Annotated in this window: 58 protein-coding genes and 2 tRNA genes (1 of these 60 only partly in view); 23 read left to right on the top strand and 37 right to left on the bottom strand. The window is 62.3% G+C overall.

Features of this window, described 5'->3' with window-relative positions:
- The 7 genes from glgB to Q7V20_RS11925 all read left to right on the top strand — a co-directional run.
- Window positions 1–1,558, top strand: partial view of a 1,4-alpha-glucan branching protein GlgB gene (glgB, locus tag Q7V20_RS11955; RefSeq protein WP_304791073.1) — the 3' portion only. It extends 335 nt beyond the left edge of the window; 1,558 of the gene's 1,893 nt are visible here — the last part of the coding sequence; its start codon lies off the left edge, out of view; the stop codon is at window positions 1,556–1,558.
- Window positions 1,536–3,596, top strand: coding sequence for an alpha-1,4-glucan--maltose-1-phosphate maltosyltransferase (locus Q7V20_RS11950; RefSeq protein ID WP_304791070.1), 2,061 nt, complete (start codon window positions 1,536–1,538; stop codon window positions 3,594–3,596). Before glgB ends, Q7V20_RS11950 begins: the two co-directional genes overlap by 23 nt.
- Before the next feature lie 10 nt (window positions 3,597–3,606).
- Entirely contained in the window at window positions 3,607–6,951 is a 3,345-nt protein-coding gene (treS, locus tag Q7V20_RS11945; protein ID WP_304791067.1) for a maltose alpha-D-glucosyltransferase, read from the top strand.
- A 12-nt stretch (window positions 6,952–6,963) separates the two neighbouring features.
- Window positions 6,964–7,647 (top strand): hypothetical protein, encoded by a 684-nt coding sequence (locus Q7V20_RS11940; protein WP_304791064.1) that lies wholly within the window; start codon window positions 6,964–6,966, stop codon window positions 7,645–7,647.
- A 74-nt stretch (window positions 7,648–7,721) separates the two neighbouring features.
- Window positions 7,722–8,906, top strand: coding sequence for an amylo-alpha-1,6-glucosidase (locus Q7V20_RS11935; RefSeq protein WP_304791061.1), 1,185 nt, complete (start codon window positions 7,722–7,724; stop codon window positions 8,904–8,906).
- A gap of 153 nt (window positions 8,907–9,059) precedes the next feature.
- Window positions 9,060–9,527, top strand: a complete 468-nt coding sequence (gene secB / locus Q7V20_RS11930) for a protein-export chaperone SecB (protein ID WP_304791058.1) — start codon at window positions 9,060–9,062, stop codon at window positions 9,525–9,527.
- Window positions 9,528–9,540: 13 nt separating this feature from the next.
- Window positions 9,541–10,569 carry an NAD(P)H-dependent glycerol-3-phosphate dehydrogenase gene (locus Q7V20_RS11925; protein ID WP_304791055.1) on the top strand — a complete coding sequence of 343 codons (1,029 nt, stop codon included), beginning with the start codon at window positions 9,541–9,543 and terminating at the stop codon, window positions 10,567–10,569.
- Here the strand turns inward: Q7V20_RS11925 and trmL are convergent.
- From trmL to Q7V20_RS11885, 8 genes are all read right to left on the bottom strand, one after another.
- The gene (gene trmL, locus Q7V20_RS11920) at window positions 10,551–11,021 is read right to left on the bottom strand and encodes a tRNA (uridine(34)/cytosine(34)/5-carboxymethylaminomethyluridine(34)-2'-O)-methyltransferase TrmL (protein WP_304791053.1); all 471 of its coding nucleotides are present in this window, start codon (window positions 11,019–11,021) and stop codon (window positions 10,551–10,553) included. The genes Q7V20_RS11925 and trmL overlap by 19 nt on opposite strands.
- 24 nt (window positions 11,022–11,045) lie before the next feature.
- The gene (locus Q7V20_RS11915; protein WP_304791050.1) at window positions 11,046–12,674 is read right to left on the bottom strand and encodes an HDOD domain-containing protein; all 1,629 of its coding nucleotides are present in this window, start codon (window positions 12,672–12,674) and stop codon (window positions 11,046–11,048) included.
- Between the two features lie 155 nt (window positions 12,675–12,829).
- Window positions 12,830–13,735, bottom strand: coding sequence for a 3-keto-5-aminohexanoate cleavage protein (locus Q7V20_RS11910; protein WP_304791047.1), 906 nt, complete (start codon window positions 13,733–13,735; stop codon window positions 12,830–12,832).
- A complete protein-coding gene (locus tag Q7V20_RS11905; protein WP_304791044.1) occupies window positions 13,732–15,717 on the bottom strand; it encodes an acetyl/propionyl/methylcrotonyl-CoA carboxylase subunit alpha in 1,986 nt (661 codons plus the stop codon). Before Q7V20_RS11905 ends, Q7V20_RS11910 begins: the two co-directional genes overlap by 4 nt.
- Before the next feature lie 22 nt (window positions 15,718–15,739).
- Window positions 15,740–16,558, bottom strand: coding sequence for an enoyl-CoA hydratase/isomerase family protein (locus tag Q7V20_RS11900; protein WP_304791042.1), 819 nt, complete (start codon window positions 16,556–16,558; stop codon window positions 15,740–15,742).
- 3 nt (window positions 16,559–16,561) lie between these two features.
- Window positions 16,562–17,716 carry an acyl-CoA dehydrogenase family protein gene (locus Q7V20_RS11895; RefSeq protein ID WP_304791040.1) on the bottom strand — a complete coding sequence of 385 codons (1,155 nt, stop codon included), beginning with the start codon at window positions 17,714–17,716 and terminating at the stop codon, window positions 16,562–16,564.
- 26 nt (window positions 17,717–17,742) lie between these two features.
- Window positions 17,743–19,353 carry an acyl-CoA carboxylase subunit beta gene (locus Q7V20_RS11890; protein ID WP_304791037.1) on the bottom strand — a complete coding sequence of 537 codons (1,611 nt, stop codon included), beginning with the start codon at window positions 19,351–19,353 and terminating at the stop codon, window positions 17,743–17,745.
- A 1-nt stretch (window position 19,354) separates the two neighbouring features.
- Window positions 19,355–20,299, bottom strand: a complete 945-nt coding sequence (locus Q7V20_RS11885) for an SDR family oxidoreductase (RefSeq protein ID WP_304791036.1) — start codon at window positions 20,297–20,299, stop codon at window positions 19,355–19,357.
- Window positions 20,300–20,420: 121 nt separating this feature from the next.
- Between Q7V20_RS11885 and Q7V20_RS11880 the strand changes: the two genes are divergently transcribed.
- Window positions 20,421–20,849: a MerR family DNA-binding transcriptional regulator gene (locus Q7V20_RS11880; protein ID WP_304791033.1), complete on the top strand. Its 429-nt coding sequence runs from the start codon at window positions 20,421–20,423 to the stop codon at window positions 20,847–20,849.
- A 9-nt stretch (window positions 20,850–20,858) separates the two neighbouring features.
- On the opposite strand, the gene Q7V20_RS11875 is transcribed toward Q7V20_RS11880, so the two are convergent.
- The 3 genes from Q7V20_RS11875 to Q7V20_RS11865 all read right to left on the bottom strand — a co-directional run bounded on the left by Q7V20_RS11875 (window position 20,859) and on the right by Q7V20_RS11865 (window position 23,825).
- The gene (locus tag Q7V20_RS11875) at window positions 20,859–21,191 is read right to left on the bottom strand and encodes a hypothetical protein (RefSeq protein ID WP_304791030.1); all 333 of its coding nucleotides are present in this window, start codon (window positions 21,189–21,191) and stop codon (window positions 20,859–20,861) included.
- A 125-nt stretch (window positions 21,192–21,316) separates the two neighbouring features.
- A complete protein-coding gene (locus Q7V20_RS11870) occupies window positions 21,317–21,643 on the bottom strand; it encodes an FxLYD domain-containing protein (protein ID WP_304791027.1) in 327 nt (108 codons plus the stop codon).
- Between the two features lie 133 nt (window positions 21,644–21,776).
- Window positions 21,777–23,825, bottom strand: coding sequence for a serine hydrolase (locus Q7V20_RS11865; RefSeq protein ID WP_304791024.1), 2,049 nt, complete (start codon window positions 23,823–23,825; stop codon window positions 21,777–21,779).
- Window positions 23,826–24,127: 302 nt separating this feature from the next.
- Here Q7V20_RS11865 and Q7V20_RS11860 point away from each other — a divergent pair, with 302 nt between their 5' ends.
- Complete coding sequence (locus Q7V20_RS11860) at window positions 24,128–24,700, top strand: YceI family protein (protein ID WP_304791022.1); 573 nt, start codon at window positions 24,128–24,130, stop codon at window positions 24,698–24,700.
- A gap of 6 nt (window positions 24,701–24,706) precedes the next feature.
- Here Q7V20_RS11860 and Q7V20_RS11855 read toward each other — a convergent pair whose 3' ends face one another.
- Window positions 24,707–25,378, bottom strand: a complete 672-nt coding sequence (locus Q7V20_RS11855; protein WP_304791019.1) for a PilZ domain-containing protein — start codon at window positions 25,376–25,378, stop codon at window positions 24,707–24,709.
- A 74-nt stretch (window positions 25,379–25,452) separates the two neighbouring features.
- On the opposite strand from Q7V20_RS11855, the gene Q7V20_RS11850 reads away from it, so the two are divergent.
- Window positions 25,453–26,925 (top strand): NAD(P)/FAD-dependent oxidoreductase, encoded by a 1,473-nt coding sequence (locus Q7V20_RS11850; protein ID WP_304791018.1) that lies wholly within the window; start codon window positions 25,453–25,455, stop codon window positions 26,923–26,925.
- 10 nt (window positions 26,926–26,935) lie between these two features.
- Here the strand turns inward: Q7V20_RS11850 and Q7V20_RS11845 are convergent, their stop codons facing one another.
- Together Q7V20_RS11845 and Q7V20_RS11840 are read right to left on the bottom strand one after the other, a co-directional pair.
- Complete coding sequence (locus Q7V20_RS11845; RefSeq protein ID WP_304791016.1) at window positions 26,936–27,349, bottom strand: PilZ domain-containing protein; 414 nt, start codon at window positions 27,347–27,349, stop codon at window positions 26,936–26,938.
- Window positions 27,350–27,452: 103 nt separating this feature from the next.
- Window positions 27,453–28,073, bottom strand: coding sequence for a TetR/AcrR family transcriptional regulator (locus Q7V20_RS11840; RefSeq protein WP_304791013.1), 621 nt, complete (start codon window positions 28,071–28,073; stop codon window positions 27,453–27,455).
- Window positions 28,074–28,245: 172 nt separating this feature from the next.
- Here Q7V20_RS11840 and Q7V20_RS11835 point away from each other — a divergent pair, with 172 nt between their 5' ends.
- Genes Q7V20_RS11835 through Q7V20_RS11810 form a run of 6 tightly spaced genes read left to right on the top strand, consistent with a single transcriptional unit; the run spans window position 28,246 to window position 35,871 of the window.
- Window positions 28,246–29,406, top strand: a complete 1,161-nt coding sequence (locus Q7V20_RS11835; RefSeq protein WP_304791011.1) for an acyl-CoA dehydrogenase family protein — start codon at window positions 28,246–28,248, stop codon at window positions 29,404–29,406.
- 30 nt (window positions 29,407–29,436) lie between these two features.
- Window positions 29,437–30,642 (top strand): acetyl-CoA C-acetyltransferase, encoded by a 1,206-nt coding sequence (locus Q7V20_RS11830; RefSeq protein ID WP_304791008.1) that lies wholly within the window; start codon window positions 29,437–29,439, stop codon window positions 30,640–30,642.
- Window positions 30,643–30,660: 18 nt separating this feature from the next.
- Window positions 30,661–32,817, top strand: coding sequence for a 3-hydroxyacyl-CoA dehydrogenase NAD-binding domain-containing protein (locus tag Q7V20_RS11825; protein WP_304791005.1), 2,157 nt, complete (start codon window positions 30,661–30,663; stop codon window positions 32,815–32,817).
- Window positions 32,814–33,842 (top strand): CaiB/BaiF CoA-transferase family protein, encoded by a 1,029-nt coding sequence (locus Q7V20_RS11820; protein ID WP_304791003.1) that lies wholly within the window; start codon window positions 32,814–32,816, stop codon window positions 33,840–33,842. The genes Q7V20_RS11825 and Q7V20_RS11820 overlap by 4 nt, the downstream gene beginning before the upstream one ends.
- Entirely contained in the window at window positions 33,839–34,996 is a 1,158-nt protein-coding gene (locus Q7V20_RS11815) for an acyl-CoA dehydrogenase family protein (RefSeq protein ID WP_304791000.1), read from the top strand. The genes Q7V20_RS11820 and Q7V20_RS11815 overlap by 4 nt, the downstream gene beginning before the upstream one ends.
- Entirely contained in the window at window positions 34,996–35,871 is an 876-nt protein-coding gene (locus Q7V20_RS11810; protein WP_304790998.1) for a metal-dependent hydrolase, read from the top strand. Before Q7V20_RS11815 ends, Q7V20_RS11810 begins: the two co-directional genes overlap by 1 nt.
- A gap of 12 nt (window positions 35,872–35,883) precedes the next feature.
- Here the strand turns inward: Q7V20_RS11810 and Q7V20_RS11805 are convergent, their stop codons facing one another.
- Together Q7V20_RS11805 and Q7V20_RS11800 are read right to left on the bottom strand one after the other, a co-directional pair.
- Complete coding sequence (locus tag Q7V20_RS11805; protein WP_304790996.1) at window positions 35,884–36,873, bottom strand: diguanylate cyclase; 990 nt, start codon at window positions 36,871–36,873, stop codon at window positions 35,884–35,886.
- Window positions 36,874–36,933: 60 nt separating this feature from the next.
- On the bottom strand, window positions 36,934–37,437 hold the full coding sequence (locus tag Q7V20_RS11800) for a DinB family protein (protein ID WP_304790993.1): 504 nt from the start codon (window positions 37,435–37,437) through the stop codon (window positions 36,934–36,936).
- 602 nt (window positions 37,438–38,039) lie between these two features.
- Between Q7V20_RS11800 and Q7V20_RS11795 the strand changes: the two genes are divergently transcribed.
- From Q7V20_RS11795 to Q7V20_RS11770, 6 genes are all read left to right on the top strand, one after another.
- Window positions 38,040–38,231 (top strand): transcriptional regulator, encoded by a 192-nt coding sequence (locus tag Q7V20_RS11795; RefSeq protein WP_370652457.1) that lies wholly within the window; start codon window positions 38,040–38,042, stop codon window positions 38,229–38,231.
- Entirely contained in the window at window positions 38,231–39,496 is a 1,266-nt protein-coding gene (locus Q7V20_RS11790; RefSeq protein ID WP_304790987.1) for a type II toxin-antitoxin system HipA family toxin, read from the top strand. Before Q7V20_RS11795 ends, Q7V20_RS11790 begins: the two co-directional genes overlap by 1 nt.
- A gap of 675 nt (window positions 39,497–40,171) precedes the next feature.
- The gene (locus Q7V20_RS11785) at window positions 40,172–41,257 is read left to right on the top strand and encodes an alkene reductase (RefSeq protein ID WP_304791262.1); all 1,086 of its coding nucleotides are present in this window, start codon (window positions 40,172–40,174) and stop codon (window positions 41,255–41,257) included.
- Complete coding sequence (locus tag Q7V20_RS11780) at window positions 41,254–41,868, top strand: TetR/AcrR family transcriptional regulator (protein ID WP_304790984.1); 615 nt, start codon at window positions 41,254–41,256, stop codon at window positions 41,866–41,868. The genes Q7V20_RS11785 and Q7V20_RS11780 overlap by 4 nt, the downstream gene beginning before the upstream one ends.
- 1 nt (window position 41,869) lies before the next feature.
- A complete protein-coding gene (locus Q7V20_RS11775; RefSeq protein ID WP_304790981.1) occupies window positions 41,870–42,166 on the top strand; it encodes a YciI family protein in 297 nt (98 codons plus the stop codon).
- A complete protein-coding gene (locus tag Q7V20_RS11770) occupies window positions 42,163–42,771 on the top strand; it encodes a DNA-3-methyladenine glycosylase I (protein WP_304790979.1) in 609 nt (202 codons plus the stop codon). The genes Q7V20_RS11775 and Q7V20_RS11770 overlap by 4 nt, the downstream gene beginning before the upstream one ends.
- A 161-nt stretch (window positions 42,772–42,932) precedes the next feature.
- Here Q7V20_RS11770 and Q7V20_RS11765 read toward each other — a convergent pair whose 3' ends face one another.
- Window positions 42,933–43,187, bottom strand: coding sequence for a DUF6471 domain-containing protein (locus Q7V20_RS11765; protein ID WP_304791259.1), 255 nt, complete (start codon window positions 43,185–43,187; stop codon window positions 42,933–42,935).
- Between the two features lie 247 nt (window positions 43,188–43,434).
- Window positions 43,435–43,510: transfer RNA gene (locus Q7V20_RS11760), tRNA-Arg, on the bottom strand.
- A 132-nt stretch (window positions 43,511–43,642) separates the two neighbouring features.
- Between Q7V20_RS11760 and Q7V20_RS11755 the strand changes: the two genes are divergently transcribed.
- Window positions 43,643–44,191, top strand: a complete 549-nt coding sequence (locus Q7V20_RS11755) for a cytochrome c5 family protein (RefSeq protein ID WP_304790976.1) — start codon at window positions 43,643–43,645, stop codon at window positions 44,189–44,191.
- A 52-nt stretch (window positions 44,192–44,243) separates the two neighbouring features.
- On the opposite strand, the gene Q7V20_RS11750 is transcribed toward Q7V20_RS11755, so the two are convergent.
- From Q7V20_RS11750 to Q7V20_RS11660, 19 genes are all read right to left on the bottom strand, one after another.
- Window positions 44,244–44,789: a DUF2946 family protein gene (locus Q7V20_RS11750; RefSeq protein WP_304790973.1), complete on the bottom strand. Its 546-nt coding sequence runs from the start codon at window positions 44,787–44,789 to the stop codon at window positions 44,244–44,246.
- A 21-nt stretch (window positions 44,790–44,810) separates the two neighbouring features.
- A complete protein-coding gene (locus tag Q7V20_RS11745) occupies window positions 44,811–45,818 on the bottom strand; it encodes a YheT family hydrolase (RefSeq protein WP_304790970.1) in 1,008 nt (335 codons plus the stop codon).
- A 15-nt stretch (window positions 45,819–45,833) separates the two neighbouring features.
- Window positions 45,834–46,292 carry a nuclear transport factor 2 family protein gene (locus Q7V20_RS11740; RefSeq protein WP_304790967.1) on the bottom strand — a complete coding sequence of 153 codons (459 nt, stop codon included), beginning with the start codon at window positions 46,290–46,292 and terminating at the stop codon, window positions 45,834–45,836.
- A gap of 43 nt (window positions 46,293–46,335) precedes the next feature.
- The gene (gene purU, locus Q7V20_RS11735; protein ID WP_304790964.1) at window positions 46,336–47,220 is read right to left on the bottom strand and encodes a formyltetrahydrofolate deformylase; all 885 of its coding nucleotides are present in this window, start codon (window positions 47,218–47,220) and stop codon (window positions 46,336–46,338) included.
- Window positions 47,221–47,313: 93 nt separating this feature from the next.
- Window positions 47,314–47,532, bottom strand: a complete 219-nt coding sequence (locus tag Q7V20_RS11730) for a zinc-finger domain-containing protein (RefSeq protein WP_304790961.1) — start codon at window positions 47,530–47,532, stop codon at window positions 47,314–47,316.
- Window positions 47,533–47,545: 13 nt separating this feature from the next.
- Window positions 47,546–48,469 (bottom strand): branched-chain amino acid transaminase, encoded by a 924-nt coding sequence (locus Q7V20_RS11725; RefSeq protein WP_304790959.1) that lies wholly within the window; start codon window positions 48,467–48,469, stop codon window positions 47,546–47,548.
- A gap of 210 nt (window positions 48,470–48,679) precedes the next feature.
- Window positions 48,680–48,756, bottom strand: a tRNA-Met gene (locus Q7V20_RS11720).
- A gap of 129 nt (window positions 48,757–48,885) precedes the next feature.
- Window positions 48,886–49,284, bottom strand: coding sequence for a 50S ribosomal protein L17 (rplQ, locus tag Q7V20_RS11715; protein WP_304790956.1), 399 nt, complete (start codon window positions 49,282–49,284; stop codon window positions 48,886–48,888).
- 117 nt (window positions 49,285–49,401) lie between these two features.
- On the bottom strand, window positions 49,402–50,388 hold the full coding sequence (rpoA, locus tag Q7V20_RS11710) for a DNA-directed RNA polymerase subunit alpha (RefSeq protein ID WP_230180436.1): 987 nt from the start codon (window positions 50,386–50,388) through the stop codon (window positions 49,402–49,404).
- Between the two features lie 142 nt (window positions 50,389–50,530).
- Window positions 50,531–51,154 (bottom strand): 30S ribosomal protein S4, encoded by a 624-nt coding sequence (gene rpsD / locus Q7V20_RS11705; protein ID WP_230180435.1) that lies wholly within the window; start codon window positions 51,152–51,154, stop codon window positions 50,531–50,533.
- A 339-nt stretch (window positions 51,155–51,493) separates the two neighbouring features.
- Window positions 51,494–51,898, bottom strand: a complete 405-nt coding sequence (gene rpsK / locus Q7V20_RS11700; RefSeq protein ID WP_230180434.1) for a 30S ribosomal protein S11 — start codon at window positions 51,896–51,898, stop codon at window positions 51,494–51,496.
- 42 nt (window positions 51,899–51,940) lie between these two features.
- Window positions 51,941–52,303, bottom strand: coding sequence for a 30S ribosomal protein S13 (gene rpsM, locus Q7V20_RS11695; protein ID WP_230180433.1), 363 nt, complete (start codon window positions 52,301–52,303; stop codon window positions 51,941–51,943).
- A 39-nt stretch (window positions 52,304–52,342) separates the two neighbouring features.
- A complete protein-coding gene (rpmJ, locus tag Q7V20_RS11690) occupies window positions 52,343–52,456 on the bottom strand; it encodes a 50S ribosomal protein L36 (protein ID WP_058086633.1) in 114 nt (37 codons plus the stop codon).
- A 67-nt stretch (window positions 52,457–52,523) separates the two neighbouring features.
- Window positions 52,524–52,742, bottom strand: coding sequence for a translation initiation factor IF-1 (gene infA, locus Q7V20_RS11685; protein ID WP_011830996.1), 219 nt, complete (start codon window positions 52,740–52,742; stop codon window positions 52,524–52,526).
- 35 nt (window positions 52,743–52,777) lie between these two features.
- The gene (gene secY / locus Q7V20_RS11680; RefSeq protein WP_304790927.1) at window positions 52,778–54,088 is read right to left on the bottom strand and encodes a preprotein translocase subunit SecY; all 1,311 of its coding nucleotides are present in this window, start codon (window positions 54,086–54,088) and stop codon (window positions 52,778–52,780) included.
- Between the two features lie 26 nt (window positions 54,089–54,114).
- Window positions 54,115–54,549, bottom strand: a complete 435-nt coding sequence (rplO, locus tag Q7V20_RS11675; protein WP_230180431.1) for a 50S ribosomal protein L15 — start codon at window positions 54,547–54,549, stop codon at window positions 54,115–54,117.
- Complete coding sequence (gene rpmD / locus Q7V20_RS11670; protein ID WP_304790924.1) at window positions 54,549–54,731, bottom strand: 50S ribosomal protein L30; 183 nt, start codon at window positions 54,729–54,731, stop codon at window positions 54,549–54,551. Before rpmD ends, rplO begins: the two co-directional genes overlap by 1 nt.
- A gap of 16 nt (window positions 54,732–54,747) precedes the next feature.
- A complete protein-coding gene (gene rpsE / locus Q7V20_RS11665) occupies window positions 54,748–55,266 on the bottom strand; it encodes a 30S ribosomal protein S5 (protein WP_230180429.1) in 519 nt (172 codons plus the stop codon).
- A gap of 29 nt (window positions 55,267–55,295) precedes the next feature.
- On the bottom strand, window positions 55,296–55,407 hold a 112-nt coding region (locus Q7V20_RS11660; protein WP_304791256.1), incomplete at its 5' end, for a 50S ribosomal protein L18.

The raw sequence follows: 55,407 nt of genomic DNA, 5'->3' as shown, positions 1-55,407 counted from the left end.
CCAGGGATCGCGTGTCTGGTCTCTGCAATACGCCTGGGGCGACGAGGCCTGGATGAGCGAGCGGCAGCAGCGCAACAGCCTGGACGCGCCCATGTCGATTTACGAGTTCCACGCGGGCTCGTGGCGGCGCAGCCAAGACCCCGTGAACTACCGCGACCTGGCCCACTCGCTGGCCGAGTACGTGGTGCAGATGGGCTTCACGCACGTGGAGTTGATGCCCATCACCGAACACCCCTTCTACGGATCGTGGGGTTACCAGACCACAGGCTACTTCGCCCCCACCTCGCGCTACGGCACCCCGCAGGACTTCATGTACTTCGTGGACCACCTGCACCAGCGCGGCATTGGTGTGATCCTGGACTGGGTGCCCTCGCACTTCCCCACCGACGAGCACGGTCTGCAGTACTTCGATGGCACCCACCTGTTCGAACATGCCGACCCCCGCCAGGGCTTTCACCCCGAGTGGAGTTCCAGCATCTTCAACTACGGGCGCGGCGAGGTGCGCAGCTTCTTGATCTCATCGGCCCTGTTCTGGCTGGAGAAGTACCACATCGATGGCCTGCGCGTGGACGCGGTCGCCTCCATGCTCTACCTGGACTACGCCCGCAAGGAGGGAGAATGGATCCCCAATCAGCACGGTGGCAAGGAGAACCTCGAGGCTGTCGATTTCTTGCGCAAGCTGAATGAAGCCGTGTACCGCGAGCACCCCGATGTGGTCACCATCGCAGAAGAGTCGACCGCCTGGCCCCAGGTCTCGCGGCCCACTTCGATGGGCGGCCTGGGCTTCGGCATGAAGTGGAACATGGGCTGGATGCACGACACCCTGGCCTTCATGCACGAAGACCCCATTCACCGCAAATACCACCTGGGCAAACTGACCTTCTCGCTGGTCTACGCCTTCAACGAGAACTTCGTGCTGCCCTTGTCGCACGACGAGGTGGTCTATGGCAAAGGCTCGCTGTTGGGCAAGATGCCCGGCGACCCGTGGCAACGCTTTGCCAACCTGCGCGCCATGTACGGCCTGATGTGGACGCACCCGGGCAAGAAGCTGATGTTCATGGGCGGTGAGTTCGCGCAAGAGCGCGAGTGGACGCACGAAGGCCAATTGGACTGGGGCTTGACACAAGACCCGGCGCACCAGGGCATTCAACGCATGGTCAGCGAGCTCAACCGCGTTTACCGCAGCGAACCGGCCCTGCACCAGATCGACTTCTCCGACACCGGGTTTGAGTGGATCGAAGGCAATGACGTGAGCGCCACCGTGGTGGTGTTTCTGCGCAAGGGCCAAGCAGGCACCGCGCCCTTGCTGGTGGCGGTGAACCTGACCCCCTTGCCCCGCGAGCACTACCAGGTGGGGGTGCCCAGCGCAGGCCACTGGCGCGAGATCTTCAACAGCGATGCCAAGGAATTTGGCGGCTCGGGTTGGGGCAACCTGGGCGGGGCCGACACCAGGCCCGAGGAATCGCACGGCAGGCCGCATTCCTTGCAATTGGTCCTGCCCCCCCTGTCCACCATCATCCTCAAACTGGAAGCGCATGGCCACACGGACACCCTCTAGCCAGCGCACCGGCACCAGGGGCCTGATCCCTGAAGAGGCCGGCCGGCAACGCGCCGTGATCGACGCGGTGCTGCCGGTGGTGGACGCAGGCCGCTTTGCCGTCAAGGCCATCGCGGGTGAGCCCGTTCACGTCCAGGCCAACTGTTTCACGGATGGGCACGATGTGTTGCGCGTGATGCTGTGCTGGCGGGCTGAAGCAGACGCTACTTCGCAAGAAGTGGAGATGAAGCTGGACAGCAATGACGAGTGGCTTGCCAGTTTCACGCCCGAGGCACCCGGCCGCTATTTCTACAGCGCGGTCGCCTGGGTCGATCACTTTGAATCCTGGCGCCACGAGTTGACACGACGGGTCGATGAAGAAGACATCCGCATCGCCGCGCTAGTGGGGGCCGAGTTGATCGAAGACGCCGCCAAGCGCGCCAAGTCCACGGACAAGGCCGAGCTCAAGTCCTGGGCCAAACAGCTGCGCAAACCCCACAGTGACACCCAGACCCTCAAGGCGCTGGCATTGGACGAAAACCAGGCCGCCGTGGCACGGCGCCATCCCGACCGCCAACAGGCCGTTCACTTCCCCATTGAACTGCCGCTGGTCGCGGACCGTGAACGCGCCCGCTACAGCAGTTGGTACGAACTCTTCCCCCGCTCGGCCTCATCACAGCCTGGCCAGCATGGCACCTTCAAGGACGTCGAAGCCCGCCTGCCCTACGTGGCCGAGATGGGCTTCGATGTGCTGTACTTCCCGCCCATCCACCCCATTGGCCGCGAGAAGCGCAAAGGCCGCAACAATGCCTTGAGCACCGAGCCTGGTGATGTTGGCAGCCCCTGGGCCATTGGCTCACTGGAAGGCGGCCACAAAGACCTGCTGCCCGAGCTGGGCACTTGGGAAGACTTCCGATCCCTGGTCAGCAAAGCGCACGAACTGGGCCAGGAGATCGCCATGGACATCGCGTTCCAGTGCGCGCCAGACCACCCTTATGTCAAGACCCACCCCGAGTGGTTCCGCTGGCGGCCCGATGGCACCGTGCAATACGCCGAAAACCCGCCCAAGAAGTACCAGGACATCTACCCCTTCAACTTCGAGACCGAGGACTGGCGCGCCCTGTGGCTTGAACTGAAAAGCGTGTTCGATCATTGGATCAGCGAAGGCGTGACCATTTTCCGTGTGGACAACCCCCACACCAAGGCCTTCCCCTTCTGGGAATGGGCCATTACCACCATCAAACGCGACCATCCCGAGGTGCTGTTCCTGGCCGAGGCCTTCACGCGGCCCAAGGTCATGCACCGCCTGGCCAAGCTGGGCTATTCGCAGTCTTACACTTACTTCACCTGGCGCAACACCAAGCAAGAGTTGACCGAGTACTTCACCGAGCTGTCGCAAGGCCCAGGCAAGGATTACTTCCGCCCCAATGTCTGGCCCAACACGCCCGATATCCTGAGCGAGCACCTGCACGCTGGCGGCCGAGCAGTCTTCGCGCTGCGCCTGGTGCTGGCCGCCACCTTGTCAGCCAGCTATGGCATCTATGGCCCCGCCTACGAACTGCTGGACAGCGCTCCTCGCGGCCCCGGCAGCGAGGAGTACCTCAACTCCGAGAAGTACCAGCTGCGCCATTGGGGCGACTGGGACGTGGCCCGGCCCGACAGCCTGGCCCCGCTCATCGCCAAGGTCAACGGCATCCGCCGCGACAACCCAGCGCTGCAGTCCAACCACAGCCTCCGCTTCTTTCACACCGACAACGACCAGCTCATCGCTTATTCGAAGCAGACGGCCCAGCAAACGGCGGATGGCCAGAACACCATCCTGGTCATCGTCAACCTGGATCCACACAACCCCCAATCTGGCTGGGTCACCCTGGACGCTGACACCTTGAAGCTCGAACCGACCTCCCAGTACGAGGTGCACGACCTGCTGAGCGACCAACGCTTCACCTGGCAAGGTTGGCGCAACTTCGTCATACTGGACCCGAAGCAAACGCCCGCCCATGTCTTCCGTTTGCGAAAGCGGGTCCAAGATGAACGCCACTTCGACAACTTCGCCTGAGAGCGCTTAGATGAACGCACCGCGAACACCGCACCTCGAAGAAGCCGAACAAGGCGCCACCACCCCGCAGGCCGACGCCGCCCTCTGGTACAAAGACGCGGTCATTTACCAGCTCAACGTCAAGGCCTTCTTCGATTCCAACGACGATGGCATGGGTGACTTCAAAGGCGTGGCCGCCAAACTGGATTACGTGAAAGACCTCGGCGTCAACACCATCTGGCTGATGCCCTTCTACCCCTCGCCCTTGCGCGACGATGGCTACGACATCTCCGGCTACGACGACATCCACCCGCAGTACGGCACGCTGGACGACTTCAAGCTGATGCTGGCCGAAGCGCACAAGCGCGACCTCAAGGTGATCACCGAGCTGGTCATCAACCACACCTCCGACCTGCACCCCTGGTTCGTGGCCGCGCGCCATGCGCCCCCCGGCTCGCCAGAGCGCGACTTCTATGTGTGGAGCGACACCGACCAGAAGTACCTCGGCACCCGCATCATTTTCACCGACACCGAAACGTCGAACTGGACCTGGGACCCGATCGCCAAGGCCTACTACTGGCACCGCTTCTTCAGCCACCAGCCTGACCTGAACTTCGACAACCCGCTGGTGCTGGAGGCCATCTTCAAGACCATGCGCTTCTGGCTGGACATGGGCGTCGATGGCTTCCGGCTTGATGCCATCCCCTACCTGATCGAGCGCGACGGCACCAACAACGAGAACCTGCCCGAGACGCACGGCATCATCAAGCAACTGCGCGCCGCCATCGACGCCAGCTACCAGAACCGCTTCCTGCTGGCCGAGGCCAACCAGTGGCCCGAAGACGTGCGCGACTACTTCGGCGATGGCGACGAGTGCCACGCGGCCTACCACTTCCCGCTGATGCCACGCATCTACATGGCCATCGCCCAGGAAGACCGCTTCCCGGTGACCGAGATCATGCAGCAGACGCCGGACATCCCCGACAGCTGCCAGTGGGCCATCTTTTTGCGCAACCACGACGAGCTCACGCTGGAGATGGTGACCAGCAAAGAGCGCGACTACATGTACAACACCTACGCGGCCGACCCGCGTGCGCGCATCAACCTGGGCATCCGCCGCCGCCTGGCGCCCCTGATGGAAAACAACATCGACACCATCAAGCTGATGAACAGCCTGCTGCTGTCGATGCGGGGTTCGCCCATCATCTATTACGGCGATGAACTGGGCATGGGTGACAACGTCTTCATCGGTGACCGCAACGGCGTGCGCACCCCCATGCAATGGAGCCCCGACCGCAACGCCGGCTTCTCGCGCGCCGACCCGCAGCGCCTGTACCTGCCGCCCATCATGGACGCGGTGTACGGCTACCAGGCCGTCAACGTCGAATCGCAGATGCGAGATCCATCGTCGCTGCTCAACTGGATGCGCCGCATGCTGGCCGTGCGCCAGACCAGCCAGGCCTTTGGACGCGGCGAACTCAACTTCCTCAAGCCGGGCAACCGCAAGGTGCTGGCTTATCTTCGTGAGCATGGGGACGACTCGATCCTGTGCGTGGCCAACCTCAGCCGTTCGGCCCAACCGGTCGAGCTCGACCTGTCGCGCTTCAAAGGCCGCGTGCCGGTCGAGATGCTGGGCCGCACCGCCTTCCCGCCCGTGGGCGACCTGCCCTACCTGCTCACCATCCCAGCCCATGGCTTCTACTGGTTCAAGCTGAGCACCGATGTCAGCGTGCCCAGTTGGCACCGCGAGCAAACAACTGCCGAAGAGTTGCCCGTGCTGGTGCTGTTCGATGGCTGGCTCAGCCTCTTCCGTGACCAGGTTGTGCCCTGGCGCATTGGCCTGGCCGTCAAGACCCGCGCCCAGTTTGAAAATCAAATGCTGCCGCGCTACATCGAGGCGCAACGCTGGTACGCCGCCAAAGGCTTGGCCATCAAAAGCGCGAGCATCGTTGATTCCGCCGTGTGGGAAGCAGGCCGCCACAGCTGGCTGCTGCCCATCGTGGACATTGATGGTGCGGGCCAGGATGGCTCCGCCTATTTTCTGCCCCTGGCCATGGCCTGGGAAGACAAGGACGAAGAGCGCATGCGCCACTTGGCGGTGTCCGCCGTGGCACGGGTGCGCCAGCAAGCCAGCGTGGGCCTGATGGCCGACGCCTTTGCCGACGAGGTGTTCTGCCGCGCACTGCTGCAAGCCATCGCCACCAACCAGACGCTGGACACCGACCAGGGCCAACTCCGCTTCCGTGCCACCGACCTGTTCAACGTCCTGGTCGGCGATGAGCTCAAAGCCCTGCCCATTGGCAAGCCACAAGCGCAAAGCAGCAACACCATCGTCACCGTGAACGAAAGGCTGTTCCTCAAAGGCTACCGCCGCATCCGTGTGGGCGTGAACCCGGAGGTGGAGATCGGCCGTTTCCTCAGCGAGGTTGCCCAATTCCCAAACTGCGTGCCCGTGGCCGGTGTGCTGGAGTACACCGCCAACAACGGCAACTTCATGACCTTGGCCATCGTGCAAGCCTATGTGCCCAACCAGGGCGATGGCTGGGCCTACACCACAGGCTACCTGCAGCGCTACCTGGAAATGCGCCGCACCAGCCTGGAGTCCGTGCCCGAAGGCGTGCACGGTGCCTACCTGGCCCTGGTCGACACCCTGGGCTTGCGAACTGCGCAGCTGCACCGGGCCTTTGCCCAACGCACGGGCGACCCGGCCTTCGAGCCCGAAGCCCTGACCGCTGCCGACCTGCAGGCCTACCGCCAGCACATCAGCACCGATGCCCGCTCCGTGCTCTTGCTGCTCGAGAACAGCCTGAGCCAGTTGGACACCGTCGAAGCCCAGCGCGAAGCCCACCAGGTGCTGGCTGCGCGCCACGACATCCAGCGGCGCATCGAACACTTCACCACCGGCACGCCCCACGCCCTCAAGACGCGCTTCCACGGCGATTTCCACCTCGCCCAGGTCCTGCTCACCAAGAACGATTTCGTCATCATCGACTTCGAAGGCGAACCGGGCCGCAGCTTCGCCGAGCGGCGCATCAAGCAATCGCCCTTGCGCGACGTGGCCAGCATGCTGCGCTCCTTCAGCTATGCCCGCGTGAGTGCACTGCGTGACTCGGCCATGAACGATGAAGAGCGGAACACGCTGGCGCCCTTCGCAGCCGAATGGGAAACCCAGGCCAGGCGCACCTTCCTGAGCGCCTATGCCCAGGCCACCCAAGTCGCTGGCCTGCACGAATCCCTGGAGGTGGGCCAAGGTTTGTTAGGCTTGTTCGAACTTGAAAAAGCACTGTACGAACTGCGCTATGAGCTGAACAATCGCCCCGACTGGGTGCGCATCCCGCTGCAGGGCATCCTCGGCATCCTCCAGATGCCGGGCTAGGAGAACCAATCCATGGAAAGAGTCGACGTGTACCTGGAACCTGTCAGGGCCTTCCTGTTTGAGCTGGGCGCCTTCCTGCCCCGCCTGGGCGTGGCCATCGTGGTCATGCTGCTGGGCATCCTGCTGGCCAAGGCCGCGCGCTTTGCCATCCAGCGCGGCCTGCGCGCCATCAACTTCCACATTCTGACCAAACGCTCGGGCATGGACAGCTTCCTCAAAAAAGGCGGCACCCTGATCGACACGGTGGAACTGTTCGGCCTGCTGGCTTACTGGCTGGTCATCCTGATCGCGCTGGTGGTGGCCTTCAATGGCTTGGGCCTGACCCACGTGACCGAATTGCTGGGCCGTGTGATGTGGTTCGTGCCCAAGGTCATCGTGGCGCTGTTGATCCTGGCCTTTGGCGCCTACTTTGCGCGCTTCGTGGCCAACGCCGTCTACACCTACTGCGAGAACGCCGACATCCGCGATGGCGACTCGCTGTCCCGGCTGGCCCGGTACGCCATCATGGCCTTTGTGGTGATGATCGCGCTGGACCAGATGGAAGTGGGCGGCACCATCATCCGCGATGCCTTCCTCATCGTGCTGGGCGGCATCGTCCTGGCCATCGCTTTGGCTTTCGGGCTGGGTGGGCGAGAATGGGCTGCGGCCCGCCTGGAAGAGTGGTGGCCCACCAGCAAGCGCGACAAGATTCCCTGATTCGCTGGCTTTTCTCAGGGTCGATCTGGTGCGCTTGGCCTCAACATGCTGATGTTGCAGCGTTGGAGACCACCATGAACGAAAGCCATTGCCTGGATCAAGAAACCTTGGTGAACCGCTGCACCCGCGAATCACTGGATTTGCTGCGACGCAACCTCACCCCACGCGGCATCCTGGCGGCCAGCCGCACCGAGGCCGCCGAAGCGCGCAGCTACACCCGCGTGTTTGGCCGCGATGCCGCCATTTGCGTGCTGGCCATGGCGGGCAGCGGCGATGCTGCGCTGGAGCAAGGCGCCGTGGCCAGCCTCGATTCGCTGGCCGAGTTGCAAGCCCGCAACGGCCAGATCCCCAAGTACGTGGACCCCGAAGGGCAGGACGCCGACTTCTGGTACCTGGGCTGCATCGACGCCACGCTTTGGTGGCTGATCGCGGTGGACCACGTGCGCCGCCACGGCCAGTTGCCGGGCATGGCCGAACGCTGGCAACCCCAGGTGGCCCTGGCCATCAACTGGCTGATGGCCCAAGAGCACCAGAAGTTCTTTTTGCTGCAGCAGAACGAGGCCAGCGACTGGGCCGACATCATGCCGCGCTCCGGCTTCGTGCTGTACACCAACGCCCTGTGGTACCGCGTCAAGCTGCTGTTCGAGCTGCCCCGCCTTGAAGAGACGCACTACCACTTCAACCACCTGTTCCACCCCTTCAAGCGCGACCTGCCCGAGTACCGCCGTGGCCGCCTGCTGAGCCACTACGCGCGGCGCGGCCAGCGCAACCCAGGCCTGTACCTCAGCTTCGTCAACCTGTCCTTCGTGGGCGACGAAGGCGATGTGTTTGGCAACATTTTGGCCGTGCTCTATGGCCTGGCGGGCGATTCGATGGCGCAAGAAGTCATGAAGACCTTGCAGACGGCGGAGGTGACCAATCCCTACCCAGCTCGTGCGGTGACCACCCCCATCGATACCGACCACGAACTGTGGCGCGCCTACATGGGCCGCCACCAGCAGAACCACCCGCACCAGTATCACAACGGCGGCATCTGGCCCTTCATCGGCGGCTTCTGGGCCCTGGCCCTGGCTGAGATGGGCAAGCGTGCACTGGCCGAGCAGGAATTGGCCAAGCTGGCCCACGTCAACAGCCTGGACGACTGGCGCTTCACCGAATGGTTCCATGGGCAAACGCTGAAACCCATGGGCATGGCGGGGCAGAGCTGGAATGCGGCGGCTTATTTGATGGCGCAGAAGGCTTTGGGCCAGCACCCCTGACGGCAGCCCCTCCTCCACATGCTGCGCCGCAGCAGCCACCATGACATACCTTATGACAAAGACGTTCATACGGCTGGGCCATAATCCAGCCCGATCACCTCTTCTGTCTGGCGCAGCTCAATTGACAGCTGCGCTTCATTCCAAGGATTCACCATGACCGACCAAGCCAACAACGGCCAACCCTCCTTCAACATCCAACGCATCTACCTGAAGGATCTGTCGCTGGAACAGCCCAACGCGCCCGCCATCCTGCTGGAGCAAGGCCAACCCCAGGTTGACGTGCAGCTCAACCTGAACGCCGAAGAAGTCAAGGACGGCCTGTTCGAGATCACCGTCACCGCCACGGTGACCACCAAGGTCAACGACAAGGTGCTGTTCCTGGTGGAAGCCAAGCAAGCCGGTCTTTTCGAGATCCGCAACGTGCCGCAAGAGCAGATGCAGCCCATCGTGGCCATCGCCTGCCCACAGATCGTGTACCCCTACCTGCGCGCCACCGTGGCCGACATCATCAACCGCACCGGCTTCCCGCCCGTGCACCTGACCGAAGTCAACTTCCAGGCCATGTACGAAGCCCAGTTGCAGCAAGCCGCTGCCGGTGCGCCTCAAGCCCTGAACTCCTGATCCTTTTGCCGGGATGAACCTCACGGTTCTGGGAGCGGGGGCCTGGGGCACGGCGCTGGCCATCAGCGCCGCCCGCCACAACCCCCATGTGCTGCTCTGGGCTCGCGACCAGGCCCAGGCGCGCGACATGCAGGCTGCGCGGCGCAATGCCCGCTACCTGCCGAATTCGCCCTTCCCCGACGCCCTGCGCGTGACGCACGACCTGAACGAGGCCGTGGTGCATTCGCGCGCACGGGGCCAGCATGGCGGCCTGGTGATCATCGGCACGCCCATGGCGGCGCTGGATGGCATGCTGCAATCCCTGCCTGCGGATGTGGCCGCGCTGTGGCTGTGCAAGGGCTTTGAAAAAGGCACCGGGCGCCTGGGCCACGAGATTGCGATGGCGCTGCGGCCGCATGCGCGCTGCGGCGTCTTGTCCGGGCCCAGCTTCGCCAACGAGGTCGCGGCCAATCAGCCCACCGCGCTGGTGGCCGCCAGTTTCGACACCACCCTGGGCGACCAGGCGGTGGCCGCCTTCCACAGCGACAGCCTGCGCGTCTACACCTCCAACGATCCGATCGGCGTCGAAGTGGGTGGCGCGGTCAAGAACGTGCTGGCGATTGCCACGGGCATCGTGGACGGCATGCAATTGGGCCTGAACGCCCGCGCAGCGCTGATCACGCGGGGCCTGGCCGAGATGACCCGCCTGGGCGTGGCCCTGGGCGCGCAAACCGACACCTTCATGGGCCTGTCAGGGCTGGGCGACCTGGTGCTGACCGCCACGGGCAACCTGTCTCGCAACCGCACGGTGGGCCTCAAGCTGGCCGAAGGCCTGCCCCTGGCGCAGATCCTGTCCGACCTGGGCCACGTGGCTGAAGGCGTTTACAGCGCCGCCACGGTGCTGCAGCGCGCCAAGGCCCTGGACGTGGCCATGCCCATCACCGAGGCCGTGGTGGCCGTGCTGGAAGGCCGCATCACGCCCGCCAAAGCCGTGGGAGCGCTGATGAGCCGCGAGGCCAAGGCCGAAACCGCGGGCGTGCGCGTTCAAACCCCGTTCGAATAACCGTTCTGGCGCCAGGCCTCGAACACGGCCACGGCCACGGCATTGCTGAGGTTCAGGCTGCGCTGCTCGGGCAGCATCGGCAGCCGCACGCGTTGGCTTTCGGGAAACTGCTCGCGCAGGGCCGGGTCCAGGCCACGCGTCTCGCAGCCAAACACCAGCCAATCGCCCGCTTGCCATTGGAAGTCACCCAGCAGGCGGCTGCCCCGCGTCGTGAAGGCAAACATGCGAGAGCGGTCGGGCTGCACGGCGTCGATGAAGGCCTGCCAGTGGGCGTGGCGGCGCACGGGGGCGTGCTCGTGGTAATCCAGGCCGGCGCGGCGCAGCAGCTTGTCGTCCATCGAAAACCCCAGGGGCTCGATGAGGTGCAACTCGCAGCCGGTGTTGGCCGCCAGGCGGATCACATTGCCGGTGTTGGGCGGGATTTCAGGTTCGACGAGGACGATGCGGAACATATGTCCGCGATTATCCACACGAGCCTATCCCCCGGTCGTTTGCTTGAAGGCCATCACGGCCTGGTTGCGCAGGGTGCGCAGCAACGACAGGTCTTTCTCGCTGATCTGCAGGCTGCCGGCCTGGGCCTTGTCGGCGTAGATCAGGCCCAGCACCATGTCCTTGCCCTGGTGCTTCATGGACATGGGCAGGAGCAAAAAGGTGGGCGCCTGAACGCGGTCGCGGAACCACACGGGCAGGCGGTTCAGGATGGCCTCGGCGCTGGCGTCGGAAATGAGCGTGTCGGCGCCCTTCAGGCTGACCGCCGTGAACAGATCGGCCTGCGCGCCGGGGGCCAGCTTCAAGGGGATCTGGAAAGCCGATTTCATGCCCTCGGCCCCATGGCCCAGGCCGATGCGGCCGATCAGTTGCATGGTCTTGGCATCGCGCATGCAGAAGATCACGCGGCGGCAATCGAGTGCGCGGTAGATCGTCTCGAGGATCATGCGCAGGATGTCGTTGAGCTTGAAGGAATCGACCATGGTGTTGGTGATGTCCTGGATGCCGCTGGTGAGCACATCGGCCGAGTTTTTAGCCATGACCACCTGGTCGCGGTCCAGCTCGCCTTCGGAGTCCGTGTGGGCCAGGCCCAGGGCCTCGGGGGCGGGGCCTTCGGTCTGGCCCGCGTTGGGCGCGTCCACGTAAAAATGGTCCAGCAAGCGTTCGGCCTGGGCATTCTTGGGCAACTCCAGCTTGAGTGCCTTGGTCAGCTCGGTCAGGCGTTTACGCGCGCGGGCTGCGGCTTCCTGCACGGCGTCGGGCTTGAGCTCAAGCGAAGCTGTGTACTTCTGGTTGAGGATGGTCAGGCGCTTGCCCAGCTCTTCGGGTGGCGAGAACAGCATGGCGTCGGCGGCCGCGTTGGCCAGCGTGGCCAGCCACGACTGGTGCTCGGGCTTGCCCAGCATGGAGCGGTTGGGCACGGTGCCGGTGGGCGCCTTCATGGTGTTCAGCAGGCGGTCGGGCAAGGTCCAGGTCTGGCCCACGGCCTGGCCCAGGTCCTCAAAAGGCATCCCCAGCACCTGGGCTGAAGCGGCCGCCTCGGTCATGCCGGCCGGGGTGCCGTCAGGCGCGGGGCGGGACAACTCGCGCACCTCCACGGCTTCATCAGGCAGGTAGAACTCGGCCAGCAGGCGGCCCAGGTTGCGGAACAGCGAGCCAATGAAGGCGTCTTCTGCATCGCGCGAATTGGTGCACAGCTCGCTGGCCAAGGTGCCGGCCATCACGGTGCGCAAGAACTCTTCCTTGAGCTGCTGGGCGTGCTTCTTGTCCTCCATGTGCTCGACGAGCATCAGGGACAGGGCCAGGTTGCGCACACCGGCCAGGCCGATCAGGGACACGGCCCGCGAAACGGTGCTGATGGCGTCGCCCCCACCGCGGCGGTAGTGTGGCGTGTTGATCAGGCGCAGCAGTTTCTGGGTCAGCGCAACGTCTTTGAGGATCTCGTCGCACAGGCCGCCCAGGCTTTCGTTTTCGGATTCAGACAGGGACTGGATGCGCGAGACCGAGGCCGACAAAGTCGGGAAATCGCTTTTGTGGCGCATGCGCCGCAGCAGGTAGTCCAGGGTGACGGCGGGGTTTTCACCAGAGACTTCAGGGGCAGACGGGGTGGCCGACATGGGGTGCGCGCAATCTTCAAGAGGATTTGCCTCATTGGACCCCAGCGCGACCAAGCCTAAACCTGGAAATATCGGACAGCCGGGGGCTTATTTCGAGCCTACCCGGGACTTGACCTGAGCCCCGCCCCGCCGTCAAGTGCAGCGAGGCGGAACCCTCACGCCGGTGTGGCGTCGGTCAGGTGCGCGCCGTGCAGCGCCTGGGCGCGCAAGCCTAGCAGTGCGCGGGCTTCCTGGGGCGAGGCGACCTCGCGGCCGGCGTTGCGGGCGCAGGCCGCCAGCGCTTCGATCAACTGGCCATTGCCGGTGGTGCGGGCGCCGCCGGGCAGGTAGAAGGTGTCCTCCACGCCGGTGCGCAGCATGCCGCCCAGGTCGGCCGTGGCCTGGTGCACCGGCCAGATCTCTTCGCGGCCAATCAGGGTGGTTTGCCACACGGTGCCGGGCTCGCGGTACTTGACCAGCAGTTTGAGCAAATCGGCGTCCACCGGCATCCCCGAGGCCACGCCCATCACGAAGTTGTACTCCAAGTGCTCCGTCATGCCCGCCTTGCGGAACATGCCCACCGACCGGACGATGCCCACGTCGAAGCATTCGAACTCGGGGCGGGTGTGCGTCTCGTGCATCACATCCAGCATGCCTTTGACCTTGTCCACCGTGTTGTCGAACAGCATGGGTGGCCAGGCCCACTGCCCGTTCTCCTTGATCTTCAGGTAGTTCAGGCTGCCCGCGTTGCAGGCGGCGATCTCGGGGCGCACACGGCGGATGCAGGCGACGGGGCCTGAGATGTCCTGGCCCACCACGCCCGTGGTCAAGTTGATGATGACGCCGGGGCAGGCTTCGCGGATGGCGGTGTCGATCTCAGCGGCAACCTCGGGATCCCACGATGGGAAGCGGCCCATGCCGGGCGTTTGCTGGCGAAGGTGCACGTGCATGATCGAGGCGCCGGCGTCGTAGGCCTCGCGCGCGGCAGCGGCCATTTCAGCGGCCGTGACTGGCACGGGGTGCTGCGTGGGGTCGGTCAACACGCCGGTGAGCGCGCAAGTGAGGATGGCTTTGTCCATCATGATTCCTTTGAGGTGTCGGTCAGGTCCAGCTCAAGGAGCAGGGCCTGGGATTGCACTTGCTCGCCCACGGCAACGTGAACGGCCTTGACCACGCCCGGCGCCTTCGCGCTGAGCCACATTTCCATCTTCATGGCCTCGACGCTGAGCAGCGGCTGGCCTTCGGTGACGGTGTCACCCGGCTTGACCAGCACCTGCGCCACGACGCCGGCCACGGGTGAGACCGCGCGGCTGGGGTCGTTGGCCACGTCCTTGCTGGGCCAGGGCGAGACTTCGGTGAAGACAAAGGTCGCGGCCTGGATGACCAGGTGCAGGGCCTTGTCCACCCAGACGGCCAGCAGGCGCTTGCGCACGCCGTCGATCTCGTAGCGCAGGGTGCCATCGTCGTGGCCGATGAGGCGCAGGCTGTGCGCAGTCGGGTCTTTGTCGATGCTCAGTGTGATGGCGCCTTGCGGACCCGGGCGGATGTGCAGGCGGTGTTGCACGCCATCGCAAGCGAGTTGCAGTTCGTAATCGGTGACGCTGGCCGACCGCAGGGTCTTGGCGGTGGCATCTTCACGGCCTTTGAGGGCGTGTGCGGCGGCGGCGATCAGCCAGGCCTCGTTGCTGGCCACCGGGCGGTCCAGGATGGGCTGTTGGTCCAGGCCCCACTGGTCAATCAGGGCCGTGGTCATGGCGCCATCGCGGAAAGCCTGGCTATCGATCAGGTCGCGCAGGAAACGGCTGTTGTTGCGCAGACCCAGCAGGGGCGCATCGTCCAACGTGGCAATCAGGCGGCGGATGGCGTCGTCGCGGTCACGACCATGCACGATGAGCTTGGCCACCATGGGATCGTAAAAGGGCGTGACTTCGCCGCCCTCGCGGATACCACCGTCGATGCGCACGCCCTCGTGCAGTGCGCGCTCGGGGCGCCACCAGCGGATCGGGCCCGTCTGCGGCGCGAAATCGGCGTAGGGGTCCTCGGTGTACAAGCGCGCTTCGATGGCGTGGCCCGTCAAGGTGATCTGATCCTGCGTGAGCGGCAAGGGTTGGCCCGCAGCCACGCGCAACTGCCACTCCACCAGGTCCAGGCCCGAGATCATTTCGGTGACGGGGTGCTCAACCTGCAGGCGCGTGTTCATCTCCAGGAAGTAGTAGTTCAGCTCGGCATCGACGATGAACTCGATGGTGCCCGCGCCCCGGTAGCCGATGGCCAATGCCGCGGCCACGGCATCGCGGCCCATGCTGGCGCGCATCTCGGGGCTGACGATGGGCGATGGCGCCTCTTCGATCACTTTCTGGCGGCGGCGCTGTGCGCTGCAATCGCGCTCGCCGATGTAGACGGCGTGGCCGTGCGCATCGGCAAACACCTGGATCTCGATGTGGCGGCCGTTCTCGATCAGGCGCTCCAGCATCAGGGTGCCGTCGCCAAAGGCGCTTAGCGCTTCGCGGCGGGCGCTGACGATGGCCTGTGCCAATTCATCTTTGGCGTGGACCAGACGCATGCCCCGGCCACCGCCGCCACTCACGGCCTTGACCAACAGGGGGTAACCCAGCTTTTCAGCCTCGTTGATCAGGTGCTGGTCATCCTGGTTCTCACCCAGGTAGCCGGGCGCGGTCGGCACCTTGGCCTCGATCATCAGCTTCTTGGCTCTGGCCTTGTCGCCCATGGCATGGATGGCTTGTGGCGGCGGTCCGATGAAGATCACGTTCGCGTCAAGGCAGGCTTGCGCGAAGGCTTCGTTCTCGGACAGGAAACCGTAGCCGGGGTGGATGGCGTCAGCGCCGGTCTTCTTCGCGGCATCGAGGATCGCATCAATGCGCAGGTAGGACTCGCTGGCGGCCGACCCACCGATGTGCACGGCCTCGTCGGCCAGGTCCACATGGGGCGCTTGCGCATCGGCATCGCTGTAGACGGCCACGGTGCGGTAGCCCAGCTTGCGCGCAGTACGAATCACGCGGCAGGCGATCTCGCCCCGGTTGGCGATCAGGATTTTGTTAAGCATGGTGTCTCGATCAATGACCTGTTCAGCTTGCTTGCAGAACCCAGTTGGGTTTGCGTTTCTGGATGAAGGCCGTCGTGCCCTCCACGCCTTCGGGGCTTTGCACGGCGCGCGAGAACATCGCGGCCGCGTCCTGGATCAGCTCCTGCGGCGGCTCGAAACGCGTGCGTGCCAGCAGGGTCTTGGTGGCGGCAATGGCACCCGGCGCGCAGCCCATGATGCGGTCGATGACCTGGCGCAAGGCGGCGTCCAGCGAGGCGGCATCGGCATGCACTTCGTGCACCAGGCGAATCACCAGGGCTTCGTCGGCCGAGACCTTGCCACCCGTCACCGACAGGCGCTTGGCCTCGGCATAACCGATGCGCTCGACCAGGAAGGGTGCGATCTGCGCCGGGATCACGCCCAGCGAGGTTTCGGGCAAGCGGAACACCGCATTGCCCAAAGCCAAGGTCACGTCGGACACGCAGGCCAGGCCGAAGCCACCGCCCATCACCGTGCCTTCCAGCACGGTGATGATGGGCAGGCTGGAGCGGGCATAGGCCAGGCACAAACGACCGAACTGCGCATTGACCTCGGCCGCAGCGTCCACACCCGGCTCGGGCAAGGCCATGCGGGCTTTGGCCATGTCCTGCAAATCACCACCGGCGCAGAAATGGCCGCCCGCACCGCGCAGCACCACCACGCGCACACCGGTGTCCTGCTCGGCCTGGGCCAGGGCCTGGATCAGTTCATTGACCATGGCCAGGGACATGGCGTTGCGCACTTCAGGGCGGTTGAGCGTGATGCTCAACACGCCGCCCGATTGCTGCAACAGCAGCGTGCTCATCGTGGAAGCGGTCGTCATGGCTTACTTGGCCTTCTTGGGCAAAGTGCCTTCAAGCTTGGCGATGATGCCCAGCATGATCTCGTCGGCGCCACCACCGATGGACACCAGTCGGCCATCACGGTAAGCCTGAGACACCGGGTTGTCCCAGGTAAAGCCCATGCCGCCCCAGTACTGCAGGCAGCTGTCGGCCACTTCGCGGATCAGCCGGCCGCACTTGAGCTTGGCCATCGAGGCCAGGCGGGTCACGTCGGCGCCACCAATGTATTCATCAACCGCGCGGTAGGTCAGCGAGCGCAGGCACTCGACTTCGGTGCGCAACTCGGCCAGGCGGAAGTGGATGACCTGGTTGTCGATCAGGGGCTTGCCAAAGGTGTTGCGTTCCTTGCAGTATTCAATCGTCTTATCGATCAGGTTGTCCAGCATCTTCAACGAGTTGGCAGCACCGTACAGACGCTCTTCCTGGAACTGCAGCATCTGCATCATGAAGCCAGTGCCTTCCACACCGATCAGGTTGCGCCTGGGCACGCGCACGTTGTCAAAAAAGATCTGAGCGGTGTCGGACGAGTTCATCCCAATCTTCTTGATCTTCTGCTTCTCGATGCCCTTGGCATCCATCGGCACGATGATCAGCGACTTGTTGGCGTGGACCTTGCCCTCCGACGTGTTGGCCAGCAAGCAGCACCAGTCGGCCTGCATGGCATTGGTGATCCACATCTTCGAGCCATTGATGACGTAGTCGTCGCCGTCGGTGCGGGCCGTGGTCTTCAGCGCGGCCACATCAGAGCCGCCACCGGCTTCGCTCACCCCGATGCAGCCGACCATGTCGCCCGCGATCGCAGGCGCCAGGTATTCCTTCTTCAACTCGTCAGAGCCAAAGCGGGCCAGGGCCGGGGTGCACATGTCGGTCTGCACGCCAATGGCCATGGGCACGCCGCCACAAGGGATCGCGCCCAGGGTCTCGGCCACCACCATCGAATACGAGAAGTCCAGGCCCATGCCGCCGTAGGCCGGGTCGTACTTCACGCCCAATAAGCCCAAGTTACCCATCTTCTTGAAAACCTCATGCGCGGGGAAGATTTCGGCGGCTTCCCACTCCTTGACGTGCGGGTTGATCTCTTGCTCGCAGAAGCGTTTGACGGTGTCGGCCAGCTGGATGTGTTCGGGGGTGAATTTCATGATCTTGTGTCTCCTCGGATGAAGGCTTACAGGCGTGCCACGCCAAAGGTGTTCGAGTTCAAGCTGCGTTGCGCGGCTTCCTTGACCAGGTCCAGGCACATCGACAGCACGCGGCGTGTGTCGCGTGGATCGATGATCCCGTCGTCCCACAGGCGGGCCGTGCCAAACAGGGCGGCCGACTCCTCATCCAGCCGGTCGCGCAAGACATCGGACATGCCCTTGAGCATGTCTTCGTTGACCGGGTGGCCGGCACGCTCCAGCTTGCTGCGGGTCAGGATGTCCATCACCTTGGCCGCTTGCGCGCCGCCCATCACCGCCGTGCGCGCCGAGGGCCACGAGAAGATGAAGCGTGGATCGAAGCCCCGACCGCACATGCCGTAGTTGCCCGCGCCAAACGAGCCACCCAGCACGATGGTCAGCTTGGCCACGCGGGCATTGGCCACGGCCTGGATCATCTTGGCGCCATGCTTGATGGCGCCGGCGCGCTCGGCCGCCGAGCCCACCATGTAGCCCGTGGTGTTCTGCAAGAACAGCAAAGGCGTGCCGCTCTGGTCGCACAGTTGGATGAACTGCGCCGCCTTGGTCGAGCCATTGGGCTGGATGGGGCCGTTGTTGCCCAGGATGCCGATCAGGTGCCCATTGATGCGGGCATGGCCGCACAAGGTTTCGGGCGCCAGGTTGGCTTTGAATTCGAGGAAGTCGGAGCCATCGACGATGCGGGCGATGACCTCACGCGTGTCGAAGGGCTCGCGGTCATCGGCGGGGATGCAGCCCAGCAGTTCTTCTTCATCGAACAAGGGCGCGGGCACCGCCACGGCGGCAGGCACGCTGTCCCATTGCAGTTTGTCGACCAACTCGCGGCACAGGGCCAGCGCGTGCGCGTCATCTTCGCTCAGGTACTCGCCCAGGCCGGTCACTTCGGCGTGCATCTGCGCGCCACCCAGGGCCTCGTCGGTCGTGTCTTCGCCAATCGCGGCCTTCACCAATGGCGGCCCTGCCAGGTAGATGCTGGAGCGATCGCGCACCAGGATCACGTAGTCCGACAAGCCCGGCAAGTAAGCCCCACCCGCCGTGGACGAACCATGCACCACCGCAATTTGCGGGATGCCCATGGCCGACAACCTTGCCTGGTTGGCAAAGCTTCGCCCACCTTCCACAAAGATCTCGCTCTGGTACATCAGGTTGGCGCCGCCGCTCTCCACCAGGCAGATGATGGGCAGCTTGTTTTCTCGCGCGATCTCTTGCGCGCGCAACGCCTTCTTCAAGCCCATGGGCGAGACCGTGCCGCCCTTGAGCGCACTGTCGCTGGCGGTGACCAGGCAGCGCTTGCCGCCCACCAGGCCGATGCCGATGATGGTGCCGCCGCCCAGCACGTTCTTCTTGCCGTCGTCGTCGTGCATGCGCAGGCCGGCGAGCGTGCTCAATTCAAGGAAGGGCGAATCGCGATCGAGCAAACGGGCCACGCGCTCACGCGGCAGCAACTGCCCCCGCTTGTCGAACTTGTCGCGCTTGGCGGCCGATTCGCGGCGCACCTGCGCTTCCAGCGCCTGCACCTCGGCCAGGCGCTCGCTCATCCGCTTCACATTGTTCTGAAAGGCCTCGGCCTTGGGGTTCAAGGCGGAACGCAGAGCTGGCATGTCAGGCTTTCCCGTTCTTGGATGGATCTTGGGCGTCTTGCGCGGCGATGTCCTGCAGCACCTTGGGCACGCTGGACCGGTGGAAGCCATCGAAGGCTGGCGCTGGCTGACCGCCCATCGAGGGCCAGGTAGCGCTGTGCAAAGGCGCGCCACCATCGATCGGCAAGGTGATACCGGTGATGAAGGTCGAGCCCGGGCTCAGCAAGAAGCAGATGGCGGCACTGACTTCAGCCTCTAGGCCCATGCGCCGCATCGGCAGGTTGTCTTTCAGGCCGCGGATGACTGGCGCCATGGCCGGACCATACGCGTCCATACCGCTGGAGGCAATCCAGCCCGGCGCCACCGCGTTCACGCGCACCCGCGCGCCTGCCCATTCAAAGGCCGCCGTCTTGGTCAGGTTGACCATGCCCGCGCGCGCCGCGCCTGAATGCGCCATGCCCGGCATGCCGTTCCACATGTCGGCCGTCATGTTGACGATGGCGCCGCCGTGCTTCTGCATGGACTGCAGGTACACCTCGCGCGCCATCAGGAAACCGCCGGTCAGGTTGTTGGCCACCACGGCTTCGAAACCGCGCTTGGAGATGGCCTCCATCGGCGAAGGAAACTGCCCGCCCGCGTTGTTGACCAGGCCATGGATGCGGCCGTGCTTGGCCACGATCTCCTTCACCGCGTTCTTGACCGCTTCGTCGTCGCGGATGTCGAAGGCGATGGCATCGACCTTGCCGCCATCTTCCAGGATCTCGGCCTTGACCTTGTCCAGCTTTTCAACACTGCGGCCCGTGATGACCACGGTGGCGCCCAAGGCTGCCAGCTCGTGCGCCACGCAGCGCCCAATGCCACTGCCCCCACCCGTGATGACGTGCACCTCGCCCTGGAACAAGCCGGGCTTGAGAACGCTGTCGTAGCGATGAGGCTTCGGGGAATGGGCGTCGGCAGAGTGCGTCATGACCTGGGCTGGTGTTGAGGGATCAGCACAAACTGTAGGCCATGTTGACGTTAACGTCAATCAACTACACCATTGGGTAATCCCTCGAACCCATGGGGAAGGCATCGTCCATAATGCGGGGATGACGGAAGACAAGACCCTTGGCGACAGCGAGGCCCTGATGGGCATCGCCGAGATGTGCGCGGCCTTCGAGGTCTCGCCCCGAACCCTGCGCTTTTACGAAACCAAGGGTTTGCTGGCGCCGCGCCGCCTCAATGGCACGCGGGTTTATTCCAAAGTCGATCGAGCCCGCTTGTCGCGCATCCTGCGCGCCAAATCACTGGGCATGCCGCTGTCAGAAGTGAAAACCTACCTGGACATGTACGGCGACCAAGGTGAGGGCCGCGTGCAGCAGCTCACCTACGTGATCGAAACCACGGATGCGGCCATCCGCGATCTGGAAGCCAAGCGCGCCGAGATCGACACCTCGCTGGCCGAATTGCGGCTGATCAACGAGCGCAGCCGCCAGATGCTGGACAGCAAGCGCGCGTCAAAAGCCAAGCCACGCTGATCGCCCCGATCAGCAGCCTTCGGCGCAACGCGCCCGGGCCAGGATGGTGCGCGCCATCACCTCGGCATCCGAACTGGCCTGCAAGGGCGAGCGGCACAGGCCGGCACGTTCGTAATTCACGTTCTCGTACAGTTCGGCCGTGGCCGGAAACGCGTCCAGCAAAGCTTGCAGCGACACGCCCGGCCCGGCGGTGCGCAAGGCCTCGCCCAGGCGCAATGTCAGTTGCTGGTATTGCTGCGGGCTGACCGACGTGAAGCCGCGTTCGACGCGCTCCAGCGCATAGGCCAATGTTTCGATGATCGACAACTGGGCGGAACCGGCCTGGGGGGATGGCTGAGTCATGACGGACAACTCCTGTTCGACAACGTGCGAAGGCACCACCAGCATATCGGGACGGAAAGGCCAGGATCAAGCCCCGTTTTCCCCACCCGTCAACCCGTGTGTAAAAGGTGCAGGTTAAAACAGCGTCAATAAGCTTTCACATCAAAGGCTTTCACTGTGGTGAAAGGCACCTTGGGCGAGGACTGGAATTTCCAGACACCGTCTGGCTCGATGTTGCTCGCGCGCGTTTCCGCATTGCCCACCAAATTGCCTTGGGCGTCGTACAGGTTGAACTGGATCACCGCTTCCTTGATGACACGACCCGCCGTGTTGCGAGCTTCGCCCGTGAAGGAGCTGGTGGGCGCACCGGCGATCACCTCCAGCGACCTGATCTGCAGCGACTCATTGCTTTGCGCCATGGCCCCCATGGCGCCCATGACCAATGCACTGGCCGTTATCCATTTTTTCAACATGATCAACCCCATGATTGCTGCGATGCCTTGAAAGTGCAATCAACGTGCCCGTAAAGCCCCCTGCGGCCAAACCAAAAGGCCTGGGCCGACTTGCATCGGCCCAGGCCACAGAAAAGCCACGATAACTGGGGAATCAGGGCATCGTGTAGATCGCGTCGTTGTACGCTTTCTCAAGCACACCCTTCGCGCCGCCGCCACCCGTGATGTTCGAGTTCAGGAACAACACACCCGGCAAACGGGGGCCCACCACCGGACCAAACAAGGCCACCGAGGTGCTGATGTTGTCGCACACACCGCTGCCATTGCAATTGGCACTCCAGCCACCGTTCTTCTCCAGTTCGGTGTTCAACACCACATCCCAGCCCAGACCGCGTTTTCGCATCGTGTCGAAGAGGTCTTTGGCCGCCGTGGCTGCCAAGATCTTGCCGTCCTTGGTGTTCAAGCTCAACATCACCTTGGCCAGGTCTTCAGCCGAGAGGTACCAACCCGCCGCACCGCAGATCAGCGACACATCACCAAAGTCGGTGCCCGCCACATTGAGGCCTGCGTTCTTGTAAGCATAGGCATGGTTGTTCGAGGCGGGTGGCTTGCAGGTCACGCCTGTTTGGCCCACGCGGTCAAACACATTTTGCTGCACCAGCTTGACGTATTGGTTGGCCAGAGTCACAGGACGCGACACCTGGTTGATGTCTTCCGCGTAACCCGCCACCTTGGGCAGCAACACCCGCATGATGGCGAAGTTGTAGTTGCTGTAGCACCAGCCCATGTCGTTGGGGTTGATCGGGTTCGCGGGGTTGACCACGGCTGCGCCTTGGCACGCGGTCGTGCCCTTGGCGTTGACGCTGGCCGTGAAGAACTTCTTCAACTGCGCATAGTCTTGCGAGACATTGCCGTAGTCCTTGATGCCGCTGCGTTGGCCCAAGAGTTGCGAGAAGGTGATGCCCTTGACGTACGTGCTGGCTGAAGACCAGTCAGCAGGCAGGTATGGCCCGATCGGCGCGTCCAGACTGACACCCGCTTTGTCCAGGATGCGCACCGCGGCCACGGCCGTCACGAACTTGCTGACACTGGCCACCGTGATCTTGGTGCTTGAGGTGAAAGGTAATGCACCATCCGCATTGACACGCGCCTGGCCACCGCTGCCGAACTTGGGGTAGTTGCCCACAAAGAAAGAGTAGCCCGTCACCTTGCCATCCAGCTGGGCGCGCAAGTTCTTCTCGATCTGGCAGACCGAGACGCACACCTTGCCATCACAGACCGGCACGCTGGGCGGCACCTTGGCATAGTCGCTCCAACCTTCCTTGACCAGCAACGATTCCTGGTGATCGCCCATCGGCGTGTTGGCTTGCGGGCCACGCCAATCCAGCACGCTGCGCAGTTGAATGCCGCAGGCAGCGCGGTATTGCTGACTCCACAGCGAGTACTGCTGGGCTTGCGGCAATTGCGATTGAGCCGGTGGCAACACTGCATCCAGGTGCACCGTCACGGTTTGCGAAGCGCCCGCGGCCAGCGCCGGGATGGCAATCTGAGACGTGGTCTGGCGCATCAGCACATTGAAGTCCTTCAGGGACAACCACATCGGGTCGGTGGCCACTCTGGTCTTGTTGCTCACCCGCAAGGTCACGTCGGCACCTGCGTAGTGGATCTGCGTGAACGGCACCACGCCAATCTTCTCGTCGTAGTTGATGATCTCCACCTTGGGGAACTTGGCCGCATCGCCAAACACGATGGGCGGCTGGCTCACATCAGGCACCTCGGTGACCACAACCGTCGGAGAGGCCGCACCCAAAGGCGCATTGACCGCGTTGTGCGGGGTGATCTTGATGTTGAACTTCGTGGGCGCCGCCACGGTGGGCGAGATCAGGAAGGCATTGGCGGGCAGGCTGAAGCGTTGAAAATGCCCGGCCGTGGGCGCCACGGACTCGCCGCTGGCCACCACCTGGTTGGCCGCGTTGGTGACCTGCCAGGTGCCACCGGTGGCGGCCTGGTCGGTGGTCCACTGCAGGGTCACGATCTGGGGCTTGACCACGGTGATCGCGCTTTGCAGAAACTGGAACTCGCCGCTGCCCTCCACGATTTGCAGTGTGGCCGCAGCAATGGCAGTGGCGGGCATGAAGGCGGCGGTCAAGCCGCTGATGAGGAAAGCGCCTGCACCGAACAGGGCGTGTGATGTCAGTTTCATGAGATGTCCAATTGATGGTGAAAAATTTGAGCGGATGACAGCGAATGCGCTGAAGTCCCGGGGGACATCGGAGCGGTTTGTGTTCCGATGAAAAGAAGTTTGTGCGGGCCGCGTTTCAGCAGTGCTTCATCCAGCACGCGCTTGTGTTGCAATTGTTTCGACAACAGGCGGCATTGAAGTCGATGTGGCCCACGGGGGCGATCCCAAGGTGTAGGGGGTTTGCCCCCCCCTACACACCTCAGAGGGATAGGGCGGCTCTTCATGCTTAAACTGGGGGCTCGTCACCCACAAAGAGGACTCGCATGAACAAGCTTCTTGGCGTGCTGCTGAGCACCCTGGCGATCGGCGCCGCTTCGGCCGCCCCGGTCAACTACACCATCGACCCCACCCACACCTTCCCCAGCTTCGAGGCCGACCACATGGGCATCTCGGTGTGGCGTGGCAAGTTCAACAAGACCAGTGGCCAGGTCACGCTGGACAAGGCCGCGGGCACCGGCACGATCGATGTGACCATCGATGCCAACAGCGTGGACTTTGGCCTGGAGATCATGAACGACAAGGCACGCAGTGCCGAGTTGTTCGACACCGCCAAGTACCCCCAGGCCCGCTACAAAGGCAAGCTGGACGGCTTCGTCAATGGCGCGCCCACGCAGGTGGTGGGCGAGCTGACCTTGCATGGCGTGACCAAGCCCGTGGTACTCAAGGTCAACAGCTTCAAGTGCATCCCGCACCCCATGCTCAAGCGTGAGCTGTGCGGCGCCGATGCGTCAGCGTCCATCAACCGCGATGACTTCGGCATCGATGCCGGCAAGGCCTATGGCTTCAAGATGGACGTGCCCTTGCGCATCCAGGTCGAGGCGGTTCAAACCCCTTGATGAGCCTCACACTGGCTCGGTCGATGACTGGGCCAGGTAATGCAGGATCAGCTTGTCGCGCTGCGACACGGTCTTGAAAGACATGCCCACGTGGATCCCGTCACCCGCATCGGCCTTGTGGCTGTGGCACAGCTTGGCGGGGATCTCCAGGCCAACCAACTCGCCCTCGAAGTCGACACCCACCGCCAGGTTGACCAGGTCGCCGATCACGCCGACGGCACTGGGCGCGTGCACCATCGCCCCAAACGGGCTCACGTCGATCAACGTGGCGCTGATGGCCCCACTGCCGCCCGGCAAGGTCAGCTTGGCGGGCAATGATGTTTTCATGCGCATGGAGCGGCGAACCACACGGGCCTGAACCACCTTGGGATAGACCAGCAGCGCATACACAAAGGGCACCTCGAAAATCTGGATGACTTGGGCCTTGAACGAGAAATCATGCTGCCCCGTGAAGCCCTGCACGGTGTACTCGTCGCCCGCCTTCAGGGGCGACTTGCCGCTGGACGCCGCATGGGGCCCCACCATCACGCCCTTGCCTTCAATGGCAGCCAGGAACTGCGCCTCCAGCTTGGGCGAACCCGGCGTGACGCCCTGCGTCTGCAAGGCCAAGCCAGGGCGCAGCTTGAGCGATCGCAATGCCACTTCAGTGACCGGGGCATGGTTGGTGTCGTTTGGCATAAGGCCTCTCAGATGGAGTGAAGCGATTTGGTTTTCCGCTTATTCTGTTTCTTTTAACCGATGGAATGTGTTGTATGTCGGCTGAACAGTTTGACGTGCTGATCGTGGGCGCAGGCCTGTCGGGCATTGGTGCGGGCTACCACCTGCAAGCCCACTGCCCCGGCAAACGCTATGCCATCCTGGAAGGCCGTGACAGCAGCGGGGGCACCTGGGACCTGTTCCGCTACCCAGGCATCCGCTCCGACTCCGACATGTACACCCTGGGCTACTCCTTCCAGCCCTGGACCGAAGCCAAGGCCATTGCCGATGGCCCGGCCATCCTCAAGTACGTGCGCGACACGGCTCGGCAGTTCGGCATCGACCAGCACATCCGATACGGGCACCGCGTCAAGCGCGCAGCATGGTCAACCACCGATGCACGCTGGACCGTCGAGGTCGAACTCGGCCAGGCGAAAGAGCCCGTCACCCTCACTTGCGGCTTCCTGTTCATGTGCAGTGGCTACTACAGTTACGAACAGGGCTACACGCCCAGCTTCCCCGGCATCGAGCATTTCAAGGGCCGCGTGGTCCATCCCCAGGATTGGCCATCGGACCTGGACTACACCGGCCAACGCGTGGTGGTGATCGGCAGCGGTGCCACGGCGGTCACCCTGGTGCCCAGCATGGCCCCCAAGGCGGCCCACGTCACCATGCTGCAACGCTCGCCCACCTACGTCATTTCACGACCGGCGCAGGACAAGCTGGCCAATGCCCTTCGCCGCCACCTGCCAGGCAAGTTGGCCTACGGCATCACCCGCTGGAAGAATGTGCTGCTGGGCATGCTGTTCTTCAGGCTGTCCAAGCGCAGGCCCGACCGCGTCAAGGCCCTGATCCTGAAAGGGGTGCGTCACGCCCTCGGGCCCGATTTCGACGTGGCCAAGCATTTCACGCCCAGCTACAAGCCCTGGGACCAGCGCGTGTGCCTGGTCCCCGATGGCGACCTGTTCAAGGCGATCAAGACAGGCCGTGCGTCCGTTGTCACCGACCACATCGACACCTTCACCGACAAGGGCATCAAGCTCAAGTCGGGCGCCGAGATCGAGGCCGATCTGGTCGTGACCGCCACCGGCCTGAACCTGCTGGTGCTGGGCGGCATGGAGATCGTGGTTGATGGCCAGGCCGTGGACCTGTCCAAAACCTTGAACTACAAAGGCATGATGTACAGCGGCGTGCCCAACCTGGCCTCGGCCTTCGGCTACACCAACGCCTCGTGGACGCTCAAGTGCGACCTGACCTGCGAGTACGTTTGCCGCCTGCTCCAGCACATGGACCAGAAAGGCCTGCGCCAATGCACGCCCCGCAACAACGACCCGACGCTCAAGACCGAACCGTGGATCGACTTCACCTCCGGGTATGTGCAGCGGTCACTGCAGAAGTTTCCGCAGCAGGGCAACAAGGCGCCGTGGAAGCTGCACCAGAACTACGCGTTGGACATTGTGAGCCTGCGACTGGGGTCGATCAACGATGGCGCGATGGAGTTCTCCAACCCGGCCACCGGGCGGGCTTGACCAACCAGCGCTAGTCGAGCGTGTTCTTGAACGCAGGGCTGACCGATGAACCGGTCAACTCCTGCAGGAACGTGTCCACCCCTCGCGCCTCCAGGAAGAGCAAGCCGATCCGAAAGTTCTTGGGTGAGGTGTAGGAGGAATAGACCGACTTGGCCGCCAGCTCCACTGACTGCAAGGTGCCGCCCGAATGCCATTCCAGGCGCACCTGGCATTTGCTGCCTGGGGCAATCGGCTTGTCGGTGGTCATGGACAAACCAACCTGGCTGACATCGACCGTGGTGGCCGAGCGGACACTGCCATCGGCCATGATCAGGCCAATGGGCCGCCTGATGGCCAGCCGAGCATGAATCCGTCGGCTGGACGCTGTGCCCGCCGCGTCGGCGGCATCGGGCTGGTCGTTGGCCAGAGGGGGCAAGCGGCTCATGGGATGACCCTTGTAAAGCGAAGGCAAGCGCTTACATTTTATTCATGAAACGCGCCGCTTGACGAGTATCTGCCCGCATCTGCGGGAAAAACGACGCGTTTGCCTACTCCGGCAAGGACATCGCCCGCCACAGGATGTTGAAAAGCTCGTCGAACTGGTCGATCAGCGAGCGGTCTTCGCGCCGAACGATGTGCATCAACACCACGCGGCCGATGATGCCCATGAACACGTCCAGCAGGATCTTGCTGGACACCTGGTCGTTGAGCACCCCACGCTGCTGGCCATCTTTGAACACCCCCAGGAAGGCCCCCATCAGCTCGGGGCTTTCGTAGATGCGGATGTTTTTGTGCCGCGACACAGGCACCGCCGTGAACAGCAGCAGCATCACGGCCGGGTGCTTGTCCATGTAATCCAGCGTGACCCAGCAGGTTTTGCGCAGGCGCTCGCGCGCGTCGTCGATGCCCTGCAGGTGGTCGATCATGCGCTCGGCCAGGCGGCCCAGCATCACGTCAAGCATGGCGTAGACCAGGGTTTCCTTGCTGCCGAAGTATTTGTAGATGGTCTGCAAGGACACATTGGCGGCCTTGGCCACGTCCAGCAGGCTCACATCGTGGAAGTCCTGGTGCGAGAACAGATCCAACACGGCTTTTTCGATGCGTTTGAGCGTGTCGGGGCGCATGGTGGCCAGCATGGCCTGACGGGCATCGACGGATGCTGAATTCATGGTTGATTTGGTTTCCGGCATGGAAATCAATATTACCAAATGAGTCAGGCGGCGGGAAACCTGGTGATTTCCCCTTGCCAATGCAAGAGGCTGGCGCCAACATCTGCGGACTTTACAATGCCTGAACAGAACGGTAATTTAAATTACCAATCAGATACCGAGGACACATCACATGGCGATTCAAAACTTCCCCGCGACCTGGATGACCGACGAGCACAAGATGGTGTTCGAATCGGCCAAACGTTTCATGACCGAACAGTGGGGCCCCAAGGACGAAGCCTGGCGCCATGCTGGTGTGATGGACCGCCAGGCTTGGCGCGATGCTGGCGCCAACGGTTTCCTGTGCGCCTCCACCCCTGAGCAATATGGCGGCGGCGGCGGTGACTTCGGCCACGAAGCGGCCCTGGTGCTGGCGCAAGGCGAAGCCGCCATCGGCGGCTTTGGCGGCTCCTTGCACTCGGGCATCGTCGCGCCGTACATCTTTCACTACGGCAGCGAAGAACAGAAAAAGCGCTGGCTGCCCCGCCTGGCCACGGGTGAGCTGATCAGCGCCATCGCCATGACCGAACCCGGCACAGGCTCCGACCTGCAAGGCGTGCGCACCCTGGCCTTGAAGTCCGAAGACGGCCAGACCTACAAGATCAACGGCAGCAAGACCTTCATCACCAACGGCCAGTTGGCCAACTTGGTCATCGTGGTGTGCAAAACCGACAAGGACAAGGGCGCGCAAGGCATCTCGCTGTTCGTGGTCGAGACCGATGAGGCGCCGGGCTTCCGCCGTGGCCGCAACCTCGACAAGATCGGCATGGACGCGCAGGACACCTCCGAGCTGTTCTTCGACGATGTGATCGTGCCCGCCTCCAACCTGATCGGTGGCGTCGAGGGCATGGGCTTTTTCCAGCTGATGGAACAGCTGCCGCAAGAGCGCATGCTGGTGGCCCTGGCCGGCATCGCCGCCATGGAGCTGGCCATGAAGGTCACGCTGGAGTACACCAAAGAGCGCAAGGCCTTCGGCAAGCCCATCTTCAGCTTCCAGAACACGCGCTTCAAGCTGGCCGAATGCCAGGCTTTGCTGCTGGCCTCACGCGCCCTGGTCGATGCCGCCATGGTCGAGCACCTGCAAGGCAAGCTGGGCGTGGACCGCGCCGCGCTGATCAAGTACTGGATCACCGACAACCAGTGCAAGCTGATCGACGAATGCCTGCAGCTCTTCGGTGGCTATGGCTACATGAAGGAGTACCCGATCGCCCGCCTGTGGGCCGATTCGCGCGTGCAACGCATCTACGGCGGCACCAATGAAATCATGAAAGAGCTGGCTTCGCGCTTCCTCTGATTCCACCTCACATTTCCAAGGAGCTTCTCCATGACCGAAGCCTACATTTTCGACACCGTGCGTACCCCGCGCGGCAAGGGTAAGAAAGACGGCAGCCTGCACCAGGCCACGCCCGTGTGGTTGCTGCGCACGCTGCTGCAGGCGCTGCAAAGCCGCAACCAGTTGGACACCTCGCTGGTCGATGACCTGGTGCTGGGTTGCGTGACGCCCGTGGGCGAGCAAGGCGCCGACATCGCGCGTACCGCTGTGCTGGACGCGGGCTGGTCCCAGTCCGTCTCGGGCGTGACACTGTCGCGCTTCTGCGCTTCCGGCCTCGAAGCCGTGAACCAGGCAGCCCAGCGCATCGGCTCGGGCATGGAAGACATGATCGTGGCCGGGGGCGTCGAATCCATGAGCCGTTGGCCCATGGGCAGCGACGGTGGCGCCTGGGTCATGGACCCGCGCATCAACAGTGGCACCGCCTTTGTGCCGCAAGGCATCAGCGCCGACCTGATCGCCACGCTGGAGGGCTTCTCGCGCCACGACCTCGATGCCTATGCGTCCGAATCGCATCGCCGCGCCGCCCTGGCCCAGGCCGAAGGCCGCTTCGACAAATCCATCGTGCCCGTCAAAGACCTGAACGGCCTGCTGATGCTGGGCCGCGATGAAACCGTGCGCCCCGGCACCTCGGTCGAGTCGCTGGCCAAGCTGATGCCCTCCTTCGAGATGATGGGCACCATGGGCTTTGACGCCACCGCGCTGGACAAGTACACCACCATCGAGAAGGTGATCCACAGCCACCACGCGGGCAACTCTTCGGGCATCGTCGATGGCGCCGCCCTGGTGCTGCTGGGCAGCAAGGAAGCCGGCATCAAGGCCGGCCTCAAGCCACGGGCCCGGGTGCGCATGTGCTCGGTCATCGGCTCCGAGCCCACCATCATGCTGACCGGCCCGACACCGGCCTGCGTCAAGGCCTTGAACAAGCTGGGCATGACCGCAGGCGACATCGACCTGTGGGAGATCAACGAGGCCTTCGCCACCGTGCCCATGAAAACGGCTCGCGACCTGGGCGTGCCCATGGACCGCGTGAACGTCAACGGCGGCTCCATTGCCTTGGGGCACCCGCTGGGCGCCACCGGCGCCATCATCCTGGGCACGGCCCTGGACGAGCTGGAGCGCACCGGCAAGTCCACCGCACTGGCCACTTTGTGCATCGGTGCCGGCATGGGCATCGCCACCATCATCGAACGCGTCTGATCGCCGGAGGCACACACCATGACTCAATCACAAGCCTTCACTTTTGACATCGATGCCAACGGCATCGGCCTGGTCACCATCGACATGCCCGGCCGTGCGATGAACGTGCTCAACCCCACGCTGGTCGAGCCCTTCGCCCTGCTGGTTCAGCAACTGGAAACCGACGCGGCGCTCAAGGGCCTGGTCATCACCTCGGGCAAGCCCACCTTCATCGTCGGCGCCGACATTGATCAGCTCACGCAGATCACCAACGCCGAAGAAGCCTTCAAGCTTTGCGAAGACTTGAAGGGCATGCTGCGCCGCATGGAAAAGTGCGGCAAGCCCGTGGTGGCAGCGCTCAACGGCACGGCCCTGGGTGGCGGCCTGGAGATCGCGCTGGCCTGCCACGCCCGCATCGCTTTGGATGACCCCAAGCTCAAGCTGGGCCTGCCCGAAGTCAAGCTGGGCCTGCTGCCCGGCGGCGGCGGTACGCAGCGCCTGCCCCGCATGATCGGCATCCAGAAGAGCTTCGAGCTGATCACGCAAGGCAAGGAGTTGACCGCGGCCAAGGCCAAGGAAATGGGCCTGGTGACCGAGCTGGCCTCATCGCGCGACGAACTGCTGGCCAAGGCGCGCGCCTGGTGCGCTGCCAACCCCAAAGCCTCGCAGCCGTGGGACAACAAGGGCTTCCGCATCCCCGGTGGAGACAGCAAGAGCCCGGCCGTGGTGCAGGTTCTGGCCATCGCGCCGTCCATGGCCAATGCCAAGGCGCATGGCAACTACCCAGCCATCACGCACATCATGAGCTGCCTGTTCGAAGGCTGCTTGCTGGACTTCGATGCTGGCTCGCAGGTTGAGTCGCGCTACTTCGCGGCCTGCGTGGTGTCGCAGACCTCGAAGAACATGATCGGCACCTTGTGGCACCAGCTCAACGCCATCAAGAAGGGCCAGTCGCGCCCCAAGGGCGTGGCGGAGACCAAGGTCAAGAAGGTCGGCATCCTGGGCGCCGGCATGATGGGCGCGGGCATCGCTTATGTGTCGGCCAAGGTCGGCATCGATGTCGTGCTGCTGGACACCACGCAAGACAACGCCGACAAGGGCAAGGCCTATTCGCAAGGCCTGCTGGACAAGGCCGTGGCCCGCGGCCGCAGCACGCCGGACAAACGCGACGCGCTGCTGGCCCGCATCAAGACCACCACCTCGTATGACGACCTGGCCGGTTGCGACCTGGTGATCGAGGCCGTGTTCGAAGACCGCGCCATCAAGGCCGTCTGCACGCAGAAGGCCGAGGCGGTGATCCCGGCCACCGCCGTGTACGCGTCGAACACGTCCACACTGCCCATCACCGGCCTGGCCCAGGCCAGCGCACGTCCGCAGAACTTCATCGGCCTGCACTTCTTCTCGCCCGTGGACAAGATGCCCCTGGTCGAGATCATCGTCGGCCAGGAAACGAGCGACGAGACCCTGGCGCGCGGTTTCGACTACGTGCTGCAGATCGGCAAGACGCCCATCGTGGTCAACGACAAGCGCGGCTTCTACACCTCGCGCGTGTTCACGACCTACATCATGGAAGGCATGGCGATGCTGGCCGAAGGCATCCACCCGCGCTCCATCGAAGTGGCCGGCATGAAGGCGGGCATGCCCATGCCGCCGCTGGCTCTGCAAGATGAAGTCTCGCTGAGCCTGTCGCTGTACATCGCAGAGACCACCAAGAAAGACTTGATCGCCGAAGGGGGACCGCTGCCCGCGATTCACCCCGGCTTTGCCGTGGTGCAGAAGATCGGCGGCGAGCACGAGCGCATCGGCAAAAAGGCCAGCAAAGGCTTCTACGATTACAACGGCAAAGAGAAGTCGCTGTGGCCTGGCCTGCTGGAGGTCTACCCGCCCGTGGCCGATCAGCCTTCGCAGCAAGAACTGGTGGACCGCATGCTGTACGCGCAAGCCAACGAAGCCGCCCGCTGCTATGAAGAGAAGGTGGTGCGTTCGGTGGCCGACACCAACATCGGCTCGATCTTCGGCTGGGGCTTCGCGCCCAACCAGGGCGGGGCCTTGCAGTTCATCAACGCTGTGGGTGCCAAGCACTTCGTCGAGCGTGCGCGTGAGCTGGCCAAGCGGTATGGTCCGCGCTTCGAGCCTGCGGCCATCGTCGTCAAGCAGGCACAAGAAGGCGGTCGTTTCGAAGACGCCAGCGCATGATCGGCAGCAGTGCCCTGCTGTCAGGCTTGCGCGTGATCGACATCACGCGCAACCTGCCCGGCCCCTTCGCCACGCGCATGCTGGCGGACCTGGGGGCCGAGGTGATCAAGGTCGAGCCGCCCGAAGGCGATCCGGCCCGCGCGCTGGGGCCTTTGTTCAAGTCGCTGAACGATGGCAAGGAATGCCGCACGCTGGACTTCAAGCTGGAAGCCGACCGCGCACAACTGCGCGATTGGCTGGCCAGCGCCGACGTGCTACTCGAAGGTTTCCGGCCCGGCATCATGGCCAGCATGGGGCTGGACTTCGAGCGCCTGAAAGTGGTCAATCCCCGCCTGGTCATGTGCTCGATCACGGGCTATGGCCAACAAGGCCTGTGGTCCCACAGAGCAGGCCATGACCTGAACTACATGGCCATGTCCGGCGCGCTTGATCAAATGCGCAGCGCACAGGGCGAGGCCACCTTGTCCAACATCCAATGGGGTGACCTGGCGGGCGGCAGCGCCATGGCCTGCATCGCCACGCTGGCGGCGGTGTTCAAGGCACAACAAAGCGGCACGGGCTGCCATGTCGATGTCAGCATGACCCACGGCCTGTGGGCCCACCAGGTCATGCCGCAAGCCACCGGCGCCATGCTCGCCCCGATGCTGGGCAGGCTTCCCGGCGCACGCCAGGACCTGCTCAACGGCGCCCTGCCCTGCTACAACCTTTACACCACGCAAGATGGCCGCTCACTGGCCATCGGCTCGCTGGAGCACAAGTTCTGGAAGGCCACCTGTGAAGTCCTACAACGCCCCGACTGGGCCCAGCAGCACTGGCAACGCGGCCTCATGCCCAACTCACCTGAATCCAACGCATTGCGAGAACAAGTCGCCGCCCTGGTCGCCACGCAGCCCTTGTCGCACTGGGCCGAGCGTTTCGCCGAGGTGGATGCCTGCGTCACCCCCGTGCTGACGCTGGCCGAAGCGCAACAGCACCCCTTGTTCACTGGCGAGCAGACCCGCCAGCCCTGGACCATCACACCATGACCGACTCATCCCTGTTCGTCGACTACTTCAACGACACACACCGCCAGGCCCGCGAAGCCACCAAGCGCTTCGTTGACCAGGCCATCAAGCCGCACATCAATGACTGGGAAGAAGCAGGCACCTTCCCTCGCCAGCTGTACCAGCAGCTCGCTGAACTGGGCATGCTGGGCATCGGCCACCCCGAAGCCTGGGGCGGCACCGGTGAACACGATGTCTTCCTCAAACTCGCTGTCAGCGAAGAGCTGATGCGCAGCGGCTCCGGCGGCCTGGTCGCCAGCCTCGGCTCCCTGGACATCGGCCTGCCGCCCGTGTGGCGCGTGGGCTCCAAAGAGCTGCAACAACGCGTGGTCCCCGGCGTGCTCAGCGGCCACAAAATCGCCGCCCTGGCCATCACCGAGCCCAGCGGCGGTTCCGACGTGGCCAACCTGCGCACCCGCGCAGTCCGTGATGGCGACCACTACATCGTCAACGGCGCCAAGACCTTCATCACCTCGGGCACGCGCGCCGACCACTACACCGTGGCCGTTCGCACTGGCGAGGCAGGCTACGCGGGCGTGTCCCTGCTGCTGATCGACCGCGACACGCCCGGCTTCTCCGTGGGCCAGCCACTCAAGAAGATGGGTTGGTGGGCCTCTGACACCGCCGAGCTGTTCTTCAGCGATTGCCGCGTGCCGGTGGGCAACCTGCTCGGCCCCGAGAACTCGGGCTTCCTCACCATCATGATGAACTTCCAGGCCGAGCGACTGGCCCTGGCCGTGATGGCCTACATGACCGCGCAACTGGCGCTGGAAGAATGCCTGACTTACGTCAAGACCCGCGAGACTTTTGGCAAACCACTGGCCAAACACCAGGTCATCCGCCACAAGCTGGCCGAGATGGCCACGCGGGTGAACATCGCCCGTGAATACTCGTACCGCTGCGCTGCCCAAATGCAGGCCGGCAAGCCCGCCGTCACCGAAGTGTCCATGGCCAAGAACTTCGCCACCGACGTGGCGGATTACGTGACCTACGAAGCCGTGCAGATCTTCGGCGGCATGGGCTACATGCGCGAATCGCTGGTCGAACGCCTGTTCCGCGACAACCGCATCCTCTCAATCGGCGGCGGCACGCACGAAATCATGAACGAGATCATTGCCAAGCAACTGGGCCTGTGATGATGAACACCACCACCGAACACCCCATCGTCCCGCGCGAAAAGCTCGACTTCGGGCTGGACGGCGACATCCCCCGCTTCTGGCTCGACAACGACCCGTTCAAGTCGCGCTTCTTCGACGCCATGTCCACCTTCTTCCCCGAAGGCGAGCGTTTCTTCATCTCGTGCGTGCGCGATTTCCGCGACCAGATCACCGACCCCAAGCTGCTGGCCGAGGTCAGAGATTTCACGCGACAGGAAGGCCAGCACGGCATCGTGCACCGCCAGTTCAACGACCGCGTCAAGGCGCAGGGGGTGGACGTGGACCTGATTGAGAAGCTGACCGTGTTCGTGCTGTTCAAGGTGCTGCGCCGCGTCATGCCCAAGAAGGCCACGCTGGCCCTGACCGCCGCCTTCGAGCACATGACCGCGCTGATGGCCCATGGCTTCGAGGCCGCCAAGGTCATGGACAAGGCCGACCCGCGCATCCGCGCCATGTACACCTGGCATGCCATCGAAGAGGTCGAGCACAAGGCCGTGGCCTTTGACGTGATGCAGAAGGTCGCCAAGGTGGGCTACGTGCGCCGCGTTTTTGCCCTGATCCTGGCCACCATCGGCTTTCCGATCGGCACATTCCTGGTCATCAACCGCATGCTCAAGGCCGACGGCTTTGGCATCTTCAAACGGACGGGACTGATGGCCAAGGGCCTGTGGTGGCTGTACAAGCCAGGCGGTTTGTACATGCCCATCCTGGGTCACTTCCTGGCTTACTTCAAACCCGGCTTCCACCCCTGGCAAACCGGCCAGATGCTAGGCTACGACGTGTGGCTAGAGACCTTCAACCGCACAGGCGATCCGATCGCCGCGGGCAACGCCTCGATCCGGGTTGAGCGCTGATGGAGTGGGCGCTCAGCGTCCGCCCACGAACATCTTCCAGCGCCGTTCGTTCTGCTTCTTGGCGTCGTACAGGGCCTGATCGGCCTGGGCCAGCAACGACCTCACCGACTCCACCGAGTCGTTGTAGGCTGCGATGCCCACCGAGATGCCCACGCCCACCGTGTCGCCGGTGGGCAGGGTGATGGGCTGGCACACCGAGCGCACGATGCGCTTGGCCAGCACCTCGGCCGAATCCTTGGCGCCATGGCGCATCACCACGCCGAACTCGTCGCTGCCCAGGCGGGCCAGCACATCGCCCAGGCGAACCTGCTGGTTCAGGCGGCGCGACACCTCGCACAGCACCGCATCGCCCGCCGCATGGCCAAAGCCATCGACGATCTCCTTGAAGCCGTCCAGGTCCATGCACAGCACGGTGAAGGGCTCGCCAGCGCGCATGGAATGGCGCATTTCCACGTCCAGCGCCAGGTCGAACTGAGCGCGGTTGGCCACGCCCGTGAGGTGGTCCGTCTTGGCCAAGTGGCTGAGCTGGCGCGCGCGTTGGCGGCCGTCCAGCACGGCCAGGGCCAGTGTGGCCAGGTCTTGCAGGGCCGCCTTTTGCCCGTCGGTGAACGCCTGGGGTAGGACGTCGCCCACCGCGACCGTGCCCAGGGCGTGCCCCTGCGCATCTCGGATGGGTGCGCCCGCGTAAAACCGCAAGCCGGGTTCGCCCGCCACCCAGGGGTGGTGTTCAAAACGCGCGTCGCCCTTCAGGTCTTCGCACACCAAGGCCTCGTGCGCGTCACCCGCAGTCTCCAAGCTCAGGCCTTGATGCCATTCGCTGTCGCCCAGGCCCACGCTTGATTTGCACCACAGCCGGTCTTCACCCATGAAGGCCACCCAGGCCAAGGGCACACCGGCCACTTGCGCGGCCAAACTGGCCAAAGCTTCAAACTCGGCCTCGGGCGCCGTGTCCAGAATTTCATGGGCACGCACCGCCGCCAAACGTTCGGTTTCTGTCGACATCACCACTGCACCTTCATCCACATGCCAGTGATATCGGATGAATCCGGGAAATATCGAGGCTCAGGTGTCGAGGTAGGGCATCCACGGCAGGTCGGTGACCCCCACGTCAACGCCCAATTGGCTCAGCAATGTGCTCACCTGCCCGCGGTGATGGGTCTGGTGGTTGAACAATTGCATGGCGACCACCGAATGACTCAGGGTGCGCTGCTTTTGGTAAGTGACGCTGAAAAACGTCAGGGTGGCAGTGTCGCTGGTGGGGCCCAGCGACTGCGCCCAGGCCAGCAGGCGCGCATCGGTTTCGGCACGGGCGGCGCGCAAAGCCTCAAAGTCACTGAACAGCTCCTGCCCAGGCGAGGTCATCAAGACCTTTTCACCATGCAGACGCTGCATCCAGGCCTGATCGCCCAGCAAGATGTGATTCAAGGTGCGGTGGATGGAGCCAAAGAAGGCGCCCTGATCCTGCTTGCGCTGCCCATCGGTCAAACCGGCGGCGGCCGCGTAGACCTTCTCGTTCATCCACCGGTTGTAGTGCGCCATCGTGGTGGCGTAATCCTGCAAGTTCATGAAGCCTCTCCTGTCGAGCTTCATTGTCTGCAGGGGTGGGTGGCCTGGTCAAGCCAACCTTGGTGCGCCCGGCTGGGATCGAACCAGCAACCCCTGCCTTCGTTCGGAGCGCCATTTCCGACTGCGAGGGACACTGAAAACCTCGCAAAATCAACCACTTAGTAAAGCAGGGTAGACCTCAGTATACCGGCGTTTCCTGGGGTAACTGTCGGAAAAGTGTCGGAGCTCAGAGGTTCTCTAACACCTTCACCACCTCAGCCAGGACACGCCCCCCGGTGGCTTTGAGTTGGTCGACGGAGGCCCTGGACGAATTGAGCAATGCGAACAAGCAGGCAGACAAGGCAAGTCGCAACTGACTCCTAAGTTGCGACCTTGAATTGATAGTCAAGCAGCCATGGATTACCGTTCGGTAATTACACTCCGCCGCACCCCCGATTACCCGGAAAAATTACCGATCGGTAACCATTCACTTGTGGTGCACGTGCCATCCGCATAGAATTACCCAACGGTAATTTGAAAGCCAGTCCATGGACGCCAAAGCTGACAGCCCCCTGCACGACCAGACACCACATGTGGTTCGCACCGCGCTGGACATCGGTCAGATGGTCAAACGGCAGCGCAACGGCATGAACCTGCGCCAGCTCGATGTCGCAGGCCTGGCCAACACCGGCAACCGCTTGATCGTCGATGTGGAAAGCGGCAAGCCCACGGTGCAACTTCAGAAGGTGCTCGACCTGCTCGACATCCTCGGCCTGGAAGTCGTGGTCCAGCCCAAGACATCCAGGACGCTGTGATGGAACGCGTCACTGCGCTGGACGTCTTCCATGGCGATGAGTTGATCGGCACCGTCTTCGACACCGAGCCCTTGAGCTTCGAATACGCGCAGACCTGGCTGGGCAGACAACAGCCGGCCGCCCCCTTCCCCTTGTCCAGCATCGCGCTCCAGCCAGGGCGCCTGGTCGCAGCTCAGGTGCAGGCCTTCTTCGAGAACCTGCTGCCCGAGGGCGAGGTGCGTGCCTACCTCTCGGCTCAGCGCAAGGCATCCACCCTGTTCGCGCTGCTGCAAGAGGTGGCAGGCGACACGGCTGGCGCCTACGTGATGCTGCCCCAAGGCCAGCGCCCGCAGCCACCTCAATACGAGCCCACCAGCTGGCAGGCGATTGCTGACATCCTGAAGTCCAAATCAGCCGCAGCCATCCAGGTCCAAGGTGATGATGCGCGCATCTCACTGGCTGGTGCTCAGGACAAAGCGACCATCGCCATCTTCGACGGGCAACCCATGCTGCCCAAGGGCCATGCACCGTCTACCCACATCCTCAAGCCAGACATCCGCAGGCTGGCCAAGGTGCGGGACAGTGCCGTCAACGAGGCCATCATCATGCGCACCGCCAAGCACTGCGGCCTCAAAACGGCGGAGGTCTTCTACGAGCCGCTGACCAAGGCATGTGTGGTCGAGCGCTTTGACCGCCTTCGCAGAGACGATGGCGGCTTGAGCCGCGTCATCCAGTACGACCTGTGCCAGTTGGCCGGTACCGTGTCCGAGAAAAAATACGAGAAGGAAGGCGGGCCCGGGCTCGAAGCCTGCGCCCGACTGATCCGCGAACACAGCTCACGCGCAGCCCTTGACTTGCAAGCGCTGGTGCAATGGGTGTTCTTCAACATCTGCGTGGGCAACAACGACAGCCATGCCAAGAACCTGTCGTTGCACGCATTGCCAGGCCAAGGCGTGCGTCTCACGCCCTTCTACGACCTGATGTGCACGCGCATCTACCCAGGACTATCCAAAGAGTTCGCCTTCAACGTGGGCGGCGAAGTGTTGCCAGGGCAGATGGGCCACGCCCAACTGCAAGGCATGGCCCAGCAACTGGGCATGAAACCACGGTATCTGCAGACAGTTGCAGAGAATGTGGCCGTGAAGGTGCCTGCTGCCATCGATCAAGCCGCGAATGAGATCTCGCCTCTGCTGGCCCGCAGCAGCCAAACATTTGCGGAACACCTGACACACGAGGTGAAGTCGATCACCAAAAAGGCACAGGCCAGATTCCGTCAAGCGTCATAGACCGCAAACGAAGGTCAGCTTCGTCCGTTTCGGCGCTCGATTTCCTCACGCTTTGTGAGCCTACCAGTCCGACGCTGGGTCGGCTCCACGTCTAGAGGTTGCTGCAGCAGGCTTGAAATCGCCTCTTCACTAGCTATCGCCGCTCCCATCGAGTACACCGGCTTCTCGCAAACGGCATGCTGCGGCCATAGCCAAGCTTGTCAGCGGCTTCAAGGCTGGCTGAGCAGTGTTCAGCAGCGTCAGACCACTCTTGAACGCTGGCGTGTCCAGGATGGACATCACCATGTCGTCCCCCGAGTTTCTGACGTTCACCGTCTCGCCCTTGAAAGAGATGCCATCCGGCGCGACCGTGAGGCCCATAAAGATTGGGGCGCCTGCAATGGCCGGGCTTGAGTTATCGCGCGCGTCAAACCTCATGGCAAACGACAACTCTGAATCGCCCCGGGTTTTGAGGAGGCTCCAAGCTGTTGCTAAGCGAAGAAGTACGACGCCAGATTGTTGCTCGAATGAAGTTGCGCTGATGTCCTCGGGCCCACAGAGCAACAACTCATTTCGCCTCTTCTACCTGATGAGCGATCAATTCATCACCTGATGTGAAGCGTAGATCTCTACTTGACTCATATAGGACAATCATCCTAAAATGACTTTAGGACAAATGACCTACAAGTGAACGACATGCCAATAAATCTCTTCTCGCCACTCAAGGTCGGATCGCTTGACCTGGCCAACAGAATGGTGATGGCCCCAATGACGCGCAATCGCGCTGACCAACTCGGCGTGCCGTCACCGTTGATGGCGACCTACTACGCACAGCGTGCTGAGGCCGGGTTGATCATCTCTGAGTCGGTGCCAGTTTCAAGTCTGGGCATTGGCTATCCCTTCACGCCAGGCCTTTTCACTGAAGCGCAGGTACTGGGTTGGCGAGCAGTCACTGATGCTGTTCACGCGCGGCATGGTTTGATCTTTGCCCAGTTGCAGCATTGCGGTCGGGTGTCTCACCCCACACTGCTGCCTGATGGGCTAAGCCCTGTGGCGCCGTCAGCGCTCAAGCCATCAGGGCAGGCCATGACGTACACAGGGCCGCAGGACTTTGTGACGCCTGTTGAGCTTGACGTTGAGGAGATCAACGCCACGGTCGCGCAGTTCAAGCTCGCAGCCCAGTTCGCTGTGGCCGCAGGGTTTGATGGTGTCGAGGTGCACAGCGCGAATGGCTACTTGATAGACCAGTTCTTGCGAGATGGCAGCAATCAGCGAAGCGACACCTACGGAGGCTCACCGGAAGCCAGGTTTCGATTTCTGGCTGAGGTGCTGAATGCCGTGACCGCTGTGTGGCCGACCCACAGGGTGGGTGTACGGCTGAGTCCCGAGAACAGCTTCAATGACATGCATGACTCCGATCCTCAAAAACACTTTGGCCAGTTCGCGCAATGGCTTAGCCCATTGAATTTGGCCTACCTCCATGTCCTGGAAGGCGACATGATGACGCAGGGCTGCAAGGTGGACTATCAGCAGATGCGTGCCGCGTTCGGCGGCATCTACATGGCCAACAATGGCTATAGCAAGGAGAGCGCACAAGCCGCCATTCGTTCTGGCGCGGCCGATCTTGTCGCCTTCGGCACGCCGTTCCTGGCCAACCCAGATCTTGTGAGGCGCTTTCGTGAAGACTTGCCATTGAACACGCCAGACCATGCCAGCTTTTATGGTGGCAATGACCGTGGATACATTGACTACCCATCTCATGAAGGTCCCGTGTCACCATGATCGCAGAACACACGGCACCGAATGACAGCGGCAACACGCGAAGCCGGATCACGGAAATCGCGGATCAGTTGTTCTATGAGCGCGGGTACGAGCACACATCGTTCGCGGACATCGCCTCCGCAGTCAACCTGTCTCGGGGCAATTTCTACTATCACTTCAAGACCAAAGACGACATTCTTGACGCCGTCATTGAAAGACGAATGCACAAGACGCGGGGAATGCTCGAAGGCTGGGAAACCGAAGCGCCAACGCCAGCAGCACGTGTGAGCCGCTTCATCCACATGATGGTGATGAATGGGCCAAAGATTCGACAGCACGGCTGCCCCGTCGGCACCCTGTGCGCAGAACTGTCCAAGCTTGAACACCCAGCACAGCCGAAAGCCAGTCTTTTGTTCACCCTGTTCCGGGATTGGCTTGCGCGCCAATTCGTTCAGATGGGATACCCGCGCAACGCAGATGCGCTGGCCATGCACCTGCTTGCCAGAAGCCAGGGCATTGCCACGCTGGCCAACGCCTTCAACGATGAAGGCTTCATTCACCAGGAGGTCGAGCAATTGCTGAAGTGGTTGCACGACATCTCCACTTCAACCCCTGCGACCGGAGAATGCTGACATGTTCGTGGTGCAACTGAAGTTCTCAACCAACAAGGCGCTCGCTGGCGAATGGATGAGTGCTCACAAAGCTTGGCTCCAGAAAGGCTTCGATGAAGGCGTCTTCATCGCGTCCGGCAGCCTGCAAGGTCAGCAAGGCGGATGTGTGTTGGCACATGGATTGGGCAGAGCCGACCTGGATCAGCGTTTGAGTGAAGACCCTTTTGTGGCCAACGATGTCGTGCGCGCAGAAGTGATTGACATCACCGTGTCCAAGACCGATTCCCGACTGAGTGAGCTGATGGAGCCATCCGCATGAGCGGTCTGTTTGTTGAGCCCGATGGACTGCATCGTTGCCGGTGGTGCGCCAGCACCCCTGAGTACCTTGCGTATCACGACGACGAATGGGGCTTGCCTGTGTCAGACGACATCAGGCTATTCGAGAAGATCTGCCTGGAAGGGTTTCAATCAGGCTTGAGTTGGCGAACCATACTGACCAAGCGCGACAACTTCCGGCGCGCATTCCTTGGGTTCGACTTCAACAAACTGACCCGATTTAGCAACGCGGATGTTGCGCGTCTGCTCCAGGACGAGAGCATCGTCAGGCACCGAGGCAAGATCGAAGCTGTGATCCACAACGCCGCCCGCGCGCAAGAGTTGGTGGCCGAAGCCGGCTCATTGGCAACCTTCTACTGGCGTTTTGAACCTCAGGGCCAAGGTCAGCACGAGCCTCAAACCGTCTCAACGACGCCTGAGTCCATAGCGCTGTCAAAAGAGTTGAAACGGCGAGGGTGGAAGTTCGTTGGGCCTACGACGGTGTATGCGTTCATGCAAGCCATGGGCATGGTCAACGATCACGCACGCGATTGTGCGATCAGGATTCATGCAGAAGAGGCTCGCATGGCTTTCAAGCGGCCAAATTGAAAACGTGAGTCCATCTTGGACCAGCCTCAACGCTGCACCTGCCCAAAAGCGCGAAGTAGCTCAGCACCTGATGTGCCTGAAGGCAACGATGGGCATGTTCCAAGGCAACCGAGACTCTCGCCTGACGGACGAGGGCGCCGCCGAGCACCTATGGACCATGTTCATTTCGCCGATTCAACGCTAGTTGAAGGTGGAAGGACCGCCTCCAACTCCAATGACGGCACGCCCATCGCACGGGCTGCCCGCAAGAAGAACGCAAAGGAAAACCGCCCCCGGTTCACCTTGTTCGTCAAAGACTGAACCAACTCGATGGGCCCGCCACCTTGCTGCTCGGCAAGGGCTTCCGCGAGCATCTTGAAGCTGTACCCCCGGCGAACCATCTCGGCTCGAAGGATCTGCCTAGCCTCATCCGCCATCAGGTCGTCCTCTTTGCCTGTGATGCGGCGAGGACGAGGGGGGGACTTGGACTTCGTGGCAGCCATAACCTTCGCTGGGCTGTGTCTACGGAACACGACGGATTGACCGCTCCGTCCCCAGCGTGGGCCCCTCAGAGGGCCCGATAAGGCAATTCGTGGCTCAACTTGCAATAAAGCATTACGTGGCATTCTCGCCATGTAATGCCTCACTTCACAGCAGGGATGGTTGGACCGGTCAAGTCAACCTTGGTGCGCCCGGCTGGGATCGAACCAGCAACCCCTGCCTTCGGAGGGCAGTACTCTATCCATTGAGCTACGGGCGCAACGCAGGGGCAGATTCTAACAGTGGGCCAACGACAAGCCCCCCTATAATCCGGCCTTTGTGGCAGGATTTTCTGCCATGCCCAGCAGCCGCAAGGCCTGCACCCACGATAACCAGTGCCCCTGAGGATCCCATGAGCCAAGCGCCCAATTCTCACGACAACGATCACGAAGGCCCGATCAAGACGCCCAAGCAACTGGCCGTGGCCGTGGGGCTGGCCTTCATTGTGCCGATCATCATCATCATCCTGCTGGTCGAGTTCGTGGCATCCACCGGCACCGGCTCTTCGGGCAGCGATGCCTTGTCCGAACAGGCCACGGCCCAACGCATCAAGCCCGTCGGCTCGGTCGAAGTCAAGGTGGTCTCGGCCAACGCCGGCCCCCGCGCTGGAGAAGAAGTCTTCAAGGGCCAGTGCGCCGCCTGCCACGAATCAGGTGCCATGGGCGCGCCCAAGTTGGGTGATGCCGCAGCCTGGGGCTCACGCATCGGCGTCGGCCTGGAAGCCTTGATTCAATCGGCGCTCAAGGGCAAGAACGCCATGCCACCACAAGCTGGAGGCGAGTTCAGTGACCTGGAAGTGAGCCGCGCGGTGGCCTACCTGGCCAACTCAGGTGGCGCCAAGTTCACCGAACCTGCGGCCCCCGCTGCGGCCGCCTCGGCACCCGCCAGCGACGCCAAGTAAAAGGCCTCGTCGCCTTGCGCAGATCAGCAGCCGGCTCCAGAAGCCGGCTTTTTCATGCCTGAATGGCAGGGGCGGGCTGAGGCGCCAGGCAGTACGCGAACCGCTTGGGCAACTCCGCAAACAGGATGTCCTGTGGATCCCATACGCCCGCCTCCACCGCGCTGGCCGCGGCGTCCATGTCCATCGAGCGCACCACGCCCAAGCCCAGCTCCGTCTCCAGGAACAAGCGCCCCAACTCGTCCAACCAGGCCCCCCGCACCTCCTGCACTGCCTGACCAGTGTGCGTGTCAACCTTGAATGACTCGCCATCGCGCTGCACGCCCAGCACCCAGGGCGCTGCCTCCAGCGCCAGGTAAACCCGTTGCGGGCCATTCTGAAAGAACCACGCCCCCTGCTCATCCGGCTCGTAGTTGCGGTTGATGAAGTCGATCAACTTGCCATGCGTGATGCGGCTGCCTTTGACCTGCGGGAAAGGCCCTGCAGCCTGAACACGGTCATCCCGCATGTACCAGTCACCCCGGGCATCCAGGGCGAGCCAACCGTGGCAGTTCGGCACATTGGGCCACTTCTTCAACGCGGCCTTGACGATGTCATCCATGGAATCCCTTGTGTTGGTCGGTCAAAGATGCTGCGCCAGCCAGGGGCCCACAGCCTCCGGCAAGGTGCTCACGTGGCCCGGCATGGGCCCGGCCGGAAAGCCCACATGGCCCCCTTCCTCGGGCTGCCACAAGGTCACCCAGCTTCCCACCTCACCCGGCCTGGGCAAACTACCCCCCGGGATGAAAGGATCATTGCGGGCATTGAGCACCAGGACGGGCACCCCGGTGATCAGGTTCAAGCGCGGCTGGGCAGAACAACGCGCCCAGTAGTCGGGCGTCCCCGTGAACCCATGCAGCGGCGCGGTGAACACATTGTCGAACTCAAACAGATCCCGAGACGCGCGCAGGGCCTGCTCATCGAACAATCCTGGATACTGCGCCAACTTGGCCAAGGCCTTGGGTTTCATCGACTTGAGGAACATGCGGGTGTAGACCTGCCGGTTGAAGCCGCGACCGATGGCCGCCCCCGCCGCCGCCAGGTCCAATGGGGAAGACACCGTCGCCACGGCCTTGGCCACCTTGACGGCCTCCGAGCCCGACTCCTGGGCCCAGCGCAACAAAGCATTGCCCCCCATCGAGATGCCCACCACCACCATCGGACCGCCGTGATCGGCCAGCAGGCGGCGCAGGATCCAGTCGATCTCCACGAAATCGCCCGAATGGTAGGAGCGCGGCCCCAGATTCAACTCACCGGAACAGCCCCTGAAATGCGGCACGGCATACGACCAGCCTTGCGCTCGGGCCCAGTGGGCAAACGCCAGCGCATAGTGGCTGCGCGATGAGCCCTCCAACCCGTGGAACAGCACCAGCAAAGGCGTGGGCGCAGCGCCGACCTTGGGCCCAGCAGGCCACAGGTCCACGTCGATGAAATCCCCATCAGGCGTGTCCCAGCGCTGACGCTGGTAAGGCACATGGGTGAGGGCAGGACTGGTGTGCGGCCGAGAAAACAGCGCGGGCCAGATGGTCTGCACATTGCCACCCCAACTGCCCCGCCCTGCCAGCCAACGTGGCGCCCTGTACGACTGCATGGTCTTGGCCCAATGTCAATGCAAAGTAGCGGCCGGCTCGGCCAGCTCCTGCAACTCGTGCGCCTGGCCGGGGCTGGCATGGTGCAAGACCATGCGCCAACCCAGGGCCGTGCGCAGGTACACGTTCGTGGCCAGCACAAACGCCGTCTGCAAGCCTTCGGGCGTCAGCGCCTGCACCTTCTCCAGCACATGGTGCACCTCGCAATGGTCGCTTTCAAGGCGCCGCACCTGCTGCAGGCTCACCTGCACCGGACCATTCGCAAAGATGGCCTCGAAGGTGCCACGGATGGCCACCTCACCCACCACCCGAGGCCCGCCAGGGTGCACACAGGCGACTTCCTCATCGTCGGACCAGACCGACATCAATCGCTCCAGATCCCCTTGCTGCAGGGCCTCGTAAAAGGTGGCCTCGGTGTCATCCGCCGACGCTATGAGCGCGGCCTGAGAAGCTTTGCGGGCGCGAGGATCACTCATGGTTGTCAGGCGTCAAACAGGGTTGAACACAAGGATCCAGGGCTCATCGGAACACCACGGTCTTGTGACCGTTCATCAGCACGCGGTGCTCGACATGCCACTTCACAGCACGCGCCAGCACCACGCACTCCACATCCCGTCCGACAGCGGTGAAGTCTTCGGGGCTCAAGGTGTGATCGACACGCTCCACATCCTGCTCGATGATCGGCCCCTCGTCCAGGTCCGCCGTCACATAGTGTGCCGTGGCACCGATCAGCTTCACACCACGATCATGCGCCTGATAGTAGGGCTTGGCCCCCTTGAAGCTGGGCAAAAAACTATGGTGGATGTTGATGGCCCGCCCTTTGAGGAAGGCACAGAACTCCGGACTCAGGATTTGCATGTAGCGTGCCAACACCACCAGGTCAACGCCCTCCTGCTCCACCAGCGCCTCCACCTGTTGCTCCTGGGCACGTTTCACCTCAGGGCCTGCGCCCGTGGGCAGCGGCAAATGGTGAAACGCGATGCCATAGCTGGCCGCCAGTTCGGCATAGTCGGGGTGGTTCGACACGATCGCCGGGATCTCCACCGGCAACTGGCCTGATTGCCACCTGAACAGCAAATCGTTCAGGCAGTGCCCATGCTTGCTGACCATGATCAGCATGCGCGGCTTGCGCGATTGCACGCGGATCGTGGCCGTCATGGCGAATTGCTCACGCACATGGCCAAACAAGTTGGCCAAAGTGGCTTCGTCCGCCAGGTGCTCGGGCGCCTCGAAATGCACGCGCATGAAGAACAAGCCGGTGCTGTCCTCATTTTGCACATCGCCAAACTGCTGCGAGTCGATGATGTTGCACCCGGCCTGGTAAAGCAGTCCCGACACGGCATGGACAATGCCCTTCGTGTCTCGGCACGACAGGGTCAGGACGAATTCGCGCTTGATATTCATGATGGCCGGGATTGTAGGGGGCCGCTCGCAGGTCTTGGCGCAGCCCCCCTAGAATGCCCCCGCCCAAGGACGAGACAGGAGCCCGCCCGGCGATCAGTGGCCGTGGCCGACCTTCTCGCCCGCTTTGAGCTTGTAGGCCGTGCCACAGTAGGGGCACTGGCCACCTTCAGGCGCTGTGACCACGTCAATGTAGACGCGCGGATGATTGCTCCACAAAGGCATTTTGGGATTGGGGCAGAACACCACCCCCGGGCCTTGCAACTCCTGGGCGGTCACTTCGACCACGGCTTTGGCTGGTGCAGTCGTGCTCATGGCGTGGTGCTCCTCAGACTTTGGTCAGCCACTCGGCATACTTGGGATTGCGGCCGTTGACGATGTCAAAGAACGCGCTTTGAATCTTCTCGGTGATGGGGCCACGTGAGCCTGCCCCGATCTCGATGCGGTCCAGCTCGCGGATGGGCGTCACTTCAGCGGCAGTGCCGGTGAAGAAAGCCTCGTCGCAGATGTAGACCTCATCGCGCGTGATGCGTTTCTCACGGATCTCCAGGCCCAGGTCCTGGCAGATGGCGAAGATGGTGTTGCGCGTGATGCCGTTCAGCGCGCCGGCCGACAGATCGGGCGTGTACAGCTTGCCGTTCTTGACGATGAAGATGTTCTCGCCCGCGCCTTCGCTGACGAAACCGCTGGAGTCCAGCAGCAAGGCCTCGTCATAGCCCTCTTCGGTGACTTCCAGATTGGCCAGGATCGAATTGGTGTAGTTGCTCACCGCCTTGGCCTGCGTCATCGTGATGTTGACATGGTGACGCGTGTAGCTTGAGGTCTTGACGCGGATGCCGCGCTTGAGGCCGTCTTCGCCCAAGTAGGCACCCCAGGGCCAGGCCGCCACCATCAGGTGCACCTTGGCACCCTTGGGGCTCACGCCCATCTTCTCGGAGCCCAGCCAAGCCAGCGGACGCAGATAGCAGCTTTCCAGCTTGTTTTCGCGGACCACATCCAGTTGAGCCTTGACCACCTCGTCGAAGCTGAAGGGGATCTTCATGCGCAGGATCTTGGCGCTGTTGAACAAACGCTCGGTGTGCTCCTGGATGCGGAAGATCGCAGGCCCTTGCGTCGTGTTGTAGGCGCGCACGCCCTCGAACACACCGCAACCGTAGTGCAGGGTGTGGGTCAACACATGGATCTTGGCATCGCGCCATTCCACCATCTGGCCATCCATCCAGATTTTGCCGTCGCGATCGTCCATCGACATGGGAAGTCCTTTCGGGGAATTGTCTAAATCGTTCGTTTGCACCCGGCTTCATGGCACCAACAGTGCCGCCGGAAAACCTTCGATTGTAATCGTGTGGCGTTTGATTTTTGGCCTGGGGCATGCCCCGCATGAGCGTGCAAGCCAAGGCGTTGGTATGTCCAACGCCCCAATGACAAAAGCCGACCCAAGGATCGGCTGTTGCTTTAATTTTGGTTGCGGGGGCAGGATTTGAACCTACGACCTTTGGGTTATGAGCCCAACGAGCTACCAGACTGCTCCACCCCGCGACAGAGAATTAGACTATAGCATGCTTTTTATATTTGTCACGCTTTTTGTGCAGATCGTGCACCAAAAGTGAAAAGGGCCAGCAATGCCGACCCTTCGTTCAAACGCTGAATGAACAGCGCATGACTGATTTACGCGTTGGTTTGATCGTCAGCAACCGCTTCGGTCGCTTCCGTGCGCTCAACCAGTTCAACGTAAGCCATGGGGGCGTTGTCGCCCACGCGGAAGCCCATCTTCAAGATCCGGGTGTAACCACCAGGACGGGTCGCGAAGCGGGGGCCCAGCACATTGAACAGCTTGACCACGTTGTCGCGGTCGCGCAGGCGGTCGAACGCCAGGCGCTTGTTCGCCAGGGTGGGGTTCTTGGCCAGGGTGATCAAAGGCTCGACCACGCGGCGCAATTCCTTGGCCTTGGGGACGGTGGTCTTGATGGCTTCGTGCTGAATCAGCGAGTTGGCCATGTTGCGCAGCATCGCCAGACGGTGTGACGAGGTGCGGTTCAGTTTACGGAGTCCGTGTCCGTGACGCATGGTGCTTTCCTTTCTTACTTTATAAAAACCGGCGGCCGGTTCAAGGTACCGCCGGGTGCACCGGGCAGCGGTCTGTTGCCAGACTCACCACCCATTTCTTCTTCAATCAATCAACAATCAACGCTTGTCGAGACCTTGGGGAGGCCAGCTTTCCAGGCGCGAACCCAGGGCCAGACCACGCGAAGCCAGGACTTCCTTGATTTCGTTCAGCGACTTGCGACCCAGATTCGGGGTCTTGAGCAGCTCGGTCTCGGTGCGCTGGATCAGGTCGCCGATGTAATAGATGTTTTCGGCCTTCAGGCAGTTGGCCGAACGCACGGTCAGTTCCAGCTCGTCGACAGGACGCAGCAAGATCGGATCGAAGTTCTGAGCCGACTTGGCTGGCGCGTCGAAGGCGGCGATCTCGCTGCCTTCCAGTTGCGCGAACACCGCCAGTTGCTCCACCAGGATCTTGGCCGAAGCACGGATCGCTTCCTCAGGCGAAATCGCGCCGTTGGTTTCGATTTCCATGACCAGCTTGTCCAGGTCGGTGCGTTGCTCCACACGGGCGCTTTCAACCGTGTAGCTCACGCGGCGAACCGGCGAGAACGACGCGTCCAGCACGATGCGGCCGATGGCCTTGGTGCTTTCGTCGCCATAGCGGCGGATGTTGCCCGGCACATAGCCACGGCCCTTTTCCACCTTGATCTGCATGTCCAACTTGCCGCCGTGCGACAAGTGAGCGATCACGTGGTTGGGGTTGACGATCTCGACGTCGTGAGGGGTCTGGATGTCGGCGGCAGTGACAGGGCCTTCGCCGTCCTTGCGCAGCACCAGGGTCACTTCGTCGCGGTTGTGCAAACGGAAGACCACGCCCTTGAGGTTCAACATGATGTGAACGACGTCTTCTTGAACGCCGTCAACGGTCGAGTACTCGTGCAGCACGCCCGCGATGGTCACTTCTGTCGGAGCAAAACCCACCATCGACGACAACAGGACGCGGCGCAAGGCGTTGCCCAGGGTATGGCCATAGCCACGCTCGAACGGCTCGAGGGTCACTTTGGCACGGTGGCCGCCCAAGGGCTCCACCTGAATGGCTTTGGGTTTCAGCAAATTGGTTTGCATGAGCTCTTCCTGTCAATACCCTCGGCTCGTTACACCGATAAGGCTGCTGGACCAACCGGAGCAACATGCTCCGGTCTTGAAAACAAAACGCACAAAGCCGCGCGACACGACCCAAGGCCGTGAAGCGCAGCTGATGTGTGAATCAACGCGAATACAGTTCGACGATCAACGATTCGTTGATGTCGGCGCCGAATTCATCGCGGTCCGGGGTCTTCTTGAAAACACCTTCCAGCTTGGTGTTGTCCACTTGCACCCAGGCTGGCATGCCAATGGACTCGGCCAGCTTCAGTGCTTCCAGAACGCGAACTTGCTTCTTGGCTTTTTCGCGCACACCCACCACATCGCCAGTCTTGACGTTGTACGAAGGAATGTTCACCACTTGACCGTTCACGGTCACACCCTTGTGCGACGTCAATTGACGTGCTTCAGCGCGGGTGGAGGCAAAGCCCATGCGGTAAACGACGTTGTCCAGGCGCGATTCCAGCAGGAACAACAGGTTCGAGCCCGTGTTGCCCTTGCGGCGATCGGCTTCGGCGAAGTAGCGGCGGAACTGACGCTCCAGCACGCCGTACATGCGCTTGACTTTTTGCTTTTCGCGCAGTTGCAGACCGAAGTCCGAGGTGCGCGAACCAGACGTGCGGCCGTGTTGGCCGGGTTTGGTGTCGAATTTAGCCTTGTCGCTGATGGGGCGACGAGCGCTCTTCAAAAACAGGTCGGTGCCTTCACGGCGAGCCAGTTTGGCCTTGGGTCCGAGGTAACGTGCCACGTGCTTTTCCTTGGGGTCTGTCTGACGTCAGATTGGGGACTGGAAGTCCATCAATGGCCGACGCGAGTCTGGCGGATATTGTTCGAATCGCTCAGACGGTGGGCTTCGATAACCTGCCTGCGCACGCCCACATGTCAAGGACCTTGATGGCCCGCCAACACAAAGCGCACCCAGTCAGGTGCAGAGAACTCGCGAGTATAACAGTTGCAAAAAAATACTCAAGAAGCTGCGAACAGATTCATTGAGCATTTTCTGCAACATCGCCTGGGGTGAACGCCCCAAACAATGAAGCCTCGCCCGCGCCCTGTAAACAGGACACGCACGAGGCCCGATGTCACATCAGATACGACGACGCTTCTGAGGACGGCAGCCGTTGTGCGGCACTGGCGTCACGTCAGAGATCATGTTGATCCGGATGCCGAGAGCGGCCAAAGCGCGGACCGAGGATTCGCGACCAGGACCGGGGCCCTTGATCTCGACGTCCAGGTTCTTGATGCCTTGTTCTTGGGCAGCGCGACCAGCCACTTCAGCAGCCACCTGGGCAGCGAAGGGGGTGGACTTGCGTGAGCCCTTGAAACCCTGACCACCACTCGACGCCCACGCCAGGGAATTACCTTGGCGGTCGGTGATCGTGATGATCGTGTTGTTGAACGACGCATGCACGTGAGCGATGCCGTCCGCGATGTTCTTGCGGACCTTCTTGCTCACACGACGTGCTGCCGTGTTGGCAGGTGCTTTAGCCATGGTTATCTTCTCTCATCTTAATGAACGGCGACACCCAGACGATCACTTCTTACCAGCGATCGACTTGCGCGGGCCCTTGCGGGTACGTGCATTGGTGCGGGTGCGTTGACCGCGCATGGGCAAGCCACGACGGTGACGGAAGCCGCGGTAGCAGCCCAAGTCCATCAAACGCTTGATGTTGATCGAGATTTCGCGACGCAGGTCACCTTCAATGGTGATCTTTGCCACTTCGTCCCGGATTTTTTCCAAATCGCCGTCCGTCAGGTCTTTGATCTTCTTGTTGAACGGGATGCCGCTCACCGTGCAGATTTTCTGCGCAGTGGTGCGACCGATGCCGTAAATAGAAGTCAAACCGATTTCGGTGTGCTTATGCGGCGGAATGTTGATGCCAGCAATACGTGCCATAACTGTCCTCTGAAGGCGTGTGTCGTCGCTAAACCAGGATCAACCCTGGCGTTGCTTGTGGCGGGGATCCGTGCAAATCACACGAACCACACCCTTGCGACGGATGATTTTGCAATTGCGGCACATCACTTTGACGGAAGCCGAAACTTTCATGATCTTCTCCTGGACCGTTGAAACTCAACGGAAATTCGCCCACGTTTCCGGGGTAACAAAACTCAACTCACTTCGCCCGGAATACGATGCGAGCACGACTCAAATCATAGGGTGTGAGCTCCACGGTCACTTTGTCTCCCGGCAGGATGCGGATGTAGTGCATGCGCATTTTGCCGGAAATGTGACCGAGAACCACGTGCCCGTTCTCAAGCTTCACGCGAAAGGTGGCATTCGGGAGATTCTCCAGAATTTCACCCTGCATCTGGATGACGTCGTCTTTCGACATGTTTTCCTAAGTTGCATTGACCTGCGTCACCGCGATCAGCTCGATTTAAAATTTGCCTTTTTCAGCAGCGATTCGTACTGCTGAGACATCAGATAAGACTGAACCTGGGCCCAGAAGTCCATCGTGACAACCACGATGATCAAGAGCGAGGTCCCGCCGAAGTAGAAAGGGACGTTGTACTTGAGCACGAGGAACTCGGGCAACAGGCACACGGCTGTGATGTAAGCAGCACCCACCAGGGTCAGACGGGCGAGAATCTTATCGATGTAACGCGCCGTTTGATCACCCGGGCGGATACCGGGAATGAATGCACCGCTCTTCTTCAAGTTGTCTGCGGTTTCACGGCTGTTGAACACCAGGGCCGTGTAGAAGAAGCAGAAGAAGACGATGGCGACAGAATACAAAATCACGTAGATCGGCTGACCAGGCGACAACATGCCAGCCAGGTCCTTCAACCAACGCATGCTCTCACCGGTGGCAAACCAACCCACTGCCGTGGTGGGCAGCAAGATGATCGACGACGCGAAGATCGGAGGAATCACACCCGCCATGTTGACCTTCAGCGGCAGGTGGGATGATTGCCCACCGTAAACGCGATTGCCCACTTGACGTTTGGCGTAATTCACCAGGATCTTGCGTTGACCACGCTCAACGAAGACCACGAAATAAGTCACCAGGACAACCAGCAACACGATGAAGATCGCCGCAGGGATGCTCATCGCACCGTTGCCCACCAACCCGAACAAACCTGCGATGGCACTGGGCAAGCCAGCAGCGATACCGCCAAAAATCAGGATCGAAATACCGTTGCCCAGACCGCGCTCGGTGATCTGCTCACCCAGCCACATCAGGAACATCGTGCCAGCCGTCAAGCTCAGCATCGTGGTGAAACGGAAACCCATGCCTGGACTGATGACCAAGCCAGCGGTTCCCTCCAGCGCCACGGCAATGCCGAAAGACTGGAACAAGGCCAAACCCAAGGTGGCGTAGCGTGTGTACTGCGTCGTCTTGCGCTTACCCGCCTCGCCTTCCTTTTTCAAGGCCTCGAGGGTGGGGACCACGTAGCCCATCATCTGCATGATGATGGACGCCGAGATGTAGGGCATGATGCCCAGCGCAAAGACGGTGAAGCGCGACAGCGCGCCGCCCGAAAACATGTTGAACAGACTCAGGATGCCGCCTTGCTGGCCCTTGAACAACTGTTGCAGCTGGGCAGGATCGATACCAGGCACGGGGATGTGCGCCCCGATGCGGTAAACGACCAGCGCCAGCAGCAGGAAAACCAGACGACGTTGAAGGTCGCCGAATTTTCCGCTTTGAGCCAGTTGATTGGGAGAAGTCGCCACGCTTGAATCCGTTCAGTCAGCCAACATCACTCAGCGATCGCGCCGCCAGCAGCCTCGATGGCCACCTTTGCAGCTGCAGTCGCGCCGATGCCCTTGAGAGACACCTTCTTGGTGAGTTCGCCAGTCTTGATGACTTTCACGACCTTGGCAATTTGCGGCACCAGACCGGCTTGCTTCAGGGTGAGGATGTCAACTTCGCCGACGCTCAGCAGCTCCAGATCGGTCAAAGTGATCTGCGCGTTGTACTTCAGCAGATGCGACTTGAAACCGCGCTTGGGCAGGCGACGTTGCAAAGGCATTTGACCGCCTTCGAAACCAACCTTGTGGTAGCCACCCGAACGCGACTTTTGACCTTTGTGACCGCGACCTGCGGTCTTGCCCAGACCCGAACCGATCCCGCGACCGACACGGCGCTTGGAGTGCTTCGAACCCGAGGCGGGCTTGATGGTATTGAGTTCCATTAGATCACCTGAATCAGATAGCTGACCTTGTTGATCATGCCGCGAACGGCAGCGGTGTCCTCAAGGACAGCGGTGCTGTTCAAGCGACGCAGACCCAAGCCGCGCACGGTGTCACGGTGGTCCTGACGGGTACCGATGACGCTGCGAACCAGCTTGACTGTGAGTGTTTTCTTTTCGCTCATGACGATTCTCCGGCGATCAGTTGAAGATGTCTTCAACCGACAGGCCACGCTTTGCAGCGACATTGGCCGGGGTGGTCGACTTGTTCAAGGCGTCGAACGTGGCGCGAACCATGTTGTACGGGTTGCTCGAACCGAAGCTCTTGGCCACGATGTCGGTCACGCCCATCATCTCGAACACAGCACGCATCGGGCCGCCAGCAATGATGCCGGTACCAGCAGGTGCGGGAGCCAACATGACGCGAGCCGCGCCGTGTTCGCCGAACACCGTGTGGTAGACCGAACCATTCTTCAGGTTGACCTTGACCATGTTGCGGCGAGCTTGTTCCATCGCCTTGGACACGGCCAAGGGCACTTCACGCGCCTTGCCTTTGCCCATGCCGACTTTGCCGTCGCCATCACCGACCACGGTCAACGCGGCGAAACCCATGATCCGACCGCCCTTGACCACTTTGGTCACGCGGTTCACCTGGATCATCTTTTCTTTTAAACCGTCGTCACGACCTTCGTCAGCGACCTTGGGTTGAAACTTAGCCATTTGAATTCCTTCCGGTTGCCAGACGCGGCTTAGAACTGAAGACCGGCTTCGCGAGCCGCTTCAGCCAATGCCTTGACACGGCCGTGGTAGGCGAAGCCCGCACGGTCGAAAGCCACCTTCTCGACGCCAGCAGCTTTCGCC

Origin of the sequence: Aquabacterium sp., assembly GCF_030652515.1 — a bacterium.
In the GTDB taxonomy this organism is placed as follows: domain Bacteria; phylum Pseudomonadota; class Gammaproteobacteria; order Burkholderiales; family Burkholderiaceae_C; genus Aquabacterium.
This window is presented reverse-complemented; position numbering and strand designations above follow the sequence as displayed.

Bases quoted from the DNA above. Each gene is read 5' to 3' on its own strand.
- trmL (WP_304791053.1), bottom strand. From the start codon at position 11,021: ATGTTCCGCATCGTCCTCGTCGAACCTGAAATCCCGCCCAACACCGGC.
- Q7V20_RS11810 (WP_304790998.1), top strand. From the start codon at position 34,996: ATGATGAACACCACCACCGAACACCCCATCGTCCCGCGCGAAAAGCTC.
- Q7V20_RS11850 (WP_304791018.1), top strand. From the start codon at position 25,453: ATGTCGGCTGAACAGTTTGACGTGCTGATCGTGGGCGCAGGCCTGTCG.
- Q7V20_RS11890 (WP_304791037.1), bottom strand. From the start codon at position 19,353: ATGCCAGCTCTGCGTTCCGCCTTGAACCCCAAGGCCGAGGCCTTTCAG.
- Q7V20_RS11870 (WP_304791027.1), bottom strand. From the start codon at position 21,643: ATGTTGAAAAAATGGATAACGGCCAGTGCATTGGTCATGGGCGCCATG.
- Q7V20_RS11740 (WP_304790967.1), bottom strand. From the start codon at position 46,292: ATGAGTGATCCTCGCGCCCGCAAAGCTTCTCAGGCCGCGCTCATAGCG.
- Q7V20_RS11855 (WP_304791019.1), bottom strand. From the start codon at position 25,378: ATGCCAAACGACACCAACCATGCCCCGGTCACTGAAGTGGCATTGCGA.
- rpsM (WP_230180433.1), bottom strand. From the start codon at position 52,303: ATGGCACGTATTGCTGGCATCAACATTCCGCCGCATAAGCACACCGAA.
- rpmJ (WP_058086633.1), bottom strand. From the start codon at position 52,456: ATGAAAGTTTCGGCTTCCGTCAAAGTGATGTGCCGCAATTGCAAAATC.
- Q7V20_RS11725 (WP_304790959.1), bottom strand. From the start codon at position 48,469: ATGTCGATGGACGATCGCGACGGCAAAATCTGGATGGATGGCCAGATG.
- rpoA (WP_230180436.1), bottom strand. From the start codon at position 50,388: ATGCAAACCAATTTGCTGAAACCCAAAGCCATTCAGGTGGAGCCCTTG.
- Q7V20_RS11795 (WP_370652457.1), top strand. From the start codon at position 38,040: ATGGTCAAACGGCAGCGCAACGGCATGAACCTGCGCCAGCTCGATGTC.
- rpsK (WP_230180434.1), bottom strand. From the start codon at position 51,898: ATGGCTAAAGCACCTGCCAACACGGCAGCACGTCGTGTGAGCAAGAAG.
- Q7V20_RS11835 (WP_304791011.1), top strand. From the start codon at position 28,246: ATGGCGATTCAAAACTTCCCCGCGACCTGGATGACCGACGAGCACAAG.
- Q7V20_RS11840 (WP_304791013.1), bottom strand. From the start codon at position 28,073: ATGAATTCAGCATCCGTCGATGCCCGTCAGGCCATGCTGGCCACCATG.
- Q7V20_RS11935 (WP_304791061.1), top strand. From the start codon at position 7,722: ATGAACGAAAGCCATTGCCTGGATCAAGAAACCTTGGTGAACCGCTGC.
- Q7V20_RS11915 (WP_304791050.1), bottom strand. From the start codon at position 12,674: ATGTCGGCCACCCCGTCTGCCCCTGAAGTCTCTGGTGAAAACCCCGCC.
- rplO (WP_230180431.1), bottom strand. From the start codon at position 54,549: ATGGAACTCAATACCATCAAGCCCGCCTCGGGTTCGAAGCACTCCAAG.
- Q7V20_RS11775 (WP_304790981.1), top strand. From the start codon at position 41,870: ATGTTCGTGGTGCAACTGAAGTTCTCAACCAACAAGGCGCTCGCTGGC.
- Q7V20_RS11940 (WP_304791064.1), top strand. From the start codon at position 6,964: ATGGAAAGAGTCGACGTGTACCTGGAACCTGTCAGGGCCTTCCTGTTT.
- Q7V20_RS11790 (WP_304790987.1), top strand. From the start codon at position 38,231: ATGGAACGCGTCACTGCGCTGGACGTCTTCCATGGCGATGAGTTGATC.
- rpmD (WP_304790924.1), bottom strand. From the start codon at position 54,731: ATGAGCGAAAAGAAAACACTCACAGTCAAGCTGGTTCGCAGCGTCATC.
- rplQ (WP_304790956.1), bottom strand. From the start codon at position 49,284: ATGCGTCACGGACACGGACTCCGTAAACTGAACCGCACCTCGTCACAC.
- Q7V20_RS11805 (WP_304790996.1), bottom strand. From the start codon at position 36,873: ATGTCGACAGAAACCGAACGTTTGGCGGCGGTGCGTGCCCATGAAATT.
- Q7V20_RS11730 (WP_304790961.1), bottom strand. From the start codon at position 47,532: ATGAGCACGACTGCACCAGCCAAAGCCGTGGTCGAAGTGACCGCCCAG.
- purU (WP_304790964.1), bottom strand. From the start codon at position 47,220: ATGAATATCAAGCGCGAATTCGTCCTGACCCTGTCGTGCCGAGACACG.
- Q7V20_RS11905 (WP_304791044.1), bottom strand. From the start codon at position 15,717: ATGCTTAACAAAATCCTGATCGCCAACCGGGGCGAGATCGCCTGCCGC.
- Q7V20_RS11750 (WP_304790973.1), bottom strand. From the start codon at position 44,789: ATGGATGACATCGTCAAGGCCGCGTTGAAGAAGTGGCCCAATGTGCCG.
- infA (WP_011830996.1), bottom strand. From the start codon at position 52,742: ATGTCGAAAGACGACGTCATCCAGATGCAGGGTGAAATTCTGGAGAAT.
- Q7V20_RS11900 (WP_304791042.1), bottom strand. From the start codon at position 16,558: ATGACGACCGCTTCCACGATGAGCACGCTGCTGTTGCAGCAATCGGGC.
- rpsE (WP_230180429.1), bottom strand. From the start codon at position 55,266: ATGGCTAAGTTTCAACCCAAGGTCGCTGACGAAGGTCGTGACGACGGT.
- Q7V20_RS11815 (WP_304791000.1), top strand. From the start codon at position 33,839: ATGACCGACTCATCCCTGTTCGTCGACTACTTCAACGACACACACCGC.
- Q7V20_RS11910 (WP_304791047.1), bottom strand. From the start codon at position 13,735: ATGATGGACAAAGCCATCCTCACTTGCGCGCTCACCGGCGTGTTGACC.
- Q7V20_RS11865 (WP_304791024.1), bottom strand. From the start codon at position 23,825: ATGAAACTGACATCACACGCCCTGTTCGGTGCAGGCGCTTTCCTCATC.
- Q7V20_RS11845 (WP_304791016.1), bottom strand. From the start codon at position 27,349: ATGAGCCGCTTGCCCCCTCTGGCCAACGACCAGCCCGATGCCGCCGAC.
- Q7V20_RS11950 (WP_304791070.1), top strand. From the start codon at position 1,536: ATGGCCACACGGACACCCTCTAGCCAGCGCACCGGCACCAGGGGCCTG.
- Q7V20_RS11770 (WP_304790979.1), top strand. From the start codon at position 42,163: ATGAGCGGTCTGTTTGTTGAGCCCGATGGACTGCATCGTTGCCGGTGG.
- Q7V20_RS11745 (WP_304790970.1), bottom strand. From the start codon at position 45,818: ATGCAGTCGTACAGGGCGCCACGTTGGCTGGCAGGGCGGGGCAGTTGG.
- Q7V20_RS11885 (WP_304791036.1), bottom strand. From the start codon at position 20,299: ATGACGCACTCTGCCGACGCCCATTCCCCGAAGCCTCATCGCTACGAC.
- secB (WP_304791058.1), top strand. From the start codon at position 9,060: ATGACCGACCAAGCCAACAACGGCCAACCCTCCTTCAACATCCAACGC.
- Q7V20_RS11785 (WP_304791262.1), top strand. From the start codon at position 40,172: ATGCCAATAAATCTCTTCTCGCCACTCAAGGTCGGATCGCTTGACCTG.
- Q7V20_RS11895 (WP_304791040.1), bottom strand. From the start codon at position 17,716: ATGAAATTCACCCCCGAACACATCCAGCTGGCCGACACCGTCAAACGC.
- Q7V20_RS11925 (WP_304791055.1), top strand. From the start codon at position 9,541: ATGAACCTCACGGTTCTGGGAGCGGGGGCCTGGGGCACGGCGCTGGCC.
- Q7V20_RS11765 (WP_304791259.1), bottom strand. From the start codon at position 43,187: ATGGCGGATGAGGCTAGGCAGATCCTTCGAGCCGAGATGGTTCGCCGG.
- Q7V20_RS11820 (WP_304791003.1), top strand. From the start codon at position 32,814: ATGATCGGCAGCAGTGCCCTGCTGTCAGGCTTGCGCGTGATCGACATC.
- Q7V20_RS11780 (WP_304790984.1), top strand. From the start codon at position 41,254: ATGATCGCAGAACACACGGCACCGAATGACAGCGGCAACACGCGAAGC.
- Q7V20_RS11880 (WP_304791033.1), top strand. From the start codon at position 20,421: ATGACGGAAGACAAGACCCTTGGCGACAGCGAGGCCCTGATGGGCATC.
- Q7V20_RS11830 (WP_304791008.1), top strand. From the start codon at position 29,437: ATGACCGAAGCCTACATTTTCGACACCGTGCGTACCCCGCGCGGCAAG.
- Q7V20_RS11860 (WP_304791022.1), top strand. From the start codon at position 24,128: ATGAACAAGCTTCTTGGCGTGCTGCTGAGCACCCTGGCGATCGGCGCC.
- Q7V20_RS11755 (WP_304790976.1), top strand. From the start codon at position 43,643: ATGAGCCAAGCGCCCAATTCTCACGACAACGATCACGAAGGCCCGATC.
- Q7V20_RS11875 (WP_304791030.1), bottom strand. From the start codon at position 21,191: ATGACTCAGCCATCCCCCCAGGCCGGTTCCGCCCAGTTGTCGATCATC.
- Q7V20_RS11800 (WP_304790993.1), bottom strand. From the start codon at position 37,437: ATGAACTTGCAGGATTACGCCACCACGATGGCGCACTACAACCGGTGG.
- Q7V20_RS11825 (WP_304791005.1), top strand. From the start codon at position 30,661: ATGACTCAATCACAAGCCTTCACTTTTGACATCGATGCCAACGGCATC.
- treS (WP_304791067.1), top strand. From the start codon at position 3,607: ATGAACGCACCGCGAACACCGCACCTCGAAGAAGCCGAACAAGGCGCC.